Here is a 57303-nt window from a genome sequence, read left to right as displayed (position 1 = left end):
CGGCCGGTCCGGCGCCCCGGCAAGGCCGCTCCTACAGCGACCGCGCAAGACCAAGGTCAGCCCTTGGCCGGCGCCACCACCAACTCCACCTGCTCGCCCTTCTTGATCACGGCATACACCACAGCCGTCAGCAGGCTGCCGGCGAGAATCGCCAGCAGGTACAGCAGCGCATGGTTGATCGCATTGGGGATCAACAGCACGAACAGCCCGCCATGGGGCGCCATCAGCTTGCAGCCGAAGTACATCGACAACGCACCGGTCAACGCACCACCGGCAATGCTCGCCGGGATCACCCGCAACGGGTCCTTGGCAGCGAACGGAATCGCCCCTTCGGAGATGAAGCACAACCCCAGCGCCAGCGCCGCCTTGCCAGCCTCGCGCTCGCTTTGGGCGAACTTGCGCCGGGCGATGAAGGTGGCGATGCCCAGACCGATCGGCGGCACCATGCCGGCCGCCATGGTCGCGGCCATCGGCGCGTAGCTGGATGACGCCAGCAGCCCCACCGAAAACGCATAGGCGGCCTTGTTGATCGGCCCGCCGAGGTCGACGCACATCATGCCGCCGAGCAACAGCCCAAGCAGGATGGCGTTGGTGGTGCCCATGCTGTCGAGGAACTGCGTAAGCCCTGCCAGCATCGCCGCCACCGGCTGGCCGACCACGTAGATCATCACCAGCCCGGTGAACAGGCTGGCCAGCAGCGGGATGATCAGGATCGGCTTGAGCGCTTCGAGGCTGGTGGGCAAGTTCACCCAGCGGGCGATGGCCTTGGCGCTGTAACCGGCGAGAAAACCGGCGACGATGCCACCGATGAAACCTGCGCCGAGGGTGCCGGCCAGCAGGCCGCCGATCATCCCTGGGGCCAGGCCCGGGCGGTCGGCGATGGACCAGGCGATGTAGCCGGCCAGCAGCGGCACCATCAGCTTGAACGCCGCTTCGCCGCCGATCTGCATCAGCGCCGCCGGCAGCGTACCGGCCTCTTTGTAGGCCTCGATGCCGAACACGAACGACAGGGCGATCAGCAGGCCGCCGGCCACCACCATCGGCAGCATGAACGACACGCCGGTCAGCAGGTGCTTGTATACGCCGGTCTTCTCGGTTTTCGGCGCGGTGTTGGCGGTATCGGCGTCGCTCTCCAGCTTGCCTTCGGCCAACGCCTTGTCCAGGGTGGCGCGGGCCTGCTTGAGGGCGATACCGGTGCCGCAACGGTAGATGCGTTTGCCGGCAAAGCGCGCGGTGGGCACTTCGATGTCGGCGGCCAGCAACACCACGTCAGCCTCGGCGATGGCCTCGGCGGGCAGTGGGTTGCGTGCCCCCACCGAACCCTGGGTCTCGACGCTGAGGCGGTAGCCCATGGCCTGGGCCGCTTGCTGCAACGCTTCGGCGGCCATGAAGGTGTGCGCCACGCCGGTCGGGCAGGCGGTCACCGCCACGATCCTGGGCATCGAACCCACGGTTGCCGGTGCAGTCTCCAGCAGCGCAGCGCTGGCCGCCGCTTCGTCGAGAAAACCTTCGCGGTCGGCCAAGGCCTGGGCAGGGGTGCTTTGATACACGCGCTTGCCAGCGAAGCGCGCCAGGTCGACCGGGCCGGTGCTGACCACCAGCACCCAGTCGGCCTCGACGATCTGCACCGGGGTCAGGCGGCGTTCGGGGTGTTCGGCGTCCTGTACCTCGACGCTGGTGCTCCAGCCGCGGCGCTGGGCGGCAGCCGCCAACAGGCGGGCGCTGAGCACGCTGGAGACCTGGCCGTTGGGGCAGGCGGTGACAATGGCAATGTTCATCAGCAGCCCTCTTGTTCTTGTTGTTGTGCGGTCAGTTGCACGCCGGCCGCCAGCTGAGCCAGCTGATTGCGGTCGTGAATGCCGAACCCCACCTGGGTCACCGCCTGGGCGGCAATCGCGGTGGCGCGGCGCAGGGTGTCTTGCGCGGCTTCGCCTTGCAGCAGGCCGTGGACCATGCCGGCGACCAGCGAGTCGCCAGCGCCGACGGTACTGGCGATAGGCACCTGCGGTGGCCGGGCGTGCAGCGCCAGGCCGGCGGCGAACCAGGCCACGCCGTGCTCGCCCTGGGACACCACCACATGCTCGACGCCACTGGCCAGCAACTGGCCGGCGGCGGCGCGTTGTTGCGCCAGATCCTGCACCGGCAGGCCCAGCACCTCACCGAGCTCGTCGGTGTTGGGCTTGACCAGCCAGGGCGCGGCCTGCAAGCCGGCGCGCAGGGCTTCGCCACTGCTGTCCAGGGCCACTTTCAAACCTTGTGCCTTGAGCATCTGCAGCAGTTCACGCAACCACTGCGCGCTGATACCGCGCGGCAAGCTGCCGGCCACCACCACTGCGTCGTGCCCGGGGGCGATCCGCGCCAGGCGGTGCAGCAGGTCGTTCCTGGCCGCCTCGTCCACCTCTGGCCCTTGCCCATTGATATCGGTGACGCGGCCATCGGCTTCGACCAGCTTGATGTTGCTGCGGGTCTCGCCCGGCACGCGGACGAAGCAGTCGGCAAAACCGCGCTGGGCGATCAGCGCCTCGAACGGTTGCAGGTTGTCCTGGCCGAGAAAGCCACCCACGGTGACGCTGTGCCCCAGGTCGGCCAGCACCTGGGCGACGTTCAGGCCCTTGCCGGCGGCATGGCTGTGCTGGGCATGGGCGCGGTTGACCAGGCCTGGGCGCAGGCGGTCGAGGCTGACGGTGATGTCCAGCGCCGGGTTGAGGGTGAGGGTGAGGATCTTGGCCATTTCAGTAACGCTCCACCAGCGCCCGAACCGCTTCGGCGCTGTCTTGTTGCAAGGCCTCGCGCGCCAATGCGCGGGCCGTGGAAAGGTCGGCCTGGCGCACCAGGGCCTTGACTTCGGGGACGCTGCGGGCGGCCACGCTCAGTTCGTCGACGTCCAGCCCCAGCAGCACGGCGACCGCCTGCGGGTCGGCAGCCAGCTCGCCGCATACCCCCACCCACTTGCCGTGGGCATGGGCGGCGCGCACGGTCATGTCGATCAGTTGCAGCACCGCCGGGTGCAGGCCGTCGGCCTGGGCCGAAAGGCTTGGGTGGCCACGGTCGATGGCCAGGGTGTATTGCGTCAGGTCGTTGGTGCCGATGCTGAAGAAGTCCACTTCGCGGGCCAGCTGCGGCGCCAGCAACGCGGCGGACGGTACCTCGACCATGATGCCGACCTGCAAGTCGGCCACCGGAATCTCCTCACGCAGGCGCTCGACCATGGCCTTGGCGGCGCGCCATTCATGCACCTGGCCGACCATGGGGAACATGATCCGCAGGGGGCGGTTGTCCGCGGCGCGCAACAGGGCGCGCAGCTGGTCCTCCATCACCTGCGGGCGCTGCAAGGTCAGGCGCACGCCGCGCACACCCAAGAAGGGGTTCTCTTCGGCGGCGATCGGCCAGTAGGGCAAGGGTTTGTCACCGCCCACGTCGAGGGTGCGCACCACCAGCGGCCGCCCGGCCAGGCCGTCGAGCACACGGCGGTACTCGGCCTCTTGGGTGGCGATGTCCGGTGCCTGCGGGTGGGCCATGAAGATCAGTTCGGTGCGCAGCAGGCCGATGCCTTCGGCGCCCTGCTCCACCACCTTGTCGATGCCGCTGCTTTCACCGATGTTGGCGCACACTTCGACGCGCTGGCCATCGCGGGTCACGGCGGGCTCGTGGCGGTTGGCCCAGGCGATCTGCAAGCGGCGCTCGCGGGCATCGCGCTCGGCCAGGGCCCGGCGCAGTTCCTCCTCGGGCGGCGCGACCGTGACCCGGCCGCGCTGGCCGTCGAGCAGCAGGGGGGTGCCGCTTTCCAGCAGCAGCACTGCCGCGCCGGCGCCGACCACCGCCGGGATGCCCAGCGCGCGGGCGACGATGGCGCTGTGGGCAGTGGCGCCGCCCTGGGCGGTGACGATGCCAGCGACCCGCGCCGGGTCCAGCCGCGCCACGTCGGACGGGCCGACCTCGGCCATCACCAGTACGTAGGGTTGTTCGGGCTCGGCGCTGGCCTGCACGCCGCACAGTTGCGCCAGCACCCGCCGGCCGATGTCGCGCAGGTCGGCCGCACGCTCGGCCAGCAGTGCATCGTGCAAGGCCTCTTGCTGGCGGGCGGCGGCGTCGATCACCGCCATCCAGGCAGCGGCGGCGCTTTCACCCTGGGCCAGGCGCAGCTCGACTTCGTCGGTCAGCGCCGGGTCGGCGAGCATTTCCTGATGGGTGACGAAGATTTCGCCAATGGCCTTGCCGCTGCGCAGGACCAGGGTTTGCAGGTCGGCATGCACCTGCTCGATGGCCTGGCGCAGCTTCAGCCGCTCCTGGGCCGGCGACTCGCCCCGCAACGGGTAGTCGATCTCGCGCTCGACGCACACGTGGGCCGGGCCGCTGGCGATGCCGGGCGCGGCGGCCACGCCTTGCAAGGTGCTGCCAGGGGCCGGCGCCTGCAAGGGCGCGACGGCGACTTCATCCACCTGGGGGCTTGGCGCCAGTGGCTCGATGTCTTCACCCAGCCCTTGCTCGATGGCCGCCAGCAGCACGGGCAGTGCATCGGCGGCGATGGCCGGCTCGGCGATCAACTCCAGGGCCTGGCCACGGCGCGCGCCGAGGCTGAGCAGCTTGCTCAGGCTCTTCACCGACACGGCGGGCTGAGCGCTGTCGAGCAGGCGGATGCGGATCTCGCCCTCGAAGCCCTTGGCCAGCTGCGCCAGCTCTTTGGCCGGGCGGGCGTGCAAGCCATGGGGGTTGGCCAGCACCACGCGGGCGCTGGGCCAGTCAGCAGGGGCTTCACCGCCCAGCACTTCGAGCACCGCGCGGCTGCTGGTGGCCTGGTAGAGCATCTGCCCACGGCCTTCGATCAGCACTTCGCACAAGCGTTCGAGCAGGGCCTGGTGCGCAGCGCCCAGGCTGGCCAGGCAGAACAGGCCGTTGAGCGGCTGGTCGCGGTAGCGCAGCGGCTGCGCGGGGGTGATGAAGGCCAGGCCGGGCTGGCGTACCTGACGCTCGCTGTGCAGCCACCACAGGCCCTCGCCCAGCGGCAGTGGCTCGGCCTGTTGCAGCACGGCGGCGAAACCGCTGTCCACGCAACCGGCGCGTTGCAGCAGGCGCGCACCACGCCAGGCCAGTTCGTCGAAGTCTTCGGCCGCATGGTTGAGGCTGACCAGTTGCGCATCCAGCGCCAGCGCCTGCGGCGCCCCTTGCAGCAGCTTGAGCAACGCGTCGGCGCTGCTGGCACGGCGCAGGGCTTCGGCCAGGTCGGTCTCGCCCAGGGCGCGGGTGAGCAGTTGCAACAGGCGCAGGTGTTCGTCGGAGCGGGCGGCGATGCCGATGGCCAGGTAGACGATCTGCCCATCGCCCCAGTCCACCCCTTCGGGGAATTGCAGCAGGCGTACGCCGGTGGCGAATACCAGGTCGCGGGTCTGCGGGGTGCCATGGGGGATGGCGATGCCCTGGCCGAGGAAGGTCGAACCCTGTGCCTCACGGGCCAGCAGGCCTTCGAGATACCCCTCGGCCACCAGGCCGTCGGCCACCAGGCGCTGGGCCAGCAAGGCCAGGGCCTGGCCCTTGTCGGCGGCCTTCTGGCCCATGGCAATCTGCTCCACGGCAAGCTCGAGCATGACCTTCTCCTTTTGCGGTGCCCGCGTCGGGTACCGAGGTATTGTTGTGGAATTCAACGGCAAAAGCCGTTTGAACGCTCAGCACAAGCAGCAATTTCTTTTCTGTCGGCAGGAAAAATCGCCATGCTGAAACGTTTAATCTGACCAAGCGGCCACGTTACTCGATAATCTGCCGACGAAAAAGCCCCATCCTGTCGGACAATTGCGACAATGGTCGCCTGCTCGCGAGCCAGGCCTTGAGGGAAACTACCCGGCCAGGCAAGCCGTCAGCCCCGGAAATAACAAGGAAAATTCGGTGAAACTCAGCGATATCGCCCGTCTGGCCGGTGTGTCCGTGACCACCGCCAGCTACGTCATCAATGGCAAGGCCGAACAGCAGCGCATCAGCAACAGCACCGTCGAGCGCGTGCGCGCGGTGGTCGAGGCCCATGGCTTCACGCCCAACCCCCAGGCCGCCGGCCTGCGCAGCCGCCATACCCGCACACTGGGCTTCATTCTCCCGGATCTGGAGAACCCCAGCTACGCCCGCATTGCCAAGCAGCTGGAGCAAGGTGCCCGTGCCCGTGGCTACCAGTTGCTGATTGCCAGCAGCGACGACCAGCCCGGCAGCGAGCACCAGTTGCAGCAGCTGTTCCGCGCGCGCCGCTGCGACGCGCTGTTCGTCGCCAGCTGCCTGGCGCCGGAGGATGACAGCTACCGCGAACTGCAGGACAAGGGCCTGCCGGTGATCGCCATCGACCGACGCCTGGACCCTGCGCACTTCTGCTCGGTGATCAGCGATGATCGCGACGCCAGCCGCCAACTGGCCGAGAGCCTGTTGCAAACCCGCCCGCGCAGCATCGCGCTGATTGGCGCACGCCCGGAGTTGTCGGTCAGCCAAGCCCGCGCCGGTGGCTTCGAAGAAGCCCTGCAAAGCTATGGCGGTGACGTGCGCCGTTACCAGGGTGAAGCCTTCAGCCGCGAGTGCGGCCAACGCCTGATGCAGCAACTGATTGAAGAGCAAGGCGGCCTGCCGGATGCCCTGGTGACCACCTCCTATGTGCTGTTGCAGGGTGTGTTCGATACCTTGCAGGCGCGCCCGGCCGATTCGCGCCAACTGCACCTGGGCACCTTCGGCGACAACCAGTTGCTCGACTTCCTGCCACTGCCGGTCAATGCCATGGCCCAGCAGCACGGCCTGATCGCCGCCACCGCGCTGGAACTGGCGCTGGCGGCCATCGAAGAGAAGCGTTACGAGCCGGGCGTGCACGCCATCGGCCGGACCTTCAAGCAACGCATCCCGGCGGCCTGACATGCGCCTGATCGACACCCACACCCACCTCGACTTCCCCGACTTCGACGCCGACCGCCCGCAGCTGCTGGCCAATGCGGCAGCGCGCGGGGTGGAGCGGATGGTGGTGCTGGGGGTGTATCAGGCGAACTTGCAGCGCGTGTGGGACCTGGCCTGCGCCGAACCTTGCGTATTCGCGGCGTTGGGTTTGCACCCGATCTACCTCGACCAGCATCGCCCGGAGCACCTGGTCGAGCTGCGTGAGTGGCTGGAGCGCCTGCACGGTGACCCACGCCTGTGCGCGGTCGGTGAATTCGGCCTGGACTACTACCTGCCCGAGCTTGACCCGGCGCGTCAGCAGAATCTCTTCGAAGCGCAGTTGCAGATGGCCTGCGACTTCGAACTGCCGGCACTGCTGCACGTGCGCCGCAGCCATGCCCAGGTGATCGCCACCCTCAAGCGCTACAAACCGGCACGGGCGGGGATCATCCATGCCTTTGCCGGGAGCTACGAGGAGGCGCGGGAATACATCAAGCTGGGCTTCAAGCTGGGCCTGGGTGGCGCCGCGACCTGGCCCCAGGCGTTGCGCCTGCGCAAGACCCTGGCGCGCCTGCCGCTGGACAGCGTGGTGCTGGAGACCGACTCACCGGATATGGCGCCGGCGATGTATCCAGGGGTGCGCAACAGCCCCGAGCACCTGCCGGAGATTGCCGAGGCGCTGGCACACTGTATGGGCGTGACGACCGAACAGCTGACCGAAGCCACCCACCGCAATGCCTGCGATCTGTTCGATTGGTAGTCAACCGGCGGCTGTAATGCCTGGGTAGTAGCCCAATACCGCATTGCCGATGGCGCACTCCGCTTCCATGGCGGCTTTCATCCGCCATCAGGAAAGCACCATGCACCACCAGCGCCTCCCCGCCAGTCATTACACCCCAGCCCTGAACGATGCGCAAAGCTATCTCGACTTGCAGGTACTGCAACTGATCGACCGAAATCTGGACAGCTATTTTGGGGCGCTCGACAGCGCCAGGCGCCAACGCTATTTCGAGCTGGCAAACCAGGTTTCCGACCGCAACAAGCGCCTGACCGCCAGCCTTGTCGACTGCATGGAAGCTTTCGATGAAGTGGGCATGAACAAGCTTGAGCAAGCGCTGGCGAAGCTGAGCACCACAACGGTTGACCCGAGAACCTGGTATTTCCATACGCGCATCACCGTAGCCCCTACACGCCAGCCCCGAGCCCTGAGCACACGCGAACCCCAGGAGCGCATTCAATCGTTCACGCTCTGGGAAGCCGCCCGCCTGGACCTGTCCAACGTCTTTCCCCCGTCCTACCAGAATCGCTATCTGCCACACAGCTACATCAGCCGCTACGCCAATGGCACGGCTGAACGTCCCGAGGTAATCAGCGCCGAAGCCTTCGAACGGCACGCCCACGCCCTGGACCTGGGAACATTGCTGACGAAACTGGTCGAGGGCGTCATGAACGTTGCGTTCAAGCGGCAGCTCACCGACTACCATCAAGCGTTGTTCGAGCTGGCGGTATTGGATGCCGCACGCCTCGCGCCGGACGACGACAACACCTGGCAATGGCTGGCCAGCGTACCCGCCACATTCGACGCCCCCCTTCAACCCTGGACCCAGCATCAACTCAGTTTCTCGGGCAATAGCTTGCCCTTGCCGTTCTTCACCCGCGAATTCCCGGGATTGGACGGCGACCGTGTGCTCAGCTACTTCCCCAATCGTTCGAACGGCGCGCTGCAACGCCACTTCAGCCAGCAACAGGCTACCGATGCCTTGCTGGAGCAGATAAAAAGCGCGCCCAACGAAAAGTGGTTCCTCGACGGCCTCGACCAGCAAGCGCAGAAGACACTGTTCACCCACCTCGGCGCGCCGGTGGCCAAGCGCGATGGCCTGAACTGGACCCATCGCCTGCTCTACGACCTGCTTGGCCAAGGGGTGACGCCCAAGGAAAAGCTGACCATCACTGCCAGCGACCGCCCGCAGACACTCAAGCAGGCACTCACTCACCTGCATGTCGAGCGTTTCAAGACCGACCTGCTGGCCCACGCTGTCACCCTGTCGCAACGCCAATGGAAAGCGTTGAGCGACACGGCGGGCATCGTGCTCGGCGAAACGCTCGGGTTGCTTACCCTGGCGCTGCCTGGCGGTGTGCTGGGGGCGAACCGGTTGATGCTCAGCGCCACCCTGGGCAGCCTGGCCTACCAGCTGGTGACGGCCGGCGCGGCGTTGCGAGATGGCGAGCGGGCCGAGGCGATCCAGGCGCTGGCCGATACCAGCGACCTGATCATCAGTGGCAGGCTGCAAGCCACCGCAGGCAAAGTTTCGCGTCGCAGGGCCCGGGAGCTGGTCCAGGCGCTGAACGGCCCCAGCGTGGTGCGCCGCAAGGGCCAGGAGGTGTTGGACTGGCCGAACGTGCTGGGCCGCAACGAGGGGCCGAGCCCCACGCAAATGGACGTCAGCAGCGTGAGCGATGGGCAACTGCTGCAACGCCTCGCTGCTCGGCAGTTGCCCACCCTGCAAAGCGCGCGCGCCGAGCGGCTATTGGCGCTAGCCGAGACCAGCCGCAGCACACTGGAGTCGATCTGGTACGCGCATGCCACCACGCCATGGCAGTTGCTGGACGTGTTGTCCAAGGAGCAGGCCGGCTTCGACCTCGGCCTGCCTGCCGATACCGGCGCACTCGGCCAGCGCTTCCCCAGCCTGTCGGCTGCCGCGAGGGCGCATTTGTATCGCTATCACCCAGCACTTCGCACCTTGGCGGCGGACACCCTGCTGTCCCACGAGCAATTGCAGGACATCCTTCACGTACAGACCGAGCAGCGTGTGCTCAATGCGGTGCATGCCTTCAGGTCGAGCGATCAGCCGCTCGACGGTGACAGCGAGGCGTTGTTCTGTTCGATGCTGCTGGCCGATCCTGCCTGGCCCGCCGGCTTGGGTATCGATGTTCATCACGGCGGCACTGCGCCTGACGGACTGGTAATTCCAGGCGTGCAACGCCTGGCCAGCCATGGTCTGGACGACGCAAAAACCTTCATCACCCTGCACCGCACGGACACCCGCTACGCCGGCAGCCTGGACGGCGGTGAGCTGGCCCAGGTCGAACGCGGCCAGCGCGGCCTGGCTCAAGCACTGCTGCGCACCCTCAACGACGCGCAACGCACTGCGCTGGGCTTCGAAATCCACGAAGCGGCCAAGCTTATCGAGCACGTGGAGCGCATAGCCCTGGCTCAGCGCACGGTCCTCGCCGACCTGCTGCCGGAGCCGGACCACTACCCATTGAGCGAAACGCGGCTCATGCCCTTGCGCCAGGGCACCCTGCCAACCACGGCCAAACCGGGTGAAGATGGTATCTACCGACTCGAGAAAAAGCTCTACATCGTGATCGAGGGCCACCGGTATCAGGTACTCCAGGACAATGACGCATCTTCGCCACAGCGCGCCGTGTGGCGCATCGTCCGCGCCGAGGACGCAGTGGCCCAGGCGGCGGACAACGTCTACGTGGCCACTCGTCCAGGACGCAGCGAAGCGGTCTCACGCGATGCCCGAGGCAACTGGCAAGGGGTGTTGCTGCCTGGCGCAGGGGGCGGGCCGAAAAAGCCATCGCGACTGGAGGCGATGAGGGAGGCGAATCAGAAAGCCAGGGAAGCGCAACAGCACCGGGAGGATCTTGAACATCTGGACCTGGACGAACAGAACGAAGCGATCGTCAGGAGGCTGGAGACGTTTCTCAAGGAGTACCCAGTGATCGATAGACTGTCCAAGGCACCTGGTGTCGGTCGCGAGAGGGCCATTCAGAAAATCGTCGCGCACGTCGACGACATTGAGGCTCAGTTGAAATTGTTCGATGAGAACCCCAGGTTCGTCGACATGTACCTCGGCCGCGGCATCCACGACAAAATCTGCACTCAGCGGTTCGAGCAGCTCAAGCAGGTGCACAAGGTGCTGCTGCTCCATGAACTGGAATTGGGGGATGCCCTGAAAGCGGCCGGAATGAATCCCGATCGCCAGTTCCGACTCCAGGAGGTCCTGGACGCCCCACATGCCGCCGAGCAACTTCGCCTCATCAACCATGAGCGGCTGGCAAACCTAGTCAAGCGGCTTCCCCTGGCGGAGAAGTACAACCAGATCCTGCAGAAGCTGCGTGACAATCAGGCCTACAAAGAAAAGCAGCATTCACCTTCCTGGGAGATCATTCCGGATACCGAAATCAAGTCCGGGATCATTCATGTTCGCAGCCTGCTGTTAGCTTGCAGCGATCCCCTGGATGTACGGAGCCCCGCCGTGCTCCATGTCAAGGCCAACAACCTGTGCCGCGCACTCCTGGAGGAGTCCTACCTGTACAACTACGTCTGCAATACACCGGCGACCAACCGATTCGAGGTGCTCAGTTGGCTACAACAGCGGTTCGAGGTGCTTGCCGATAGTTTCGAGCAGTTGAAGCCTGACTTCCCCGAACAAGCAGCCGACCGCAACGCCGAGCACCTCAGGGAACTGCTCAAGATCACCAACGACTATCGAAAAGACTGCGACACCCGCCTGCTGGAAATGCTGGAAAAGGACAAGGACGCGGCCCTACCGTCCACGGAACTGCTGGACATCGATTTCGACTTCATCCCCGCTCAAGGTGCGTTGCCATCCGCCAGCCAGGCGCCTGATACACGCCGCGTGGTCACCCTCAAACGTCATGGTCGCTCGCGCCTGGTTCAGGCCAAACAACAAGGCAAGAACACCGATCGCCTCACCCTGATAAGCAGTGACGACCAGGCCACGCCCCTTGAAATCAGCCGAATCGGGCAAGGCCCGTGGCAGATCACCCCAGCGCCACTCAAAAGAGACCTGCCACAACTGGACACCGCAACCCGCAGTCGGCTGGAGGCATCACCGAAACTCATGCGCGATGCGACGACCCATGCCTCCCGACAGGATGCCGTGGCGGCAAACATCAGCGAACCGTTGCTCGACCATGCCGATGAGCTGGACATTCTGGTCACCCAGTACGATCAGCAGAACGCCCTCAAGCCGCTCGACAGCACCCGCTCTGGCCTGCGTCAGCGCCTGATTGACGCCAGCTCCGAATTGCACCGGTTGGCGGACGAACTGACATTGATGGTCTACAAGAACCCACACAAGCCCAACGCCAGCTACCTCACCTACCTGGTGGCCAAGCAAACAGTGACAGTACGCAAGGTGCAAGAGGCTCGACAATCTGTCGGCAAAGGCAAGGACCGGCGTTTCATGGACAACTACCTGATCATGGACAGCAGCGGCAAGCCGCTGTGGGAGGCGCATTTCCACTATCCGGCACTCGATACCCCGCGGGAGCACTACGCCTATCGTAGCGGCCACCTCAAAACGCTCGAGGATGCCCGCAAAGGCATCCGCTTCCAGCAGGAACAGGAGCGCCTGGGGCTGAGGGTGCCAAGTATCCTGCGTGTCGAAGTGCCGTTGCCCTTGGCGCGGTCGCTGTTCGAACTTGCCGACCGGCAGCAGGAGAGTGCCCACGTCGCCGACTGACCGCAAAGGGCGGCATCACCTGCGGGGGGTGCCGCCTGCGCGGACTCAGACCCTGAACGCCCCGATCAACCGCTTCAATTCCACCACCTGCGCCGACAGCACCCGACTGGCATCCTCGGTCTGGCAGGCGCCGTCGGTGGTGTCCTGCGCGGCGCGATTGATCGCCACGATGTTCTGGTCGATGTCATGGGCCACGGCGGTCTGTTGCTCCACGGCGGCGGCGATCTGCTGGTTCTGCTCGACGATCCCCCCCACCGCGCCGAGGATGTTGCCCAGCGCCTGCTGTACCTGGCGCGCCTCGTCCACGGTGCCGGCGGCCATCTGGTGGCTGCTGCCCATCACCCGCACCGCCGCGCCGACGCCATCGCGCAGGCGCTGGATCATCTGGGCGATTTCCTCGGTGGAGTCCTGGGTGCGCCGGGCCAGGGTGCGTACCTCGTCGGCGACCACGGCAAAACCCCTGCCCTGCTCGCCGGCCCGAGCCGCCTCGATGGCGGCGTTGAGCGCCAGCAGGTTGGTCTGCTCGGCAATGCTGCGGATCACCTCCAGCACCCGGCCGATGGCCTGGCTGTCGGCGGCCAGCTGGTTGACCGCCACCACGCTCTGGTCGATCTCGCCGGCCAGCCGGGCGATGCTGCCCTGCTGGCTCTCGACCAGGTCGCGGCCGGTGGCGCTTTCGTGGTTGACCCGTTGCGCGCCTTCGGCCGCCAGCGCGGCGCTGCGCGCCACTTCCAGCGCGGTGGCGCTCATCTGGTTCATGGCCGTGGCCACCTGCTCGATCTGTTCGCGCTGGCCGCCAACGGCCAGGTTGCTGCGCGCCGACACCGTCAGCACCTGGCCGGCCTGCTCCTCGACCGTGGCGACGGTGTGGCCGACCTGCTCGATCAGCCCGCGGATGCGCCGCACGGTCTCGCTGAAGCCCCGCCCCAGCTCGCCCAGTTCATCCTGGCTGCTGGCCTGGAAGCTCACGGTCATGTCGCCGCCCGCCACTTTGTCCATGGCGCTGCCGAGCTTGCTCAGGGTTTCGCGGGTGGAGACGTAGAAGCCGCTGTACAGGTAGATGATCAGCACGAACACCGAGGCCAGCGCGGCGACCAGGGCAATCATGCGCAGGCGATGCTGGCCCAGGCGATCTTCCAGTTGCCCGTGCAGATGGGCCAGCACGGCGTCGTTGAGGCGGTAGGTCTGGGCCATCAGTTCGCTGGTCTGCTGGTAGAAGCCGGCCCAGGGCGTGTCCAGGGTCTCGGCCACCACCACCTGGTCCTCGAACAGCGAGGCAGCCTGCTTGACCGTCGCCTGACTGGCCTGGGCGCTGGCGGCAAGGGTGCTTTTGGCGCGGTTGTCGGTGCCCAGGGCGTCATCGATACGCAAGGCGTAGTCGGCGGAAAGCCGCTCCAGGCGCTGCAACAGGTCCTCGAACCGGGCACTGCCTGAGGAGTCCATGAAGCCACGGCCCAGGGCTACCGAGCCCATCGCCCGCCCTTCACCGATCGCCTGGGTGACCTGCGCCGTGGCACTGCCGACCAGCTCACCGAGCTGGCGCACCGATGCCTGGCTGTCCTGGTTCAGGCCCGACTGGCTGGCGACCAGCTTGCCCAGCACCTGGGCCTGGACGAGCAGGCCGTCGAACAATGCCGTCTTGTTCTGCAACGAGGTTTCGCCACGGGCGCGGGTGAACGCCTCGGCCAGTTCGGCGCGCTTGGCTTCAAGCGCCGGGTCGCTGGCCTGGAGCGTGTCGAGCCGCGCCTGGACCTTGTCCTGTAGCGCGGTGATGCGGCTCTCCACGTCACCGGCCTGGCCCGACTGGCCCAGCACGGCGTTGATCTGCAGCAGGTTGCCGAGGGTTTCCAGGTCTCCACGCAGCGCCAGGCTCTCGCCCAGCGGAGCAAGGCCCAGCAGCTCGACCCGGGTGGCGTGGAATTGGTTATAGGCGTCGCGCACCAGGTAGAAGCTGGTGGCCAGCATGGGCAGGAAGAAGAGGACGCTGATCAGGCTGAACTTCATGCCGAAGCTCAGCCGGTTCATCAGTGCGATGGCCGGATAGAGCAGATGCTTCACGGGTCACCTCCTTGAATTCTTGTTGTTCTGCGGGGTAGCACTTGGCCATCGAGGGCCAAACGCTTTGTATAACGCAGAATGGATTCAAGGTTTGTAACTTAAGGTTAAGCGGGTGTTCACAGGCCTGTTCGCCGGCAAGCCGGCTCCTACAGAAAACGCGCAGGCCCTTGGGAACAGGACCAATGAAACGTAGGAGCCGGCTTGCCGGCTCCTACAGGAAACGCGAAGGCCCTTGGGAACAGGGCCAATGAAACGTAGGAGCCGGCTTGCCGGCGAAACAGGCGACGCCGGTTGATCAGACCAGCACCGTCCAAAGCGCGAAGCCGGCATACCACAGCACCGCGCAGCGCAGCAGCAACTCCCACAGGCTGTCCAGGCGCTCCAGGCCACGCTGGCGGTCCTCTTCTTCCGGAATGTCATCGGCCACCCGCCCGACCTTGGCCACCAGGTGGCCGGCGCTGATATGCCAGTCAAGCAGTTCATGCAGCATCACCCGGGTGACCGCGACGAAGTTGCCAACCAGGGCGAAGCTCACCGCCATGACCCGCACCGGCAGCCAGTCCAGGGCATGGCGCAGCTGCTCGGCCAGGGTCTTGAGCGCCGGCTGGCGGCTGTGGTCGACGGTAAGGGCGAGCAGGCGATAGGCCAATGCCGCGCCCGGGCCGAGCAGGAAGTACCAGAAGATCACCGCGAAGAAGTTCTGGTAGGCCTGCCACAGCAGGTGCCCCTGCACTCGCTTGATCAGCGACGGCGCATCGTCGGCGGCCAGCCCCAGGTCACGTTCGGCCACATGCAGCGCGGCCTGGTCGTCACCCCGTCGCCAGGCGTCGCGGAACGGCCCCAGCGCGGCTTTCACGTCACCCCGCCCAAGGCTGTAGACCAACACCAGCAGGTGAATCGGCAGCGCCAACAAGCCATAAGCCACCGGCTCCAGCACATGCAGCAGCAACACCAGCAGCGCCAATGGCGCCAGGATCAGGATGGCCAGGGTCCACCAGGGGTGCACTTTGCCGCTGCGCTCCAGGCGCACCAACTCGCCGAGATAGAAACCATCACGCTGCAATCGATGGCGCAGGGCCGAGAACTTCTCGACCCACAGCACCAGCAGCAACACCAGAAAACTCATGCCTTGTCCTCGTTACGCAGCAGGGCGGCGCGGTAGCGCGGCCAGTCGAATGCCGGGCCAGGGTCGGTCTTGCGCTGTGGCGCGATATCGTTGTGCCCGCAGATACGCTTGGCATCGATCACCGGCCAGGCGCCACGGATCTCCCGGGTCAGCTGCTCCAGGGTGGTGTACTGGGCATCGGTGTAGGGCAGCTCATCGGTGCCTTCAAGCTCGATGCCGATGGAAAAATCGTTGCAGCCTTCGCGCGCGTCGAAGCGCGATACCCCGGCATGCCAGGCGCGGTCGAGCAGCGAGACGAACTGGGTGACCGCGCCGTCGCGCTCGACGAACAGGTGCGCCGACACGGTCAAATGGTTGATGGTGGCGAAGTACGGATGCTCGTCTGGGTCGAGGCGGTTCTGGAAGAACTGCTGGACCTTGCCGGTACCGAAGCAGGCGGGTGGCAGGCTGATGTTGTGGATGACCAGCAGCGAGATCGCTTCGCCCTCAGGGCGGGCATTGAAGTTCGGGGAGGGGCAGTGGGCAACACCGGTGAACCAGCCGGTCGCACGGTCCAATTGCATGGGGCCAATCCTGAAATGACGCTGGGAACAGGCCCTCAGTATGCCGCGCGTCTGCGACGCTTGCATGTAAATGATTGTGCAGTGCGTTTGCGGGGCACCCTGCCCCCTGATCGCCAGCAAGCTGGCCCCCCACAAAAAGCCTGTGGGAGCAACTGTCTTGCTCACAATCTAAAAACCTGGCGCGATCCCTGTGGGAGCGGGCTTGCCCGCGAACACGGGCGCAGCCCGTGCCAGGCGCCGCCGACTTGCCAGCGATGGGCTGCACATCATGAGCCGCGCAGCTGCTCCAGTACCGCCTCCAGCGCCCGCTCGAACAGCAACCGGTCATCCAGCACGCGCACCTGCGCGCTGCGCAACGCCTCGGCCAGGCCGTCCCGGCTCCACTCACGCACCTTCAACCCGGTACGGTTGGCGAACACCAGGCGATCACTGCTGTCGATGCGGGCCACCAGCTTGCAACGCAACGGTTCGTCATCGTCCAGCACCTCGACCCAGGCGCCGATACGCAGGCGTTGCACCTGGCGCAGGGCCGGCGCCTCAGCGCCGAACCGCAGTGCCGGGCCAGCGGGCGGCTGCTCGGCAAGCTCCAGCACAATACCGTGCTCTACCAAGACCTCGCACAAGCTGTCGTCGGGGTCGGTCACCCCGGTACAGGTGCGCAGGTGCAGCTTCTCCAACTGCATGAAGAAATCACGGGTGGCCGCCGAGTCCAGTGCCACACTCGCCAACCCCTCGCGAAGGGCCTTGAGCAGGCCTGGCAATTGTTCCAGCAGTTGGCCCGGCTCAGCGTGCGGGGCGATGCTGGCCAGCAGCTCATCGACCGTCGCCAGGCCGTCGCGCCACGCCGGCGACGCTTCACCCTGCTTCAGCCAAGCCAACAACAGCACCTGGCTCCAGGACTGCTCGAGCATTCGCACCACCACCTGCGGCAATAGCCGACCTCGCAGGCGCTGGTTGAGTGCCTGCTGTACCTGCTGGCGGGCCTGCAAAGCACGCACACGTCCCTCTTCGGCATCGCGGGTGCGCTGTTCGAGCAACTCATTGCGCCGACGCTCGTCCTGGCTGAAGGCCAGGAACTCGTCGAGCAGCTCGTCGAACAGCTGGCAGTCTTCGCAAAAGTCGTTGAGCAGACGCTGGACGATGCGCTCAACCCGCAAGTGCAAGCCATCGCCTTCAGCCTCCCAGCCGATGGCGGCGCTGGCGATTTCGTTGAGCAACCGGCGCGCCGGGTGGCTGGCACGGCTGAACAGGCCCTTGTCGATCAACGCGACCTTGATCAGCGGAATGTGCAGGCGGCCGATCAACCCACGCAGGCTCACAGGCAGGTTGTCGTCGCGTTCGATGAAGGCGAACAGCAGGCCCATCAGGTTGATCATGTCTTCATCGTCACCGCCGATCCGTCGCCGGGTGCCGCTGCGCACGCTGACCCGCAGCAGCAACTGCTCGAGCTGCTGGCCAAGGTCGAAGTCGTCTTGCTCGCCCGGTGCCGGCACGTAGTGCTGCAGGTGCGTGAGCAGGCGCAGCAAGTCACCGCTGCCGATCGGCTGGGCGGCCGCGACCGTCTGCAAGCGTGGGGCGAAACGCCCGCGGGCCGGGGCCAGCAGGGCCTGTAGCGAGGCGAAGAACGCTTGCCCTGCCTGGTCTTGCGCAGTCTCACCCAGCGCCTGGCTGGCCGCCATCCGGCGAGGAATGCTGCGCCGGTCCTCTGCGCGGCGTCGCGGTGCGGGCGGCAGGTCGGGCAATACGCCGGCGCCCGCCAGCAGCTGGCTGGCCTCGCCATACAGCAGGTCGAGGTCGCGCAGCACATAGCGCTCGAACAGCTTGAGCAGCACCATTTTGACGTTGGGCCCCACCCCCAGGCTGCGCCCCGCCGCCAGGAAGTAACCGCCCAGGCTGGCCGGGGACAGCGGGTTGTGGGCCTGATCCAGGTCCTGTTCGAGCAGGGCCGCGAAGCGCAGGTTCAGTTGCCCCAGCACAAAGCCGTCGCGCGACAACACACGCTCGACCATGGCCTGCATGGCCACGGAACGTTCGAGCACGCTTCTGTCGGCTGTCGGTAGCTCGCGGCTGGGCTGCGCGATACCACCCTGGCCGATCCGCGCGAAGGTTTCGTAGAACGTATCGAGGAAGCTGCGCTCGATGCTCTTGCGCTTGAGGCGCAGGTCGCGCATGGCTTCGAAGTAGAAGTGCTGGTCAAGACGGCCGTCGGCCTTGTCGGCCATCTCGAAGAGGGTGTCGTCGGCATTGTCGAACAGCGCCTGCAAACCCTGGCGCAGCTGCAGAGCGGCTTTGTCGCGCACTTGCAGGAGCAATAGCGGAAGGCACGACGAGGGCGGCTGCGCGCCTCGGTCGATGGCCCCCACCAGGGGCACCACCTTGCCTTCTTCCTGCATCCCGGACTCCTTGCTGGGTGTTTGCGTGGTTCGATTGCGCGAAAATCGTCAAAGCTATGACGCCAAATACAAGGCGCCATTATCGATGAAAACGCCGACAGCTGCCAGCGCGCCTTTCGTACGCTTGAATGACTGCACCTGACGCAAATGACTCACGCGGCCCGACCAAAGGTCATCGCCCCGGCAGCTGTACACACCGCCCCCCTGCCCTATAATCGCCGGCACCTAGCTTGTGGAGCCGACCATGCCGAACCTACGCCTCGCCGACCTGACCGCCGAAATCGAAGCCAACGTGCGCCGCGCGCTGCTCGAAGACATCGGCAGCGGCGACATCACCGCCCAGCTGATCCCGGCCGAGCGCCTGGCCAAGGCGACCATCATCACCCGCGAGGACTGCGTGATCGCCGGCACCGCCTGGGTGGATGCGGTGTTCCGCCAGCTCGACCCGCGGGTGGCGGTGCACTGGCAGGTGGCCGACGGTGAACGGGCCACGGCCAACCAGGCGTTGTTCCACCTCGAAGGCCCGGCACGTTCGCTGCTCAGCGGCGAGCGCTCGGCGCTGAACTTTTTGCAGATGCTCTCGGGCGTGGCCACCCGCGCGCGCTTTTTGGCCGACCTGGTCGAGGGCACCCAGGTGCGCCTGCTCGACACCCGCAAGACCCTGCCGGGGCTGCGCCTGGCGCAGAAGTACGCGGTCACCTGCGGCGGCTGCCACAACCACCGCATCGGCCTGTACGACGCGTTCCTGATCAAGGAAAACCATATCGCCGCCAGCGGTGGCGTGGCCGAGGCGGTGGCAGCGGCGCACCGTATCGCCCCGGGCAAGCCGGTGGAGATCGAGGTGGAAAGCCTGGACGAGCTGCGCCAGGCGCTGGACGCCGGGGCCGACATCGTCATGCTCGATGAGCTGAGCCTGGACGAGATGCGCGAAGCAGTGCGCATCAATGCCGGCAAGGCGAAGCTTGAGGCCAGCGGCGGGGTGAACGAGACCACCTTGCGGGTGATCGCCGAGACCGGTGTGGACTACATCTCCATTGGTGCGATGACCAAGGATGTGAAGGCCGTGGACCTGTCGATGCGCCTGAGCCTGTGAGCTGAATCGCAGCCATGAAAAAACCGGCCAATTGGCCGGTTTTTTTGTCGATCCTGTTCGCCGGCAAGCCGGCTCCTATGGGGTACTGCAGGAGCCGGCTTGCTGGCGAAGCGACGCCACGCTTAGTGCGCGGCGTTGGCCAGGCCGTCCAGGTAGCGCTCGACGTCCAGGGCCGCCATGCAACCGGCGCCGGCCGAGGTGATGGCCTGGCGATAGACGTGGTCGGCCACGTCGCCAGCAGCGAACACGCCTTCGACGTTGGTGGCGGTGGCGTTGCCTTCACGGCCGCCGTGCACCACCAGGTAGCCGTCCTTCAAGGTCAGCTGGCCTTCGAACAGCGAGGTGTTCGGGGTGTGGCCAATGGCGATGAACACGCCGTCGACCTTGATCTCGTCGAAGCTGCCATCGTTGTTCTTCAGGCGCGCGCCGGTCACGCCCATGTTGTCACCCAGCACTTCGTCCAGGGTGGCGTTGAGCTTGAGCTCGATCTTGCCTTCGGCGACACGGGCGTGCAGCTTGTCGATCAGGATCTTCTCGGCGCGGAAGGTATCGCGGCGGTGCACCAGGGTGACCTTGCTGGCGATGTTGGCCAGGTACAGCGCCTCTTCCACGGCAGTGTTGCCGCCGCCGACCACGGCGACCGGCTTGTTGCGGTAGAAGAAACCGTCGCAGGTGGCGCAGGCCGATACGCCCTTGCCCATGAAGGTCTCTTCCGACGGCAGGCCCAGGTAGCGGGCGCTGGCACCGGTGGCGACGATCAGCGCGTCGCAGGTGTAGGTACCGCTGTCACCGCGCAGGGTGAAGGGCTTGTTGGCCAGGTCCACGGCATTGATGTGGTCGAAGACGATCTCGGTCTCGAAACGCTCGGCGTGTTCCTGCATGCGCTGCATCAGGGCCGGGCCGGTCAGGCCGTGGGGGTCGCCCGGCCAGTTGTCGACCTCGGTGGTGGTGGTCAGCTGGCCACCGGCCTGCATGCCGGTGATCAGCAGCGGCTTGAGGTTGGCGCGGGCGGCATAGACCGCGGCGCTGTAGCCGGCAGGGCCGGAACCGAGAATGATGACGCGCGAATGACGTACTTCAGACATGTCGAACTCCTGTCGAGCCGAATTAAAAGGGACCCACGCAGCACTTTGGGGAAGGCTACAACGCGTCGGTCCGAAAGCTAAAAAAGTTGAAGGCACTGTAGCGAGGCCGCAGAGATTAAGGAAATATCCTTCGACAATCCACCTTATAGACAAGCTCTATCTACAGAAGAAACTGATAGGCAAGGCCCACAGGCTTTGTTACAGGCCGTTTCCTAGGCTTTGTGCTAGAAGTCGCCGAGCGGCGATCAGGCATGGCGAAAACAGGCGAGGAAGCGGAGTTTACTGGCTGTAAATGAGCATTCCGAGCCTGTTTTTCAACGCAGCATGATCGTCGCGCAGGCACTTTTAGTAGAAAGCCTAAGCGCGGGGTGCCTTTCGTCGCCACGGTAAACTCGGTAAGGTCAGCCCGTTTTCCTTCTGCGGAGCATTCCGATGCAAGCCCCCGTCCTTTCCGGCCCCCAGTACCTGCGTGAAGGGCTGAAACTCATGCTCAGCCCAGGCCTGCGGATGTTCGTGCTGCTGCCCCTGGCGATCAACCTGCTGCTGTTCGGTGGGCTGATCTACTTCGCCGGCCATCAGTTCAGCCTGTGGGTCGACACCCTCATGCCCACCCTCCCCGACTGGCTGAGCTTCCTCACCTACATCCTCTGGCCGCTGTTCGTCGCCCTGATGCTGTTGATGGTGTTCTTCACCTTCACCCTGCTGGCCAACATCATCGCCGCGCCGTTCAACGGCTTCCTGGCGGAGAAGGTCGAGGTGGTGGTGCGCGGGCAGGACAACTTTCCGCCCTTCAGCTGGGGCGAACTGATCGCCATGGTGCCGCGCACCTTCAGCCGTGAGATGCGCAAGCTGGGCTACTTCCTGCCGCGCGCCATCGGCCTGTTCATCCTGTCGTTCATTCCGGTGGTCAACCTCATCGCCGCGCCGCTGTGGCTGGTGTTCGGGATCTGGATGATGGCCATCCAGTACATCGACTACCCGGCGGACAACAACAAGATGAGCTGGCAGGACATGTTGGCGTGGCTACGCAGCAAGCGCTGGCAGTCGATGGGGTTTGGCGGGATCACCTACCTGGCGCTGATGATCCCAGGGGTGAACGTGCTGATGATGCCGGCGGCGGTGGCGGGCGCTACGCTGTTCTGGGTGCGCGAGCGCAGCTGAACTCCCACAAGCCCGTAGGAGCGGCCTTGTGTCGCGAAAGGGCTGCAAAGCAGCCCCAGAAACTTAGCGCCAAAGCAGAAATTGCTGGGGCCGCTTTGCGGCCCTTTCGCGACACAAGGCCGCGCCTACACAAACAATGCCATAGCCAATCAGTGGCTCAGCTGGCTGGAAAACTGCCCCACCGCATCCACCACCTTCTTTGCCCCTTCCTGGATCTCGACGATCACCCCGCCGGTGTCGGCGGCCAACGCCAGCCCTTGCTCGGCCTGGCGCTTGCTGGTGTCGATGATGTCCACCGCCGCCTGGGCGAGCTGCTCGTTCTGCTGCACCACCTTGGCGATCTCCTCGGTGGCGCTGCTGGTGCGCGAGGCCAGCTGGCGCACTTCGTCGGCGACCACGGCGAAGCCACGGCCCTGCTCGCCGGCACGGGCGGCCTCGATGGCGGCGTTGAGGGCCAGCAGGTTGGTCTGCCCGGCGATATCGCTAATGGTCTTGATGATCGCGCCGATCACCTTGGACTGCTTGTCCAGCGCCTGGATGCCATCGGCGGCGTCCTGCATCGAGCCTTCCAGGCCACGCATCACTTCGACGGTCTGGGTCACCACGTCGGTGGCCTTGCGCGCGCTGCTGTCGGTTTCCAGCGAGGTGTTGTAGGCGATGTCGGCGGCCTGGGCCACGGCCAGTTCCTGGTTGACCTGGTCGGTGATGACGGTGGCGAACTTGACCACTTTGTACAGCACGTCGTGGGCGTCGATGATCGGGTTGTACGAGGCCTCCAGCCACACGGTGCGGCCGTAGGCATCGACGCGCTTGAAGCGGTCGGCGACGTATTCGCCACGGCGCAGTTTGTCCCAGAACGCCTTGTATTCGACCGAGTTGGCTTCTTCCGGCGCGCAGAACATACGGTGATGCTTGCCGCGCACCTGTTCGAGGCTGTAGCCCATGCCCTGCAGGAAGCGATCATTGGCGGTCAGCACCTGGCCATCGAGGTTGAACTCGATCACGGCGGTGGAGCGCATCAGCGCCTTGATCAGGCTTTCGTGCTCGCGGGAGGTCTCGATGGTGCGGGTCAGGTCGCTGGAGTGCAGGGAGAAATGCTTGATCCGGCCCTCGCTGTTCTTCACCGGTTGCAGGATCGAGCGCAGCCAGGCCTCTTCGCCATTGCCGCGCAGCAGGCGGAAGGCGCCGTTGAGGTGTTCGCCACGGGTGATGGCGGTTTTCATGCGCTGATAGAAGTCGAGCTTCTTCACATGGGCCGGGACGATCTCTTCGATGTTGCGGCCGATCAACTGCTCGGCGCGGTAGTGCATCTCGGTCTCGAAATTGCCGTTGACCGACTCGATGCGCCCCTGGGGGTCGAGCTGGAGCACCAGCATCTCGCTGTCGAGGCTGTTCTTGACCTGCTCGATGGACATCAATTCTTCGCGCAGTTGCTGGATTTCTTGCTTCAGTTTGCTGTTGAACATCACCGCTCTCCCGGAGCGCACACCCATAGTCGAATGCATCTGCATCGGCCGCGTACCGGGGGTTCTTGAGCGGCCAGGACGGAAAAATTCAGGCTGTTCAAACGCCACGAATCAGGCGTCATAAGTTCGTCACAAAGGCGTCACATGGGCGCAATCCAGGCGGCAGAAAATTTTTGTCATGAATACAGCCCCCCTGCGTATCACCCTGGTCAGCGAAACCTTCCCTCCCGAGATCAACGGCGTGGCCAATACCCTTGGCCGGCTGAGCGAAGGGCTGCGCCTGCGCGGCCACCACGTCGAGGTGATCCGACCGCGCCAGGCGAGCGACAGCGTGCCCGCCAGCGCGGACGACCTGCTGCTGTGCCGGGGCTGGCCATTGCCGGGCTACCCCGGGTTGCAGTGGGGCGAGGTGTCGATGCACAAGCTGTTGCGCCGCTGGCGCCGGCAACGGCCCGATGTGCTGTACATCGCCACCGAAGGCCCGCTGGGGCTGAGTGCACTGCGTGCCGCCCGGCGCCTGGGCATCGCCGTGGTCAGTGGTTTTCACACCAATTTCCCGCAGTACTCCGGGCAGTATGGCCTAGGCCTGCTGGCCCGGCTGCTGACCCACTACCTGCGCTGGTTCCACCGGCGCACGGCGATCACCCTGGTGCCCAGCGCCAGCCAGCGCCTGGAGCTGGAACGCCGCGGGTTCGAGCGCCTGGGCCTGATGGCCAGGGGTGTGGATGCCTGCCTGTTCAACCCGGCGCGGCGCAGCCAGGCCCTGCGCGAACAGTGGGGGCTGGCGCCGGAGGATATCGCCGTGCTGCATGTGGGGCGCCTGGCCGCGGAGAAGAACCTGGCCCTGCTGCGCCCGTGCATGGAGGCCTTGCAGAACAGTTATCCACAACAGCGCCTGCGCCTGATCGTGGTCGGTGATGGCCCGCAACGCGCCAGCCTCGCACAGCAACTGCCGGATGCGGTGTTCTGTGGCGCGCAACGCGGGGAGGTGCTGGCCGAGCACTATGCCAGCGGCGATCTGTTCCTGTTCCCAAGCCTGACCGAGACCTTCGGCAACGTGGTGCTCGAAGCGATGGCCTCGGGGCTGGCGGTGGTCGCCTACGACGAGGCCGCCGCTGCCCAGCACATCCGCCATGGCCACAGCGGCGCACTGGCCATGCCCGGCGACCAGGCGGGGTTCATCGATGCCGCTTGCTGGTTGCTGGAGGAAGGCGAAACCCTGCGCAGGGTGCGCCTGAATGCCCGCCAGCACGCCAGCCGCCAGGGATGGCCGGCCATCGTCGAACAGTTCGAGGGTTATCTGCGCGATGCCAGCCAAGGGCCTGCGCACATCGGCGAGCAGGCCCACGGCGGCGCTATCGGGATCAAGCCAGGGTCGTCAGTGCCTCGCGGCTGAACGGCAGCACATCGGCTTCGCGCCCGTCACGTACCTTCTGCGCCCACTGCGCGTCCACCAGCAAGGCGCGGCCCACGGCCACCAGGTCGAATTCCTCGGCCTGCAACCGGCGCAGCAAGCCTTCCAGGCTGGCCGGCTTGGCCACCTTGTCGGTGGCGACCATGAACTGCAGGAACTCGCCATCCAGGCCTACGCTGCCCACGGTAATGGTCGGCTTGCCGGTGAGCTGGCGGGTCCAGCCGGCCAGGTTGAGGTCGCTGCCGTCGAACTCCGGCTCCCAGAAACGCCGGGTGGAGCAGTGAAAGATATCCACACCCGCTTCGGCCAGCGGCGCGAGGAACGCCCCCAGGGCCTCGGGGGTTTGCACCAGGCGCGCGTTGTAGTCCTGCTGCTTCCATTGGGAGAAACGGAAGATGATCGGGAAATCCGGGCCGACCGCTGCGCGCACGGCCTGGATCAGTTCGATGGCAAAGCGCGAGCGGGCGGCCAGGTCGCCGCCGTATTGGTCATCGCGACGGTTGCTGGCCTCCCAGAAGAACTGATCGATCAGGTAGCCGTGGGCACCATGGATCTCCACGCCGTCCATGCCAATGGCCTGGGCATCGCGGGCGGCCTGGGCGAACGCGGCGATCACCTCGCGGATATCGTCGTGGCTCATGCCATGGACCAGCACCTGGCCATCCTTTTCCTTGCCGCTGGGGCCGTAGCCCGGGACTTCGCCATCCGGTTCGGTACCCACGCGGCGCACGCTGCCCACATGCCACAGCTGCGGCACGATGCGCCCGCCTTCGGCGTGCACCGCCTCGACCACGCGCCGCCATCCGGCCAGGGCATCTTCGCCGTGAAAGCGCGGCACGTTGGGGTAGCCGTTGGCGGCCTTGTGGCCGACCGTGGTGCCTTCGGTGATGATCAGGCCAACACCGGCGGCGGCGCGGCGGCGGTAGTAGTCGACCACGCCATCATGGGGTACGCCACCGGGGCAGAAGGTGCGGGTCATCGGTGCCATGACCACACGGGTCGGCAGGTCGAGGGTGCCAAGGGTGAAGGGCTGGAACAGAGGGTTGCTGGCCATGTGGCGCTCCCGACAGGTGAGGAAATGCGCCTGAGCTTAGGGGGAGCGTGGGGGTGGGCACAGCATTATTGATTGGAGTGATCGAGGGGTATCCCCCAGATCATTCGCCGACTACACCGGCCCCGTAGGAGCCGGCTTGCCGGCGAACCTGTCGCTACAAGCAAACTGGATATCAGGCCAGGGCCTTCTCGATCGCCTGCACTACGGTTGGGTCGTCCGGCGCGGTACGCGGCGCAAAGCGCGCCAGCACACGGCCATCCTTGCCTACCAGGAATTTCTCGAAGTTCCAGGTGATGTCCCCTGGGAACTCGGCGCCCTCGCCTGCCAGCAGACGGTACAGCGAATGGCGCTGCGGGCCGTTGACCTCGAGCTTGGCCCCCAGCGGGAAGCTCACGCCGTAGTTGAGGCGGCAGAACTCCTGGATCTCCTTTTCGCTGCCGGGCTCTTGGCCGGCAAACTGGTTGCACGGCAACCCCAGCACATTGAAGCCCTTGCCCTTGAACTGCTGGTGCAGTGCTTCCAGCGAAGCGTACTGCGGCGTCAGGCCGCATTTGGAGGCGACATTGACCACCAGCACCACCTGGCCCTTGAACGGGGCAAGGGGCAGTTCCTCGCCGTTCAGCGCCGTCAACGTCAGGTCGTGAAATGCACTCATGTTGATTCCCCTCTCAGGTTCCCGGTTGCCGCTGGGGCGAATCCCGCCCACTAAAAAGGCGCGCGGCCAAACCGTCCACTCCCGAAGGATGTCCGGCTTGCCCGAGCGCCTGGCGACTGTCTGAGCTTAGCGCAGAAAATCAGTGGTGATGGCCACCTTCACCGTGGATGTGACGGTGAGCGATTTCTTCTTCGCTGGCGTCACGTACGTCAACAACCTTGACCTTGAAGTTCAGGCGCTGGCCGGCCAGCGGGTGGTTGCCGTCAACGGTGACGTCGTCGCCGTCGATGTCGCGGATGGTGACGATCTGCATCTGGCCATCGGGTGCCGAAGCGTGGAACTGCATGCCGACTTCCAGCTGGTCGACGCCTTCGAACAGACTGCGGTTCAGGGTGCTGACCAGTTCGGCCGAGTATTCGCCGTAGGCGTCTTCAGGCTCGATGGCAACTTCCAGCTCGTCACCTGCCTGCTTGCCTTCCAGGGCTTTTTCCAGGCCCGGGATGATGTTGCCGGCACCGTGCAGGTAAACCAGCGGCGCACCGCCGGCGGAGCTGTCGATGGTCTCACCGGCATCATTGGTCAGGGTATAGTCGATGGAGACAGCCTTGTTGGCGGCGATCAGCATGGGGCAGGACCTTTTGCAAAAGAATGTAGAGCGGGGAAGTGTAACCAAGGCACCGACCGATTGCGAACCGACCTTGGACGAAGGGCTGCCCGTCAGTCTGATCACCGGTTTCCACCAGGACGAGGAAGGCCACTGGGTGGTCGAGCTGTCCTGCGGCCACACCCAGCACCTGCGCCATCAACCTCCCTGGCAGGCGCGCCCCTGGGTACTCGATGCCAGCGAGCGCCAGCGCCGGATCGGCCAGGCATTTGCCTGCGGCTGGTGCGCCCAGGGGGCGGTTAGCGATACCCTTGGCCGTTGAACTCCTTGCACCGCTTATTTCGAGAAGCACGCATGCAGACATTTTTCATTGCGCCCACCGATTTCGGTGTCGGCCTGACCTCCATCAGCCTGGGCCTGGTGCGCACCTTGGAGCGCGCCGGGCTGAAGGTCGGCTTCTTCAAGCCGATCGCCCAACCGCACCCCGGCGACACCGGCCCGGAGCGCTCCAGCGAACTGGTCGCCCGCACCCATGGCATCAAGCCGCCCACACCGCTGAGCCTTGGCCATGTCGAGCGCATGCTGGGTGACGGCCAGCTGGACGAACTGCTCGAAGAAATCATCCGCCTCTACCAGCAAGCCTGCGTCGGCAAGGATGTGGTGGTGGTCGAAGGCATGGTGCCCACCCGCCATGCCAGCTACGCAGCAAGGGTCAACCTGCACCTGGCCAAGAGCCTGGATGCCGAGGTGATCCTGGTATCGGCGCCGGAGAACGAGGTGTTGAGCGAGCTGTCCGGGCGCGTCGAACTGCAGGCCCAGCTGTATGGTGGCCCGCGCGACCCGAAGGTGCTGGGGGTGATCCTCAACAAGGTGCGCACCGACGAGAGCATGGCCGATTTCGCCACCCGCCTGCGCGAACACTCGCCGCTGCTGCGCGGCGACGACTTCCGCCTGCTCGGCTGCATCCCCTACCAACCCGACCTCAACGCACCGCGTACCCGCGACGTGGCCGAACTGCTCGGCGCCCAGGTGCTCAATGCCGGTGACTACGAGCAGCGGCGCATGAACAAGATCATCATCTGCGCCCGCACCGTGGCCAATACCGTGCCGTTGCTCACCTCGGGCACGCTGGTGGTAACCCCTGGAGATCGCGACGACATCATCCTCGCCGTGAGCCTGGCGGCGATCAACGGCGTGCCCTTGGCCGGCTTGCTGCTGACCAGCGACAGCAAGCCCGACCCGCGCATCCTGGGTTTGTGCCACGGCGCCCTGCAGGCTGGCCTGCCTATCCTGTCGGTGAGCACCGGCTCCTACGACACTGCCAACCAGCTCAACTCGCTGAACCGCGAGATCCCGGTGGACGATCGCGAGCGCGCCGAGTTCATCACCGACTTCGTCGCCAGCCACCTCGACGCCGCCTGGCTGCACCAGCGCTGTGGCACGCCACGCGAGCTGCGCCTGTCACCGGCGGTGTTCCGCTACCAACTGATCCAGCGGGCCCAGCAAGCCAACAAGCGCATCGTCCTGCCCGAAGGCGCAGAACCCCTGCTGGTGCAGGCCGCCGCCCTGTGCCAGGCGCGCGGCATCGCCCGTTGCGTACTGTTGGCCAAGCCTGAAGAGGTGCAGGCGGTGGCCCGCGCCCAGGGCATCAGCCTGCCGCCGGACCTGGAAGTGCTCGACCCCGAACTGATCCGTGGCCGCTATGTCGAGCCAATGGTCGACCTGCGCAAGAGCAAGAACCTCAACGCGCCGATGGCCGAACAACAGCTGGAAGACCCGGTGGTGATCGGCACCATGATGCTGGCCCTGGGCGAAGTCGATGGCCTGGTTTCGGGGCTGGTGCATTCGACCGCCAACACCATCCGCCCAGCCCTGCAACTGATCAAGACCGCGCCGGGCTCGAGCCTGGTGTCCTCGGTGTTCTTCATGCTGTTCCCCGACCAGGTGCTGGTCTACGGCGACTGCGTGATGAACCCGCACCCCAGCGCCGCGGAGCTGGCCGAGATTGCCCGGCAGAGCGCCGAGTCGGCCGAGTCGTTTGGCATTGCGCCGCGGGTGGCGATGCTCAGTTACTCGAGCGATTCGGCGGCCAGTGACGAGGAGGTGGAGAAGGTTCGTGAAGCCACGCGCCTGGCGCAGCAGGCCGAGCACGACCTGCTGATCGACGGCCCCTTGCAGTACGACGCCGCAGCCAACCCGGACATCGCCCGCCAGTTGGCACCGGCAAGCCCGGTGGCCGGGCGCGCCACGGTGTTCGTGTTCCCCGACCTGAACACCGGCAACACCACCCACAAGGCGGTGCAGCGCAGCGCCGACTGCGTCAGCCTCGGGCCGATGCTGCAAGGCTTGCGCAAACCGGTGAACGACCTGCCACGCGGGGCGCAGGTGGACGATATCGTGCATACCATCGCGTTGACGGCGATCCAGGCCAGCACCGTACGTTGAAATGAAAAAGGGCCGCTGCGCGGCCCCTTTTGGCTTCAAGCCTTACGGATACTGCTGAACGGTACCCTGCTGGTCATACTGCTGCCCAGGAATCGGCTTCAGGTTGACCTCCACCCGACGGTTCTGCGCACGGCCATTGGCATCGGCGTTGCTGGCGATCGGCTGGTCTGGGCCCAGGCCGCGCACACTGACCCGCGACGGGTCGACACCCTGCGAGGTCAGGTAGGTGCTGACCGCCTGGGCACGGCGCTGCGACAGGTCCATGTTGTGCTGGCGGCTGCCGGTGCTGTCGGTGAAACCAACCACCTCGATGGTGTTCTGGTTGAACTGCTTGAACGAGCCGGCGAGGTTGTTCAGCGGCGCGTAGAAACTTGGGGAGATGTTCGCCGAATCGGTGGCGAAGGTGATGTTGCCCGGCATGATCAGCTTGATCTGGTCGCCCTGGCGCTGCACTTCGACGCCGGTGTTGGCCATCTTGGCACGCAGTTCGGCTTCCTGCTTGTCGGCGTAGTAGCCGTAACCCGCGGCGGCGGCACCCACCGCGGCGGCGCCGATCAGCGCACCCTTGCCACGGTTGTTGTGGTCGATGGCGGCACCGGCGATGGCGCCGGCCAGCGCGCCCAGGCCACCGTATTTGGCGGTCTTGCTCATCCCTGTGGAGCCCTGCGCCTGGCCCTGGCCGTCATAGGGGTTGGGGCTGGCACAACCGGACATCAGGGCGGCGGCGGTAGCGACGATAATCAAACGACGCATGGTGAACATGGACAAGCTCCTACTGAAATTCAAAAGTGCACGGGATCGTATGCGGACCTGTGCCGGCCTTGGATTGCAGCGAGGCGAAAAAATTCCATGAAACCTCAGGCGCGCACGAACGGGTTCTCGCGCATCTCGTCGCCGAGGCGGGTGTCCGGGCCATGGCCGGTCACCACGATGGCCTCTTCATCCAGGCGGTACAGCCGCTCCTTGATGGAACGAACGATAGCCCGCTGGTCGCCCCCCCACAAATCGGTGCGGCCGACACCGCGGCGGAACAGGGTGTCGCCGGCGATCAGCAGCTTGTGCTCGGCGAACCAGAAACTCATCGAACCTGGGGTATGCCCCGGTGTGTGCAGCGCCACGCCGCAACCGCAGGCCAGCTCCTCGTCATCGCTCAGCCAACGGTCCGGCGACGGCACCGGCGTGTAGGGCACGCAGAACATCTGGCACTGCATTTCCAGGTTGTCCCACAACGGCTGGTCGGCCTTGTGCAGGTGCAGGGTGGCACCGGTCAGTTCCTTGAGCTTGCCCGAGGCGAGGAAATGGTCGAAATGGGCGTGGGTGTGGATGATGCTCACCAAGGTCAGGCCATGGTGTTGCAGGCGGGCGAGAATCTTCTGCTCGTCGCCGCCCGGGTCGACGACGATGGCCTTCTTGCTGACCGGGTCACCGATCAGGGTGCAGTTGCACTGCAACGGGCCGACGGGGAAGGTTTCGCGAATTAGAGTGGTGGTCAGTGAATTCATGCTGGCCTGACAGGGATTATCGAGAAAGACACAACAAAGTTACGCGAGAGAAGCACTGAAGGCTAATACATGGCTCAATTCGCCAACCGAGCATCTGGCTCAGATTAAGCGCCTTTATCCCCTGCCATGTGGGCAATACCGCAACCGCGTAAATAAAACGCCCCAGTTTCAACAGATCTCCAAGCCAACAGGGCGCATGTTGTTCCAGGCTTGGAGGTCTTTGGGATCGGGTGCCCGCAAGTCACACTGACTCAGCAGGTTTTCAAGATCATATCGAGGTCTGGTCCGATGCTTTGGCGGACGCCTCTTGCTGCGAGGGGGCAGACATTCTCTTCCAGTGTTTTTCACAGATGCGACTCCTGAGATGCATTGAAGCCGCATTAGTAGGCACTTCAGACACTGAATAAAAGACCCTGGACGCCCAGCTCTGCATCCAAGGAATGAGCCTACACGAGAAAAGGAATCACCTGCCCCTGAGACGGAATTGCTTCGCTTGAATACTGGCCATTCAAGGGAGATACAAGCGGAACAACCCACCCCCCAACGTCCCGCCATTGGCAATCTCGATCCGCCCGCGCACACCATTGCGCTCATGCAGCGCGGCGATGCGCGCGGCAAAGTACAGGCCCAGCCCGGTGCTGCCGCTTTGCGGGTCGATGCCCTGCACATAATCCAGTTGGCGCTCGAGCATGCGCTGTGGATAACCGGCGCCGTCGTCGTTGACGCTGATCACCAACTGCTCGCCCTCTTCCTCGATGCCGATCAGCAGCGCATGGCCGGCATAGCGGGTGGCGTTGGTGATGACGTTGGCAATCACCGATGCGACCAGTTCCCGGTCGAAGAAACCCAGCGGGTTCTCCGTGTCGATGCGCCAGGTGGCCAGGATGTCACGGTGCTTGAGCACCTCTTCCTGGGCCGCCAGCTGGGCTTCGATGAAATCTTCCAGCTCGTGGTAGTCGGGGCAGATGGGTAACTGGTTCACGCCCAGCTTGTACAAGCCCAGCAGCTGCACGAGCATGCCGTTGAGGTGGCGAAACTCGTGCTCCATCACGCCCTGCTCGGCGCCGCCACGCAGTTCCTCGGGCAAACGTCCCAACCATTGGTCGTGGGCCTGGATCAGCGCCGACAGCGAGTTCTTCAGGTCGTGCACGGTGGAGGCGATCACCGTCGAAAAGTCCAATCCCTGGTTGTCGTGGTTCATGCGCCGAATACCCGGATATGCAGTTTGCGGTAGCGATCGTAACGGCTGTCGCTGGCGGGGATGCCGGCCACGCTGGTCAGGCAGCTGCGGCACTCCTGCATCAAGGCCGGCGGCGGCGTTTCGCCCCCGATGCGCAGCAGCGCCTGGGCGGTGTTGAGGGCGATACTGATGTTCTTCGGCTGCAACGACAGGGCCTTGCGGAACATCCCCAGCGCTTCGCTCAGCTGGCCGGCCTGGTAGCTGCGCACGCCCTGGCGGTTGAGGTCGACCGCTTCGGTGACGGCACCGAGCACGGTGGGGTCGTCGGTGAGCTTGGCCACGCTCTGCATCACTTTCGGGTCGTCACCGTAGGTTTCCACGCAGCCCTTGAGAATCGAGGTGCCGGCGGCATCCTGGCCCAACTGCTGCAACTGCTTGGCCACGGTCAGCGCAGCCTCCACGGAGAAGAACTGCTCCATCTTCTCCAGCCGTTGCATGGCCTGCTCGGTGAGCTTGGCGGCGGTGTCCGGGTCGCCGGCCTGCTGCAGGCTGGCGGCCTTCATCAGGCGCGCCCGCACTTGCAGGCCCTGGTCCTCGACGTTCTCCTTGGCCACTTCACTGAGCACGGTGTTGATCTCGACCCGGGTACGGGCGTCGAGGCCGTTGCCGACGTTCTTGTTCATCAACGCCTGCACCAGGCCAAGGTTGCTCTCGGCATCCTTGTAGCGCGAACTCTGCCCTTGGTTGACGGCATGGCGGAAGGCCTTCGAGGCGCTGTCGAAGTCGGCGTTGTCCAGCGCCAGCTTGCCCAAAGCCGCCTGGCGGCGCACGGCAAGGGGCGACAGGCGCACCGCCTCTTCGAGCATGTGCTGGGCGCGACGGGTCTCGCCCTGGGCCACCAGCACTTCGGCCATGCCATCGTACAGGCCGGGCATGATCGGGAACGCCTTGAGCGCCTGTTCGTAAACCCCCTGGGCCTGGGCATGCTGGCCGCGCTTGTGCAGCAGGCTGCCGAGGGCCGAGTAGACCCATGGCTGAGGGCGGCTGGCGAGGATGCCCTTGAGGAATTTCTCCAGCTCCTCAAAGCGATTGAGGTCGCGCAAGGCATCGGCGCGGTAGCGCAGGCACAACGGCGCGAAACGCGGGTCCTGTTTGCACAGCTCGGCGCAAGCGGCGAGCACCTCGGCCGGGCGACCGCGATCCAGGGCCTGGAGGATCGGCTTGAGCAAGGTCTTGCGCTGGAACAGCTTTTCCAGGCGCTGGGCCAAGCCTACCCGGTTGAACGGCTTGGTGAGGTAGGCGTCGGGCTCGTGCTCGAGGGCGCTGAGGACAATGGCCTGGCTGCTTTCGGCCGTGACCATGATGAACACGCACTCATGGCTGATCAGCTTGTCGAGAATCAGGTCCTCGAGCACCTGCTGGCCGTTCTTCTTGCCATCGCCCAGGTGGAAGTCCTGGAGAATGAAGTCGTAGCGCTTCTGCGCGCACATGCGCAGCGCCTGCTCGCCACTGTCGGCGGTGTCGACGTCGCGCACACCCAGCTCGCGGAGCATCGAGCGTGTCGAGGTACGAAAGTCGGTGAAGTCGTCGACGATCAGAAAGCTTTTTTGCCCGTACTGCAGCATCAACACGACCTGTATTGGAGAAAAGTAGGGAGATGGCGCGCGGCGATGCCCACCGCCGGAATGTGTATCGGCAGTGGCACGGGAAAGATGAGCCCGGCATGAAGCGGCACTGCGGGTGGCCAGTGGCCGCATGGTAGCGGCCAGCCGGCCTTCAGGCCAGCAAACCGAGGGTCTTGGCCCGGGCAACGGCTTGTGTGCGCCGCTCCACCCCTAGCTTGCTGTTGATATGGCTGGCGTGGGTCTTGACCGTATGCAGGGAGATGAACAGGCGTTCGCTGATCTGCTGGTTCGAACAGCCCTGGGCGATGAGCTCCAGTACGGCCAGCTCACGACCGCTCAGCGCTTCAGCAGCGGCCATGGTACTTGTAAGCGCCTCGGGCAGGCGCGCCAGCAACGCTGCCTGGATCTGGCAGGTTACCCGCGCCTCGAGCTGCTCACGCAACCAGTGGGGATGCTCCTCCACCAGCCGCTGGAATGCTTGCAGCGCGCCCCCCTGTGCCGCATCGATGGCTTGCGCCAGCACTTTGCAGGCACAGGCTTCTTGGCCCTGCTCCAGCAACAACCCGACCAACTGGCATAACGCGCTCACCGCCAGTGTCATGCCGCCATTGGCCTGGCCACGCTCGGCCAGTGCCCGCAAGCGCGATTCGGCCTCGCGTGGGCGCTGCAACACGCGCTCCAGCAGGGCCTGCTGCAACTCGATATGCAGCGGCAGCAGCGGGTGGAATTCCGGTGCGGCGGCAGGCTGCTCGCCAACGTAAGTCTGGCCCAGGCGCAGCAGCCAGGACTCGGCCAGGTCGGTTCGGCCCTGGGCCAGCCACAGTTCGCATTTCACCAGGGTGATCATGGCGAGGTAGAAGATCGGCGGCACATCCCAGATGTGCATCAGGCGCTCCGCTTCGGCCAGCTCGGCGAACGCATCGGCGAACCGGCCTTCACGCCCATCGAGGGTGGCGATCACGCAATGGCCGATCAGCACACTGATATCGCGGCAGGCGCGCGCTTCGCTGAGCCCCGCGCGCAGGCGCGTGCGGGCCTGGGCCGGTTGCAGGTGCGCGGCCAGCAGGTAGCCTTCGTACAAGGTGAGCCGGGCGCGTACGGCATACAGGCGCTGCCCCGACAAGCCTTGCAGGCGCTGCAAGCCCTGGCGGACTTCATCGAGCGCCCGCCGCACCTCGCCACGGGCGTGCAGCACACGGGCCCGGTCGTAGTGGGCCAGGGCCTCGAACAACGGGTTGCCAACGCGCTGGGCCAGTTCGAGCGCCTCACGGTTCCAGCCACGTGCCCGCCAGAAATCGCCATCGGCAATGGCCAGGTTGGACAGCGTGGAAAGGCATACCAGCCGTTGCCCATAGCGCTTGTTGGGCAGGCTTTGCAGGGCTTCGCTGCAATAGCTCAGGGTTCGCTCGCGATCACCGCGCCCTCGGGCGATCACACCGCTCAAGGCCAACCACTGGGCGAGCATGGATTTTTGCGCGGTGGCCGAGGGGGCCGGCAGAAAACGGCTCAAGTAACCCGCGAGTTCCTCGGCTGCATCCAGCTGGCAGGCCAGGCCCAGGGCCCAGCTGTACAAGACGATCAGCCGCGGCGTGCTGATCAGCAAGCTGTCGGGCAGGTCCATTTTCCAACGCAGCAACATGCCGACATTCTGCTCGGCCAGCAGTTGCTCCTCCGACAGGCTCTGCACCAGGTCGGCGGCGACGTCGAGATGCCCCGCGCGCAAGGCTTGCTCCACGGCCTCGTCAAGCAACGCCTGCCCCTCGAACCAGCGGCAGGCGCGCAAGTGCCGTGTTGCCAAGGGGTCGCCGGCCTGCCGGCTGCGCAGCAGGTCGGAAAACAGGTGGTGATAACGGAACCAGCGGCCGTGCTCGTCGAGCGGCACCAGGAATACCTGGTGGGCCTGGAGGTAGTGCAACACCTCAGCGCTGTCCTGACGGTCACGCACGGCATCGCACAGTTCGGCGCAGAAGCGTTCCTGGCATGCGGTGTCGTAGAGAAACGCCTGAACCGGCGCGGGGAGGATGTCGATGACCTCTTCGAGCAAGTAGTCGCGGATCAACCCTTCGCCGCCATGCAGCGCCTGGGGCAAGGCGTTGTCATCCCCCGACTCGCTGGCCGCCAACTGCCAGAAACGAAGCCCCGCGACCCAACCATCGCTACGCTGGATGAGGTTGTCGAGCGCCTGGCCACGCAGGCCGGTGGGCTGGCGGCCGATCACGGCGAGGGATTCGTCGGGGGTCAGGCGCAGGTCCTGCTCATTGAGCTCGACCAGCTGACGTGACAGGCGCAGGCGTGCCAGGTGCCAGTCCGGCCGCTGGCGGCTGGTCACCAGCAGCACCAGCCCGGCGGGCAGGTGGTTGAGGAAAAATTGCAGGCAACGGTCGAGCACCGCGCCCTGGGCCAGATGGTAGTCATCCAGCACCAGCAGCAAGGGCGTGTCGGGTTGCAGGTAGAGTGTGAGCTCGTCGAGCAGGCCGTCGAGCCACTCTTCGAAGGCGAAGGGCTGGTGGCGCTGGCGCATCTTCAGCAACCCTAGCGCCTGCCCACCCAGCGCCGGGCAGAATTGTTGCAACCCTTCGAGCAACCGCTCGAGAAAACGCCCCGGGTCGGCGTCACGTTGGCTCAGGCCAAGCCAGAGGCTGCGCCAGTGGCTGGGCAGCGCTTGGCAGAACTCGATGGCGAGCGAGCTTTTACCGAAGCCCGCCGGTGCGTTCACCAGCAGCAGGCGCCCACCCAGCCCGGCTTGCAGGCGCTGGCACAGGCGCGCCCTGGGCACGTGCGCGGGTGGCAGGGGCGGTCTGAAGAAACGCCCGTCCAGCAGGCCCAGGGCCTGACTGGCGACTCCATGCGTACGGGACAGGTCTGTCATGGCCGGCTCGTTCTGATTGGAAGACTACGGCGGTACGAACTTTTGCGAGACTAGCGACAAATGCTACGCATTTGAAGGTGATGGCTGCGATTTGGCCAAAAAAGACTACGACAAAAAGAAACAACGGTGACACACATCAGGGAGTTCGATAACCCGTCATAACCAGGGCGTGCCCGGCCATAACAGAAACGCCCCGGCAAGCCGGGGCGTTCTGGGAGATTACACGGAGTTTGACGCGGTCAGCTTAACGAACCCCGGCCTGGCGCAAAGCGGCTGGCTGGAAGTCGGCCTTGCTGGCACTGAAGCCGAAGTTGTAGGCGCTCTTCTCTTCGTTCTTCATGCCCAGGGCCAGGTAACGGCCCGATTGCAGGTCGTAGATGGCTTCGAGGGTGTACCACGGTACCTGCACGTTGTAGTACGGCTGGGCATGGGCTTCCGACACGCGCCACAGCTGGTTGCGACCGTCGTACTGGTCGATCACGGCTGCCTGCCAGGTGTCCTCGTCGATGTAGAAGTCACGCTTGGCGTAGATGTGACGCTGGCCAGGCTTGAGCGTGGCGACCACGTGCCAGACACGACGCAGCTCGTAACGCGCAAGGTCCTGGTTGATGTGCCCGGCCTTGATGATGTCGGCGTACTTCAGCTTCGGGTCGTCGAGCTTGTAGGCGTTGGAGGCGATATACATCTCCTTCTTGCCTTCGAGCTTCCAGTCGTAGCGATCCGGGGCGCCGTTGTACATGTCCAGGTTGTCGGAAGTCCGCAGGCCGTCGGCCGCGGTACCCGGGCCGTCGTACGACACCTGCGGGGCCTGGCGCACGCGACGCTGACCGGCGTTGTAGATCCACGCCTTGCGCGGCTCCTTGACCTGGTCAAGGGTCTCGTGAACCAGCAGCACGGTACCGGCCAGGCGCGCGGGCGCGGTCACTTCCTGCTTGAAGTAGAACAGGATGTTGCCCGGGTTGGCTGGGTCGTAGTCCTTCATCTTGTCGCGGAAGACGAACTGGTCCTGGAAGTACACCAGGCTGTAGGAGCCGTTCTGCTGCGGGGTGGCCTGGGTGACCAGGCGGGTCACGCTGCCGCCACGGTAGCGGGTGATGTGGTTCCAGATCACCTCAAGACCATCCTTGGGGATCGGGAACGGCACGGCGGTGCGGAAGTTCTCCAGACCGTTGCCGCCCGCGACCAGAGTCGTCTTGGTGGCGTTTTCCTTGATCGCCGCGAAGACGTCATCCGGTACGGTGGCACCGCGGTGGGTCTTGTACACCGGGATCTTGTAGGTATCCGGATAGCGCTTGAGCATGGCCAGCTGGCCCGGCGAAAGCTTGTCCTTGTACTGGTCGGCGTTCTGCGCGGTGATGGTCAGCAGCGGTTTCTCGCTGCCGTAGGGGTCGGACAGGAAGCCCTTGGCGTCGGCGCTGCCGGCACTCTTCGAGAGCGGCTCCCACGGGCCGATCGAACCATCGGCGTTACCGGCCTTTTCGGCGCCCATCGGGGTGAGCGACGCGCCCAGCTTGGCCGCCTCATCGGCGGAAACCGCAGCCATGACGCTGGTCGCCAGCAGGGACATGCCCAGAACACCGACTTGCAGCAGACGTGTGGTCATTTTCATTCTGTTGTCGTCCTGGATCAGTGTCTTAGAAGTTCACGCCGAAGCTGAGCGCGACGAAGTCACGGTCATCCACGGTGGTGTACTTGCCGTCGAAGAAGTTGGTGTACGACAGGCTGGCCGTGTAGGTGTTCTGGTACTCGGCGTCCAGGCCCAGGCTGATCGCCTTGCGGCCTTCCTCGAAGTTGGCACCCGGGCCCGGCGAGTAGCCGGAGACATCGTGCGACCAGGCCACGTTGGGCTTGAGGTTGACCCCGGCGAACACGTCGTTGTAGTCCCAGATCACGCGGGCGCGGTAGCCCCAGGAGGTGCTGGTGGTGTAGCCGTCGTTTTCGCACTTGCGGTTCAGGTTGGCCGTGGAGGTACCTGGGCCGGCACCGGCGATGGTGCTGGCGTTGAGCGCCTGGCAGGTGTTGGCGCCACCGGTGGCCGGCAGCGGGCCAGGGCCGTAGACCGGGTCGCGGCCGTAGCGCATGTCGTGGGCGCTTTCCAGGCCGCCGACGTGGGTGATACCCACCTCACCGACCACGGTCATGCGGCTGGCGCCCATCACCTGGTCGAAGAAGTGCGTCAGGGTGGTCTGGAACTGGGTGATTTCCTTGCGGTTGTAACCGTGCAGGTCCTGGCCTGGAACGCCGTTGAGCAGCGAGGCATTGGCCAAGGCGCCGCCGATCGGGCGTACGCCAGCGAACAGGATGTCGGTGGTGTTCAGCTGCACCGGTGCGTTGGGGCGGTAGCTCAGCTCACCGCTCCAGGCCGTGCCGGTGGGCAACGTGGTGGAGAAGCTCAGGCCGTAGAGACGGATATCCTCGGGGTACTCGACGAAGTACTGCGAGTTGCCCGCGACGATCAACGGTGCCAGCGACCTCAGCTGGGCGGGCAGCGCGGCCAGGCTGCGGTATACCGATGGCGCGGCGCCGGTGGCACTGAAGATCGGTGCACGGCTGTGGTAGTTCATGAAGTAGGCACCGAACTCGGTGTCCAGCGGTTCGAACATGTAGCGCATGGCCACGCCGAACTGGCCGCTGTCGCGGGCATCGCGATCGGCACCGCGGCGCACCAGCACGCCTTCTTCGTCGATGTTCACGCCACGGGTACTGAGGAACTGGCGGGCTGCGGCCGGCACCGTGCGGCTGCTGTTGAGCACGCGCAGGTTGTCGGTGCAACCGTCGGCGATGATGTCTGGCTGCGAGAAGAACGTGCCGCAGTTGTCGACGACGGTCTGGTCCCATTCGATCTGGTAGAAGGCCTCGGCCGACAGGTTGTCGGTCAGGCTCTGCGAGATGTAGAACATGTTGACCGGGATCAGGCCTTCCTTGACCTCGGCGCCAGGGCGGCGGAACGCGGACACGTCGATCGGGTTGATCGAGTTGATGCCGCCGCCGATGAAGGTGCTCTCGCCCCAGCTGACCACCTGCTTGCCCAGGCGCACGGAGCCCGGCAGGTCAGCGATGGAGTAGTTGTGGTAGACGAAGGCGTCGAGCAGCTCCGCGCCGGAAGACTTGGCGCCTTCCTTGCGGCCCGAGTCGCTGATGTTCTTGAACTCGCGGTTTTCGTCCTTGAGCTCGAAGTCGTACCAGTACTTGCCGCGGACGAACACGCCCGTGTCGCCGTACTTGAGCTCCAGGTCGTGGATACCCTTGAAGATCTTCGAGAAGGTTTCGCCTTTCTTGAAGTTCAGGTGGCCGTCGTCGGAAGTCTGCGACAAGCCCTTGCCGCCGTTGTTGACACCGATGAGGTTCTTGTTCGGGTTGGCGGTCGACCAGCTGGCGCCGACGGAGAGCGACGAGTCGAACTGGCCTTCGATTTCCCCAATGTTGAAGCTGACAGCGAAAGCAGGACTTGCGAGCGTGGAAGCGAGGCTGACGGCCAGGGGCAGTTTCGCCCGGCGCCAGAACGGGTTTGCAGATGTCATCGACGCTACTCCATGTACTTTTTTGTTATGGCAGTGAGTCCTTTCAGGAACGGCGTGAGCGCCTGGTGATCAGTCGGCTCCTGCCTGTGGCGCCAGCGAAAATACGTGGCGCCTCCCCCATTCCTGAAAATCCCCTGACCCGACTATATCCAGCGACTACAGGTGCTTGATCCCTCTAAAGTGTGATTTGCGTTCCCTGCATGCGGCCCGCGTCGTTTGACCGGCCTGTGCGCTGGCAGAGCTCAAGCATGGCGCATATCTGTCGTTTGGCAAGGTCGAAACCGCTCTGGCATGCGGCCCTCGCCCAACAGGACGCGAGCCGTGCCTCAATCACAGCGTGGAAAGAAACGCGCTGTTACTGGCCTGCCACTGACTGATGTCGACGCGGATGCGCTTCTTGTCGAGCTTGCCGACACTGGTCTTGGGAATTTCAGTAACAATGGCGATCTGGCTGGGGATCGCCCACTTGTTGATATGGCCCTGCTCGACGAAAGGCTTGAGGTGCTCCTTCAACGCGCGCGCATCGATGCTCTGCCCTTCACGCACCACCAGCAGCGCGAACGGGCGTTCGCCCCACTGTGGGTCGGGCACGCCGACCACCGCCACTTCACGTACCGCCGGATGCCGGCTGACCAGGTCTTCGAGGTCGAGCGAGGAGATCCACTCGCCGCCGGTCTTGATCACATCCTTGATGCGATCGCGAATGTCGATGAAGCCCATGCCGTCCAGGGTTGCGACGTCGCCGGTGTGCAGCCAGCCACCCTGCCACAGTTCCTCGCCCTTCTCCGGTTCCTTGAAGTAGCCCATGGTCAGCCACGGCGCACGCAGCACCAGCTCGCCCTGGGCTTCGCCGTCGGCGGGGAGGAAATTGCCGTTGCCATCGACGATCGCCGCCTCGACCAGCGGCACCGGCACGCCGGCCTTGATGCGGTAGGTGACCCGCTCATCCTCGCTGCCGGCCTGCAGCTCGTCGTTCAGGTGCGCGGCACTGATCAGTGGGCAGGTCTCCGACATGCCATACGCCGCGGTGAGCTGGATGCCCCGGGCCAGGGCGGCTTCGTACAGGGCCCGGTTGAGGGCGCTGCCGCCGATGATGATCTTCCAGCCGCCGAAGTCTTCGCCTTGGGACGAAGGGCAGTTGAGCAGCATCTGCAGGATGGTGGGCACGCAGTGGGAGAAGGTGACCTTCTCCTCGCGCCACAGCTTGACCAGCATGTCCGGCTCGTAACGCCCGGGGTAGACCTGCTTCATGCCGAGCATGGTGGCCGCGTAGGGGATGCCCCAGGCATGCACGTGGAACATCGGCGTGATCGGCATGTACACATCGTTGCTACCTAGCAGCCGCACGCTGTCGATACTGCCGGTCACCGAGGCTTCGGCGAGGGTGTGCAGCACCAGTTGCCGGTGGGTGAAATACACCCCTTTGGGGTTGCCGGTGGTGCCGGTGGTATAGAACGTGGTGGCCACCGAGTTCTCGTCGAAGTCGGGGAAGTCGTAGTGCGGGCTGGCGGCGGCCAGCAACTGCTCGTACTCGCCCACCAGGTTCGGCAGGTCGGCGTGCTTGTCCGGCCCGTCGGTGAGCAGAAGGGTCTTGTCCACCGTGGTCAGCTGGCCGGCGATGGCTTGATAGAGGCCGACGAAATCGCTGTTGACCAGCACGAAGCGGTCCTCGGCGTGGTTCATGGTGTAGAGGATCTGCTCCGGCGACAGGCGCACGTTGATGGTGTGCACCACCGCACCGATCATCGGGATGGCGAACATGCATTCGAGGTAACGGTGGCTGTCCCAATCCATCACCGCCACGGTATCGCCGGCCTTCACCCCTGCCGCGGTCAACACGTTGGCCAGGCGCGCGATGCGTTCGCCCAGTTGCGGGTAGGTGAGGCGGATCTGATCGCGGTAGACGATTTCGCGGGTTTTCTCGTAGCGCACGCCCGACATCAGCAGGCGCTTGATCAGCAGGGGGTATTGGTAGGCGCCCTCGGCGGGCTTGATGATGCGCGTCTGCAGCATGGGTATCCCTTTTCTGGAAAGCGGGCCGGACATTTCAGGGACTTACTGTAGATCGGTGACGCACCGGTCAAATCAGCCGAAGGAATGATTTGGCACGGCGCAGGTATGAGCGGCGCTGGCGTCGTTGACGAGCGGCACCTTCGGAACCGACACTGCGCCCAGCAGTTCCAGGCCTCATCGCGGGTCAAGCCCGCCCCCACCCCCTCTGTGGGTGCGGGCTTGACCCGCGATGGGAACACCTTCGCCCAGACCGGAACCCCAAATGCCCAGCCCGCGCCGCGCCGTGTTTCTCGACCACCAGTCCCTCGACCTGGGTGACCTCGATCTTTCCCCGCTGCAAGCCCAGTTCGACGAATTTCAGCTATATGCCACGACCCGCGCGGACCAGGTCGCCGATCGCCTGCAAGGGGCCGTGGCGGCCATCAGCAACAAAGTCATGCTCGATGCCGAGGCCCTGGCCGCCAACCCACAGCTCAAGCTGATCCTGGTTGCCGCCACCGGCACCAACAATGTCGACCTGGCCGCCGCCAGCGCCCAGGGCATCACGGTGTGCAACTGCCAGGGCTACGGCACGCCGTCGGTGGCGCAGCACACCCTGGCCCTGCTGCTGGCCCTGGCCACGCGGCTGTGCGACTACAACCAGGCGGTGGCGCAGGGGCAGTGGGCCAAGGCCAGCCAGTTCTGCCTGCTGGACTTCCCCATCGTCGAACTGGAAGGCAAGACCCTCGGCCTGCTCGGCCATGGCGAGCTGGGCGGCGCGGTGGCGCGCCTGGCCGAGGCGTTCGGCATGCGCGTGCTGACCGGGCAGATCCCGGGGCGCCCGCCGCGTGCGGACCGCCTGCCACTGGAGGAACTGCTGCCACAAGTCGATGCCCTGACCCTGCACTGCCCGCTCAACGAGCAGACCCGGCACATGATCGGTGACCGCGAACTGGCCCTGCTCAAACCCGGTGCGCTGGTGGTCAACACTGCCCGTGGCGGCTTGATCGACGAACAGGCGTTGGCCGACACCCTACGCAACGGTCACCTGGGTGGCGCGGCCACCGATGTGCTGAGCGTCGAGCCGCCGGTCAATGGCAACCCACTGCTGGCCGCGGACATCCCGCGCCTGATCATCACCCCGCACAGTGCCTGGGGTGCGGTGGAATCGCGCCAGCGCATCGTCGGCCAGCTCGCCGAGAACGCCCAGGCCTACTTTGCCGGCCAGCCACGGCGAGTGGTCGGCTGAGCCCACGACGCCTCTGGTACACTGCGCCACTTTTTTCCAGGAGGCGTCGTCCATGGACCCGCGCAGTGAAGTGTTGCTCCGTCAGGCGGACCTGTTCCAGGGCCCGCTGCTGATTGCCGGCGCCCAGGCCGATGGCCTGCTTGGCCAGCTGCCTGCGGCCCACGGCTGGACCTGGCATGCGGGCGACCAGGCGCTGCTCGACAGCCGCTTCGCCGGGCGCAGCCACTATGGCGTCGAAGTGCCCGAGGTGGCCTTCGACAGCGCCGTGTTGTTCCTGCCCAAGTCCCGAGAACTGGCCGCCTACCTGCTCAACGCCCTGGCCTCGCGCCTGGCCGGCCGCACGCTCTATCTGGTGGGTGAAAAACGGGGTGGCATCGAAGGCGCGGCCAAGCAGCTGCAGGCCTTCGGCAAACCACGCAAGCTGGACAGCGCTCGGCATTGCCAGCTGTGGCAGGTGACCGTCGACAATGCCCCTGAGGCCCGGCCGCTGGAAAGCCTGGCTGAGCGTTTCGAACTGCCGCTTGCCGATGGGCCGCTACAGGTCATCAGCCTGCCCGGCGTGTTCAGCCATGGTCGCCTGGACAAGGGCACGGCCCTGTTGCTGGAGCACCTCGACGGCCTGCCGCATGGCCATGTGCTGGACTTCGGCTGTGGCGCCGGCGTGCTGGGGGCAACCATCAAACGGCGCTACCCGCAAAGCCAGGTCACCTTGCTGGACGTGGATGCCTTCGCCGTGGCCGCCAGCCGCCTGACCCTGGCCGCCAATGGCCTGGAAGGCGACGTGATCAGTGGCGATGGTATCGATGCGGCGCCAACGGGCCTGGACGTGATCCTGAGCAACCCGCCGTTCCATACCGGGGTTCACACCGACTACCAGGCCTCGGAGAATCTGCTGAAAAAATCGAGCGAACATCTGCGAAAAGGTGGCGAAATGCGGCTTGTCGCCAACAGTTTCCTGCGTTATCAACCGCTGATCGAGGCGGCCCTGGGCAACTGCGAGATCCGCGCCGAAGCACAAGGTTTTCGCATCTACCGTGCGGCGCGCGGTTAAAAACAGCGCTTGCCGAAATCGGTCGGGGTAGGCAGAATCCGCTCCGTCCTAGGGGAGTAGTCTCCCGCGAGCGCCCTGCTCGCCCGGTACGCGTCAACATACTTGGCCCACAGGCCATGGCGCGTGCGACCCATGATCCGCGCAGACGGATCCAGGGTTTGACAAGACCTATGACACGCACACCTTACCCGGGGCGGGGAGGCTGTACGTGTCATAGCCGTGTCGACCCGCCCCCGTAGGAACCCTGATGCTGGAATCCCTGCTCGTCCCCACCGCCATCGTTGCCCTCGCCGAAATCGGTGACAAGACGCAATTGCTCGCACTCATCCTCGCTGCCCGCTTCCGCAAGCCATGGCCGATCATCGCCGGCATCATCGCCGCCACCCTGGCCAACCATGCCGCCGCCGGTGCCGTGGGCGCCTGGGTCAGCGGTTTCTTCAGCGAATCGGTGCTGCACTGGATCCTCGCCGCGAGCTTCACCGCCACGGCGCTGTGGACCCTGGTACCGGACAAGATGGACGATGACGAAACCAGCAACGCGCGGCGCTTCGGGCCGTTCCTGACCACGCTGATCGCGTTCTTCCTGGCCGAGATCGGCGACAAGACCCAGGTCGCCACGGTGATGCTGGCCGCGCAATACCCACACCTGATCATGGTGATCATTGGCACCACGCTGGGCATGCTGATCGCCAACGTGCCGGTGGTGCTGGCCGGTAACTTCGCTGCGGAGAAACTGCCGCTGACGCTGATCCGTCGCCTGGCGGCGACTGCGTTCGTGGTACTGGCCATCGTCGCGGTGTATTCGGCGATGAAGAGCAGTGGCTGGATTGGTTGATGGCTCGGCCCATTCGCCGGCAAGGCCGGCTCCTACAGCGCGAACGCCATATTCCGTAGGAGCCGGCGTTGCCGGCGAATGGGCCCGCGACGGCTTACTTCCTGGCCGCCTCATACAACGGCATCACCTTCGGAATCGCCGCCTGCAACGAGGCGATTCGGCTACTGTTGGCCGGGTGAGTGCTGAGGAACTCGGGCGGCGCGCCCTCGGACGCCTTGCTCATCTTGTTCCACAAGGTAATTGCGGCGTTCGGGTCGTAGCCGGCGCGAGCAGACAGCTCCAGTCCGATCAGATCGGCTTCGTTTTCGCTGGTGCGGCTGTTAGGCCGCATCATGCCGTATTCAACCGCAGTTCCGACCATCGCCAAGCTATCCTGGCCCAACCCGAGCAGCGCACCACCGCCTTGCTTGGCAATTTCGACGCCATAGGCCTTGGACATCGCTTCCCGGCTGTGCTCACGCAGCGCGTGGGCAATCTCGTGCCCGACTACCGCGGCGATCTCGGCATCGGTGAGCTTGAGCTGATCGACCAGGCCGGAATAGACGATGATCTTGCCGCCAGGGCCGCAGGAGGCATTGAGCTCGTCGCTCTTGATGACGCTCACTTCCCAGTTCCACTGCGCGGCATCTGGCCGGAACTGTGGCGCCTGGGCGATCAGGCGGCTGGCGATGACCTGCACACGCTTGGCGTCATTGCTGGTCTTGTCCAGCACACCTTTGCTCGACGCCTCGCCGAGGGTCTGCTGGTACGACTGGGCATACGCCTGGTTGACCTCGTCGGTCGAGAGCATGCTGAACATGTATTGTTGGCGATTGACGCCCACCGCACCACCGCTGGTGGTATTGACCGCCTGGCAGCCCGCCAGCAGGACACCGGCGCTCAACAGGCCGACAACGAATGACTTACGCATGAAAACACTCCCTTTTTACGTGCCGCGTATCCTAGGCCCACTCGTCGGGCCAGGCTACAACCGCAGGTAAGATTTCTCGCTCCCCCCTCATGCTTTGGTATTAGCCCGCCGATAACCCGGGGACACGACCTCCTTGCGCGCGGAGCTTTTTCATGAAGTTCAAGTCGATCCAGTTTTCCGTGGCCGCCCTGGCCGGTGCCATTGTGCTGAGCATTGTCGCAGCCCTGGTGCTCTACGCGGTGTTCTCCGGGCAACGCACCCAGGCGCTGGTGGAACAGCGCACCCAGAAGCAGTTCGAAAGCGTGATCGAGCAACGCCTGGCGGCGCTGGCGCGCACCCAGGTCAGCGAGATCCAGCGCGGCCTGGAGGCCCCGCTGTCGATCGCCCGCAGCCTGGCCACCGGCAACGCCATGCTTGGCATGCAGGGTGCGGATGGCCGCCCGCTGATGAAGGTCGACCGCGAACACCTGATCAACCAGCTCAAGCGCACCGTGGAGGTCAACCCGACGGTTCTGGGCGCCTACCTGGGCTGGGAGCCGAACGCCCTCGACCATGACGACGCCCGCTACGTCGGCAGCAGCCTGGTCGGCATCAATGGTGCGAACGGACGCTTCCTGCCCTGGTGGTTCCGCAACGGTGACGGCAGCCTTGGCCAGGATCAGCTGGCCGATGTCGACGACCGCACGGTACTGGCCACGGGGGTACGCGCCAGCGAGTACTACCTGTGCCCGAAAGAATCGAAGAAGGCCTGCGTGATCGACCCGGCGCCCTACAAGGTCGGCGACAAGATGGTCATGCTCGCCTCGTTCGTCGAACCGATCATGGTCGATGGCCAGTTCCAGGGCATGGCCGGCGCCGACCTGTCGGTGAACTTCATCCAGGACCTGCTCAATGCCGCCGACCGTCAGCTGTACGACGGTGCTGGCGAGCTGGCGCTGGTGTCGAGCAACGGCCGCCTGGTGGCCTATACCCGCGACCCGGCCAAGTTTGGCGAAAAGGCCAGCGACGTGCTCGACGCCGATGAAGCGGCGACCCTCAAGAGCCTGGCCGGCGAACAACTGCACTACAAAGTTGACGGCACCAAGGACCGCATCGAGCTGTACCTGCCGTTCAAGGTCGCCAGCACCGATGCGCGCTGGACCCTGTTGCTGGAACTGCCGCTGAGCACGGTGATGGCCGACGTCAATCAGTTGCAGCAAGACCTGGCCGACCAGCGCCGTACCGACATCACCGGCATGACCCTGGTCGGCCTGGCCATCGCCGCGCTTGGCTTGCTGGTGATCTGGCTGCTGGCCCATGGCATTGCTCGCCCGCTCAAGCAGATGGTGGCCATGCTCGACGACATCGCCCAGGGCGAAGGCGACCTGACCCGTCGCCTGCAAAGTGATCGCGCCGACGAACTGGGCGCCATCGCCAAGGGCTTCAACACCTTCCTGGTCAAGCTGCAGGCGATGATCAGCCAGGTGGTCAGCTCGGTACAGAAGGTCAGCGACTCGTCGGAACACACCGCCGACATCGCCATCCGCACCAACCAGGGCGTGCACAAGCAGATGGCCGAGATCGACCAGGTGGCCACCGCCGTGCACGAGATGACCGCCACTGCCCAGGATGTGGCGCGCAACGCCACGCAAGCCGCCCAGGCCGCCAGTGAGGCCGACCGTGCCGCCAACCAGGGCCTGGAAATCGTGCGCGACACCTCGCACTCGATCAGTGTGCTGGCCACCGAGATCGGCCGTGCGGTCAGCGTGGTGCAGGACCTGGCCCGCGACAGCGAGAATATCAATGCGATCCTGGTGACCATCCGCGCCATCGCCGAGCAGACCAACCTGCTGGCGCTCAACGCCGCCATCGAGGCCGCACGCGCCGGCGAACAGGGCCGTGGCTTCGCGGTCGTTGCCGACGAAGTGCGCAACCTGGCGCAGAAGACCCAGCAGGCCACGCAGGAAATCCAGCAGATGATCCAGCAGTTGCAGCAGGGCACCCGCGACGTGGTCAAGGTCATGGAGGACAGCCAGGGCAAGACTGACATCAGCGTGCAGCAGGCCAGCCGTGCGGCCGAGTCGCTGGCCAGCATCACCCAGGCGGTGTCGGTGATCAACGACATGAACACCCAGATCGCCAGCGCCGCTGAAGAGCAGAGCGCGGTGGCCGAGGACATCAACCGCAACGTGATCAACATCGGCCAGGTGGCCGGTGAGGTGGCTGGCGGCGCCGATGAATCGAGCCAGGCCAGTGCCGAGCTGACCAAGCTGGCCGAGCAGCAGCGGCGCCTGATCAATCAGTTCAGGGTGTGATTACGACCGTGGGAGCGGGCTTGCCCCGCGATGGGGTCAACACAGGCAGCATGAGTGGCTGAACTGAACCCATCGCGGGGCAAGCCCGCTCCCACGGTTTGATCTTCACGCCGGGGTCAGGCACTCCGGCCCATCGAGCTTGGGATCATTGACCAACAGCGCCAGCGCCCGCTCGCGCAACGCAATGGGTGGCTTGGCCAACAGCTCGTGCAGACGCGCCAGTGGTGTGTCCGGATCAAGCCACAGGGCCTGCTCGGCCTCATCCAGGATCAGCGGCCGACGCTGGTTCATCGCCGCCTGAGTCACCACCGCGCAGCTGAGCCACACCTGCTCCTGCACCGGATACGCCTCCCACACTGCGGCGAAGAACAGCGATGCGCCCTCCCCCGGCGTGACCCAGTACGGGCGCTTGCGCGCCGTGCCACGCCATTCGTAGAAACCGTTGGCCGGCATCAGGCAGCGGCGCTGACGGAAGGCATCGCGAAACATCGGCTGCTCGGCCAGCGTCTCGGCTCGTGCCTGGGCGGGGGTGCGGGAAAGGTCGGTGAGCCAGGCGGGGGTCAACCCCCAGCGAGCGGCGTCCAACCGCAAGTGCCCGTCGAGCGGGCGCTGGATCAGCACCGAGGCACCGGGTGAGATGTTCCATTGGGGCTGCTGGCCCGGGGGGAACCCCGGCAGGCCGGCGAAGGCCTGGGACCAGCGAAACAGGGCATAGCGTCCACACATGGGCGAAATCAAAACCTAACAGATCAGGGTTCCCGGATAACTCTCCGGTTCGTCGCCGGCAAGGGGCTGGGCGGTATTGTACGCATCGATCAGCTGCCGCGCGTAATCGGCCTGTTCGTCAGCCACGGCCAGGCCAAGCAAACCCTGCATCGGCAGCTCGCCGACACCGCCCATCAGGTCGCGCCCGACCAGGTGCACGTCGATGCCCTCGCTGGCCAGCATGCCCACCAGCATCTGCGCCTCGAGCAGGCTTTCCGGTTCATAGATGCGCTGCATCAGTCATTCTCGCCATAGACATCCAGCATCCACTCCTCGCCATGCACTTGCAGCACGAAGCGGATAGGCTTGCAACAGACCTGGCAGTCCTCGATGTACTCCTGGTCACCACCAGACAGGTCCACCGTGGTTTCCACTTCTTCTCCACAATAGGGACAATCGTAGATCGCAGGCTCCAGCATCGCGGCCTCCTGAGTGACTTGTGCGTATAATTGCCGGTCTATTTACGGGACCTGTGTGTGTCCGAGCCGTTTTTCGGCCCCTGTCCCTACCCTTATTACCCTAGCCGTTTCCAACAAGAGAGCATGATGGGCGAATTCGATGCCATCCGACCGTACGACGACGCTGAAGTGCCTACCGTTCTGGCACGCCTGCTCAGCGACCCGGCATTCCTCGATATCCTCACCCACTTCCGCTTCCCGCGCGCGGCGGGCGCCTTCGGCTGGCTGCTCAAACCGCTGATCGCCCGGCGCCTGCGCCAGGAGTTCGCCGGCGTCAGCTGCGTCTCCACCTTGCAGGACAAGGTCGAGTACTACGTCGACCGTACCATCGACCGCGCCACCGACGGCGTCACCTACACCGGTGTCGAGCAGCTCAAGTCGGGTACCGCCTACCTGTTCCTGGCCAACCACCGCGACATCGTCATGGACCCGGCCTTCGTCAACTACGCGGTCTATCACGCCGGCCTGCCCACGCCGCGCATCGCCATTGGCGACAACCTGCTGCAGAAGCCGTTCGTCAGCGACATGATGCGCCTGAACAAGAGCTTCATCGTGCACCGTTCGATCAGTGGCCGCCGCGAAAAACTGGCCGCCTACCAGCTGCTGTCGGCCTACATCAACCACTCGATCCGCAACGATGGCGCATCGATCTGGATCGCCCAGGCCGAAGGCCGCGCCAAGGACGGTGACGACCGCACCGACTCGGCCATTCTCAAAATGTTCCACATGAGCCGCAAGGACGAGCCGTTCGGCGCGGTGATCCAGGGGTTGAACCTGACCCCGGTGTCGATCAGCTACGAATACGACCCCTGCGACCAGGCCAAGGCCCGCGAGCTGTACATCCGCGCCACCACCGGCAGCTACACCAAAGCGCCAGGCGAGGACGACAACAGCATTGCCCAGGGCATCACCGGCTACAAAGGCCGGGTGCACATCAACTTCGCGCCACCGGTGACCGAGTACCACGAGGACACCAAGCAGCTGGCACAGGCCATCGACCGGCAGATTCTCGGCGGCTACCGGCTGTTCCCGGTGCATTACCTGGCGTATGCGATGTGGGCGGAAAAGGATGAGGCACTCGAGGTGCCGAGCGCCGAGAAGCTGTTCCCGGCCGATGAGCTGGCCAAGGCCAAGCAAGAGTGGCAGCGACGCCTGGCGGCCTGCCCGGTAGAGCATCAGCCGTACCTGGTGCAGCAGTATGCGACGCCGGTGCGTAACCAGTATCAGGTACGTCAGCAGGCCTCCGTGGCCTGAGCCGTCTCCTTGCAGGAGCCAGCCTTGCTGGCTTCTACAGGGAGATCGCGATCAGATCCAGGTGCTGAACCAGGACAGCAGCAGTGCCATGGCCAGGCACGAGAAGCCGAGGATGTAGTAGTAGCGCGGCACACGCAGGTCGAAGGCATCCACCAACCCCTCGTCCACCGCCAGGCTTTCGCGGGCCATGCTGGCGCGACGCCGGGCGCTCTGCAGCAGCAACCCGCCTGGGCAGGTGATGAGCAGGGCCAGCAGGTTGACGAGCTTGCCCGGATGGGCGGCCAGGAAGCTCCAGAGCACTTGCAACGACATTGCGCGAACCTCGGTATCACAAACGGCAAAGCCCGGCATTCTACCCAAGCACGCCGCCTGCGCCCGGACTTTGCGACCAGCTGCCGCTAAATTTCATCTGTCATACGTTCGTCATCAGGACAGGCCACCCTGTCGGCCTTCAACCGAACCGGAGCTTGTCATGCTGCACGCCGAAAACCAGGACCGCCTCTATCTCGTGGCCGCCAGCGACGAACAGCAGGCGCTGATCGACGGTTTTGCCATCAATGTCCAGGACCGCCAGTGGCTGGTCTATTGCGCGCTGGGTGGGCACGTCCATCAAGACTTGCCAGAGGTCGATTTGCAGACCGGCATCAGCCTGCTGGACTTCCACGTCGAAGCCGCCTGAGCTGCGTCGCCTGCTTCGCGGGTAAACCCGCTAAAACAGCCACAAAAAAGCCCGCAGTCTGCGGGCTTTTTCATCACAAACGCCTTACTCGCCCAGCACCTGACCGATGGTCGGGTCCTTGAACAGGCGGGTCAGGGCGTCGCTGAGCACGTCGCTCACCAGCTTGGTGTTGGTTTCCTGGTTCGGCGCCATGCCGAAGCGCTGGTCCAGCGAGGCACCGTAACGACCGCTGTAGCGGCGGTTGGCGTTGGCCACGTCGGCGCGGAAGGTGGCGCCGATAGTGGCCTCGGTCACGTACATCTTGTCCTTGGGCGACTGGTACTTGAGTTCGGCCAGGGTCACGGTCAGCTGTGGGGCGTTGGAGGCATTCGGCGTCGGGGTGAAGCCGAGCAGGCGTACCGCGGCTTCCGCCTGGGCCTGCAGCTTGGGCACCACGTCATTGCCGCTGACGGTGATGGTGCTGGTTTCGGGGTACATGCCGCCGCGGGTACCCAGTGATTGCGAGGCACGGCCGTCGACCACCTTGACCACCACCGGCTGGCCGTGGCCGACCGGCGCGAGTTGTTGGGTGAGCTTGGGTTGGGGGCTGAGTTGCTGCGGGCTGTGGGCACAACCGGCCAGGCTCAGGCTGGCCACCACGAACACACCGACCACCAGACGTTGCAACATGCGCGTTTCTCCAGAAAATGCGGCAAAGGCGCACAGTATACCCAGCGCGCCACGGGCCAGTCATCGGCTTGCCCCGCCTGTCACAATGGTTTCATGCCCCCGCCGTTACTCTTGCGTCAGCCCGACTCGACAGGACCAACCGCCATGGCTTCGCTCTGGACCCTGCTTTTCCGACGCCCGCGCCACCTCACCTACGCACGCCTGGACCACGATGGCACCTGCCTGGGTTTCAAACAGTCCAGCCTCGCGCCAACCAGCGATGCCTGGGTACAGGTCAGCGAAGCGAACCTGGCCTGGCTGGGGCGGACGCTGCCCGCCAGCGCCCGGGTTTGCAACCGTGCAACGCGCCACTGGCAGCAACGCACCCTGCCTGCCTGACAAACGCTGCAATAAAAACCCAATTAGAACGACCTTTCTGCCCGCGACCTCGCTATAATCTGCCCCCGATTATAAGGACGTCTCCTGATCGGGCCCCGCATTCGCCGATTGACCCCGGCACCCTCGACGCTTCGCCCACAGAGAGCCTTCCACTCAGGTCTTGCATTGGCTGTCGTGCCTGCTGTTCCCGGCCTTCTGCTGCGCATGAACCTGCGGGTTGCCATCGTGCAGTCCACTTTTGAGGTTCACGTCTCCAAAAGAGCGTGAAAAAACGGTTTTTCACAACTTCACGAGAGTGTGGCGAGCAATGAACAGTCTGGCATGTGTAAAAGCGGCAGATCTTTCACAAACAGCCCTGCGCAGACGGCACAAGCGCTCATCCTGGATGGGAGCCTGAGGCCGGCCCGTAACGCATGACGGATCACTTGACCATAAGTCGCATTGCCGCACCCGTGGCAAACGGCGTTCAATACCTGAACACCCAAGACTGGTTGGCAGTGTCCGCTGAAGTTGCAAGAACTGCGAAGAGTCGGACATGGCGATCCTGGCGAACCCAGGGATCCTGTGCTGTCAATTAGGTAGCTGTAGATTGTGGAGACGCGTTAAATGGCGCAGAACGAATCGGTTGATGTGGTACTGGTAGGCGCGGGCATCATGAGTGCCACCCTGGCCGTACTGCTCAAGGAGCTTGACCCGACCCTGAAGCTTGAGGTCGTCGAGGCGATGGACTCCGGAGCCGCGGAGAGTTCCAACCCCTGGAACAACGCCGGTACCGGCCATGCCGGCCTGTGCGAGCTGAATTACACCCCGCAGGCCGCCGATGGCAGCATCGACATCAAGAAAGCCGTGCACATCAACACCCAGTTCGAGGTTTCGCGCCAGTTCTGGGCCTACCTGAGCAAGAAGGGCAACTTCGGCTCGCCGCGGGCCTTCATCAACCCGGTTCCGCACCTGAGCTACGTCGAGGGTGACAAGGGTATCGACTTCCTCAAGAAGCGCTTCGAGCTGCTCAAGCAGCACCACGCCTTCACGGAGATGGAGTACACCGAAGACAAGGCCGTGATGGAAGAATGGATGCCGCTGATGATGCCGGGCCGCCCGGCCGACCAGCGCATCGCCGCCACCCGCGTGCTCAAGGGCACCGACGTCAACTTCGGCGCCCTGACCAACAAACTGCTCAAGCTGCTGGGCAACAGCCCGGACACCCAGGTCAAGTACAGCAAGAAGGTCGTCGGCCTGCGCCGCAACGGCAGCGGCTGGACCGTGAGCATCAAGGACGTCAACAGCGGCGGCAGCCGTGAAGTCGACGCCCGCTTCGTCTTCCTCGGCGCCGGCGGTGCCGCACTGCCGCTGCTGCAGGCCTCCGGCATCCCGGAAAGCAAAGGCTTCGGTGGCTTCCCGGTCAGCGGCCAGTGGCTGCGTTGCGACAACCCGGAAATCGTCAAGCAGCACCAGGCCAAGGTCTACAGCCAGGCTGCGGTCGGCGCGCCACCGATGTCGGTGCCGCACCTGGACACCCGCGTGGTCGATGGCAACACGTCGCTACTGTTCGGCCCCTATGCCGGCTTCACCACCAAGTTCCTCAAGCACGGCTCGTTGATGGACCTGCCGCTGTCGGTGCGCATGGGCAACATCGGCCCGATGCTGGCGGTGGCGCGCGACAACATGGACCTGACCAAGTACCTGGTCAGCGAAGTGATGCAGTCGATGGAGCAGCGCCTGGAAGCCCTGCGTCGCTTCTACCCCGAGGCGAAAGCCGAGGACTGGCGCCTGGAAGTGGCCGGCCAGCGGGTGCAGATCATCAAGAAAGACCCGAAGAAAGGCGGCGTGCTGCAGTTCGGCACCGAGTTGGTTTCGGCCCAGGACGGCAGCCTGGCTGCACTGCTCGGCGCATCGCCGGGCGCTTCGGTGACCGTGTCGATCATGCTCGAGCTGATCGAGCGCTGCTTCCCCGAGCAGGCCAAGGGTGCCTGGGCTGCCAAGCTCAAGGAGATCTTCCCGGCCCGCGAGAAGGTCCTGGCGACCGATGCCGCCCTGTACCACAAGATCAGCGCCGACAACGACGTGGCGCTGGACCTGGCGCAAGACAGCCCAGCCAAGCACTACGCCTGATCCGGCCGCAACGAAAAAACGCCCCTCGGGGCGTTTTTTTGTGCCTGCAACCAGGACCGCGTCGCCTTCATCGCCGGCAAGCCGGCTCCCACACCGACCGCATCAGCCCAAGCTATGCGCTCACCCTGTGGGAGCTGCGGTTCGCCGCCATCAGCCCCGGGCGTTGTCGATGATCTCGATGTACTCCGGCGCATTGCGCTGGTCGGCGATCACTTCGACGAAGGTCTTGCCGTGCTCGTCCTTGCCATCGAGGTCGTAACCGGCCTCGACGAAGAAGCCGACATAGCGCTCGAAGTCATCGACGCGCAGGCCACGGTAGCCCTTGATCAGCTTGTGGTGCGACGGCGACGTCAGGCCATCGGCCGGCTCGAACTGCAGGAAGCTCTTGATGTAGTCGTCGCTGATCTCGTCACCAATCACCTGTTTCTTGTCTTTACGCATCGCCGGCTCCAACTGGACCATCAAGGACATTTTCGAAGGCCGGCAGTGTACCCCCCGGAACCGGCCGGCCTCAACGCGTACGTACGGTGCCGGTATGCAGGTCGGCCCAGACATGGCCGTTGGCGTAGGTGAGGAACTGCACGTACACGGTCTCGTTGCGCAGCAGGTCCATGATCACCCGGTAGTCGGCCATCGGGTAGTTGAGGGTCAGGGTGCGGGACTTTTCATCGTAGACGGGCTTCTTCAGGCTCTTGCCCCCCTCGCCATCGAAGTTGAGCAGCACCTGACCGATGCTCGCCCCCTTGCTCAACGGCTTGCCCTTCAGGCGCATCTGCAGCGACGCAGTGATCGGGATCGGTTGCTGGTCGGACTGGCGCTGGGTACCCACTACCACCGTGTAGTCGGTGACCTGCAACAGTTGCTGGGTGGTCGGCGCTTCCTGGCGCAGGGCGAGGTCGTCGGGCGGCAGGAACTGGCTGTGCAGCGGGGCGGCTGAGAGCGGCAGGCTCAGCGCCAGCAGGAAGGGGACGATCGCACGCATGTGAGGCTCCTTGGCTTGAAGCGGCACTCTAGCATGCACAACGAGGTGAGGTAGCGGGGCCGTAGCCCCGCGAGGGTTACATGCCTTTGACGGCAAAGATGCCGTTGGCGTTGCGCCAGTAGCCCTTGTAGTCCATGCCGTAGCCGAAGATGTAGCGGTCGACGCAGGGCAGGCCGAAGTAGCTGGCCTTCAGGTCCGGGCTGGCCTTGCGGTCATGGTCCTTGTCGATCAGCACGGCGGTGTGCACCGCGCGGGCGCCGGCGTGCTTGCAGAACTCGATGATGGCGCTGAGGGTGTGGCCTTCATCGAGGATGTCATCGACGATCAGCACGTCGCGGTCGATGAACGAAACTTCCGGCTTGGCCTTCCAGAACAGTTCACCACCGCTGGTCTGGTTGCGGTAGCGGGTGGCATGCAGGTACGAGACTTCCAGCGGGAACTGCAGGTGGGTGAGCAGCTTGCCGGCGAAGATCAGGCCGCCGTTCATCACGCAGAAAACCACCGGGTTCTTGTCGTGCAGGTCGGCGCAGATGCGTTTGCCGACGTCGGCAATGGCCGCCTCGACCTCGGCTTCGTTGTACAGGCAATCAGCCTCGTGCATCACTTGACGGATGTGCTCGAGATCGGCGGACATGGCGCGCTCCAGGGGGTGCATTTTGGAAAAGCGGGCAAAGGTACGCATCCGCTCGTCCCAGATCAAGCCTTTATGGACTAACGTGCACAATGACCGCACGACAGTCAGGACTGAATAGATTAATCTAGCGCGGTTTTTTTGCCCGCCTCCCGGAGCCCTCCCCCATGCCTACTCGTGAGATCCGCCATCCGCTGATCCGCCATAAGCTCGGCCTCATGCGCCGTGCCGACATCAGCACCAAGAATTTTCGCGAACTCGCCCAGGAAGTCGGTGCCCTGCTGACCTATGAAGCCACCCAGGACCTGCCGCTCGAAACCTACGAGATCGACGGCTGGTGCGGCAAGGTGCAGGTCGAGAAAATCGCCGGCAAGAAGATCACCGTCGTGCCGATCCTGCGCGCCGGCATCGGCATGCTCGACGGCGTGCTCAGCCTGATCCCGGGCGCCAAGGTCAGCGCCGTGGGTGTCGCCCGCAACGAGGAAACCCTCGAAGCGCACACCTACCTGGAAAAGCTCGCGCCGGACATCAACCAGCGCCTGGCGCTGATCATCGACCCGATGCTGGCCACCGGCGGCTCGATGGTCGCCACCATCGACCTGCTGAAGAAGGCCGGCTGCAAAGAGATCCGCGCCATGGTGCTGGTGGCTGCGCCCGAAGGCATCGAGGTGGTGGAAAAAGCCCACCCTGACGTGCAGATCTACACCGCCTCGATCGACCAGCGCCTGAACGAACACGGCTATATCGTCCCCGGCCTGGGCGACGCCGGTGACAAGATCTTCGGCACCAAGCAGAAGGACGCCTGACCATGCAGGACGGCTTCAACGACCCGCTCTGG

At 64.9% G+C, this 57303-nt stretch carries 46 protein-coding genes, 4 pseudogenes and 1 riboswitch (1 of these 51 cut by a window edge); of the genes and pseudogenes, 19 read left to right on the top strand and 31 right to left on the bottom strand.

Annotated elements, in window-relative coordinates; genetic code table 11:
* Positions 1-56: 56 nt before the first annotated feature.
* Genes IX761_RS12740 through ptsP form a run of 3 tightly spaced genes read right to left on the bottom strand, consistent with a single transcriptional unit; the run spans position 57 to position 5582 of the window.
* Positions 57-1778 (bottom strand): PTS fructose-like transporter subunit IIB, encoded by a 1722-nt coding sequence (locus IX761_RS12740; RefSeq protein WP_194789939.1) that lies wholly within the window; start codon positions 1776-1778, stop codon positions 57-59.
* A complete protein-coding gene (gene pfkB / locus IX761_RS12735; protein WP_194789938.1) occupies positions 1778-2731 on the bottom strand; it encodes a 1-phosphofructokinase in 954 nt (317 codons plus the stop codon). The genes IX761_RS12740 and pfkB overlap by 1 nt, the downstream gene beginning before the upstream one ends.
* Before the next feature lies 1 nt (position 2732).
* Complete coding sequence (gene ptsP, locus IX761_RS12730; protein WP_194789937.1) at positions 2733-5582, bottom strand: phosphoenolpyruvate--protein phosphotransferase; 2850 nt, start codon at positions 5580-5582, stop codon at positions 2733-2735.
* Positions 5583-5877: 295 nt separating this feature from the next.
* Between ptsP and cra the strand changes: the two genes are divergently transcribed.
* The 3 genes from cra to IX761_RS12715 all read left to right on the top strand — a co-directional run bounded on the left by cra (position 5878) and on the right by IX761_RS12715 (position 12392).
* The gene (gene cra / locus IX761_RS12725; protein ID WP_194789936.1) at positions 5878-6873 is read left to right on the top strand and encodes a catabolite repressor/activator; all 996 of its coding nucleotides are present in this window, start codon (positions 5878-5880) and stop codon (positions 6871-6873) included.
* Between the two features lies 1 nt (position 6874).
* Complete coding sequence (locus tag IX761_RS12720) at positions 6875-7651, top strand: TatD family hydrolase (protein ID WP_194789935.1); 777 nt, start codon at positions 6875-6877, stop codon at positions 7649-7651.
* 100 nt (positions 7652-7751) lie between these two features.
* The gene (locus tag IX761_RS12715; protein WP_194789934.1) at positions 7752-12392 is read left to right on the top strand and encodes a DUF6543 domain-containing protein; all 4641 of its coding nucleotides are present in this window, start codon (positions 7752-7754) and stop codon (positions 12390-12392) included.
* A 45-nt stretch (positions 12393-12437) separates the two neighbouring features.
* On the opposite strand, the gene IX761_RS27615 is transcribed toward IX761_RS12715, so the two are convergent.
* The 5 genes and pseudogenes from IX761_RS27615 to IX761_RS12695 form a co-directional block, all read right to left on the bottom strand.
* Positions 12438-13142 (bottom strand): methyl-accepting chemotaxis protein, encoded by a 705-nt coding sequence (locus IX761_RS27615; protein WP_416366781.1) that lies wholly within the window; start codon positions 13140-13142, stop codon positions 12438-12440.
* 153 nt (positions 13143-13295) lie between these two features.
* Positions 13296-13499, bottom strand: a pseudogene (locus IX761_RS27610) (HAMP domain-containing protein); the annotation flags it as partial.
* Between the two features lie 1246 nt (positions 13500-14745).
* Positions 14746-15576, bottom strand: coding sequence for a regulatory signaling modulator protein AmpE (gene ampE, locus IX761_RS12705; protein WP_194789932.1), 831 nt, complete (start codon positions 15574-15576; stop codon positions 14746-14748).
* On the bottom strand, positions 15573-16139 hold the full coding sequence (gene ampD, locus IX761_RS12700; RefSeq protein WP_194789931.1) for a 1,6-anhydro-N-acetylmuramyl-L-alanine amidase AmpD: 567 nt from the start codon (positions 16137-16139) through the stop codon (positions 15573-15575). The genes ampE and ampD overlap by 4 nt, the downstream gene beginning before the upstream one ends.
* Positions 16140-16405: 266 nt before the next feature.
* Positions 16406-18532, bottom strand: a complete 2127-nt coding sequence (locus tag IX761_RS12695; protein ID WP_194789930.1) for a DUF1631 domain-containing protein — start codon at positions 18530-18532, stop codon at positions 16406-16408.
* A 244-nt stretch (positions 18533-18776) separates the two neighbouring features.
* Here IX761_RS12695 and nadC point away from each other — a divergent pair, with 244 nt between their 5' ends.
* A complete protein-coding gene (gene nadC / locus IX761_RS12690; RefSeq protein ID WP_194789929.1) occupies positions 18777-19625 on the top strand; it encodes a carboxylating nicotinate-nucleotide diphosphorylase in 849 nt (282 codons plus the stop codon).
* A 122-nt stretch (positions 19626-19747) separates the two neighbouring features.
* Here the strand turns inward: nadC and trxB are convergent, their stop codons facing one another.
* On the bottom strand, positions 19748-20710 hold the full coding sequence (gene trxB, locus IX761_RS12685; RefSeq protein ID WP_028689829.1) for a thioredoxin-disulfide reductase: 963 nt from the start codon (positions 20708-20710) through the stop codon (positions 19748-19750).
* Between the two features lie 432 nt (positions 20711-21142).
* On the opposite strand from trxB, the gene cysZ reads away from it, so the two are divergent.
* Positions 21143-21871, top strand: a complete 729-nt coding sequence (gene cysZ / locus IX761_RS12680; RefSeq protein WP_194789928.1) for a sulfate transporter CysZ — start codon at positions 21143-21145, stop codon at positions 21869-21871.
* A 149-nt stretch (positions 21872-22020) separates the two neighbouring features.
* Here the strand turns inward: cysZ and IX761_RS27605 are convergent.
* Together IX761_RS27605 and IX761_RS27600 are read right to left on the bottom strand one after the other, a co-directional pair.
* Positions 22021-22446, bottom strand: a pseudogene (locus tag IX761_RS27605) (methyl-accepting chemotaxis protein); the annotation flags it as partial.
* A 168-nt stretch (positions 22447-22614) separates the two neighbouring features.
* Positions 22615-23247, bottom strand: a pseudogene (locus IX761_RS27600) (PAS domain-containing protein); the annotation flags it as partial.
* Between the two features lie 268 nt (positions 23248-23515).
* Between IX761_RS27600 and IX761_RS12670 the strand changes: the two are divergent.
* The gene (locus IX761_RS12670) at positions 23516-24733 is read left to right on the top strand and encodes a glycosyltransferase family 4 protein (RefSeq protein ID WP_194789926.1); all 1218 of its coding nucleotides are present in this window, start codon (positions 23516-23518) and stop codon (positions 24731-24733) included.
* On the opposite strand, the gene IX761_RS12665 is transcribed toward IX761_RS12670, so the two are convergent.
* The 3 genes from IX761_RS12665 to IX761_RS12655 form a co-directional block, all read right to left on the bottom strand.
* Complete coding sequence (locus tag IX761_RS12665; protein WP_194789925.1) at positions 24702-25805, bottom strand: NADH:flavin oxidoreductase; 1104 nt, start codon at positions 25803-25805, stop codon at positions 24702-24704. The genes IX761_RS12670 and IX761_RS12665 overlap by 32 nt on opposite strands.
* Before the next feature lie 172 nt (positions 25806-25977).
* A complete protein-coding gene (locus tag IX761_RS12660; protein ID WP_194789924.1) occupies positions 25978-26460 on the bottom strand; it encodes a glutathione peroxidase in 483 nt (160 codons plus the stop codon).
* 139 nt (positions 26461-26599) lie between these two features.
* Positions 26600-27085, bottom strand: coding sequence for an FKBP-type peptidyl-prolyl cis-trans isomerase (locus tag IX761_RS12655; RefSeq protein WP_194789923.1), 486 nt, complete (start codon positions 27083-27085; stop codon positions 26600-26602).
* On the opposite strand from IX761_RS12655, the gene IX761_RS12650 reads away from it, so the two are divergent.
* Positions 27084-27386, top strand: coding sequence for a DUF3565 domain-containing protein (locus tag IX761_RS12650; RefSeq protein ID WP_194789922.1), 303 nt, complete (start codon positions 27084-27086; stop codon positions 27384-27386). The genes IX761_RS12655 and IX761_RS12650 overlap by 2 nt on opposite strands.
* 32 nt (positions 27387-27418) lie before the next feature.
* Positions 27419-29509 (top strand): phosphate acetyltransferase, encoded by a 2091-nt coding sequence (pta, locus tag IX761_RS12645; protein ID WP_194789921.1) that lies wholly within the window; start codon positions 27419-27421, stop codon positions 29507-29509.
* A gap of 42 nt (positions 29510-29551) precedes the next feature.
* On the opposite strand, the gene IX761_RS12640 is transcribed toward pta, so the two are convergent.
* The 8 genes from IX761_RS12640 to IX761_RS12605 form a co-directional block, all read right to left on the bottom strand.
* A complete protein-coding gene (locus IX761_RS12640) occupies positions 29552-30271 on the bottom strand; it encodes an OmpA family protein (protein ID WP_194789920.1) in 720 nt (239 codons plus the stop codon).
* Between the two features lie 95 nt (positions 30272-30366).
* Positions 30367-31011, bottom strand: coding sequence for an MBL fold metallo-hydrolase (locus tag IX761_RS12635; protein WP_194789919.1), 645 nt, complete (start codon positions 31009-31011; stop codon positions 30367-30369).
* Positions 31012-31519: 508 nt separating this feature from the next.
* A complete protein-coding gene (locus IX761_RS12630; protein WP_194789918.1) occupies positions 31520-32212 on the bottom strand; it encodes a sensor histidine kinase in 693 nt (230 codons plus the stop codon).
* The gene (locus IX761_RS12625) at positions 32209-33816 is read right to left on the bottom strand and encodes a tetratricopeptide repeat protein (protein WP_194789917.1); all 1608 of its coding nucleotides are present in this window, start codon (positions 33814-33816) and stop codon (positions 32209-32211) included. Before IX761_RS12625 ends, IX761_RS12630 begins: the two co-directional genes overlap by 4 nt.
* A 151-nt stretch (positions 33817-33967) precedes the next feature.
* Positions 33968-36685 carry a LuxR C-terminal-related transcriptional regulator gene (locus tag IX761_RS12620; RefSeq protein WP_194789916.1) on the bottom strand — a complete coding sequence of 906 codons (2718 nt, stop codon included), beginning with the start codon at positions 36683-36685 and terminating at the stop codon, positions 33968-33970.
* Positions 36686-36929: 244 nt separating this feature from the next.
* Positions 36930-38294, bottom strand: a complete 1365-nt coding sequence (locus IX761_RS12615; protein WP_194789915.1) for a DUF1329 domain-containing protein — start codon at positions 38292-38294, stop codon at positions 36930-36932.
* Positions 38295-38319: 25 nt separating this feature from the next.
* Positions 38320-40206 carry a DUF1302 domain-containing protein gene (locus tag IX761_RS12610; RefSeq protein ID WP_194789914.1) on the bottom strand — a complete coding sequence of 629 codons (1887 nt, stop codon included), beginning with the start codon at positions 40204-40206 and terminating at the stop codon, positions 38320-38322.
* A gap of 330 nt (positions 40207-40536) precedes the next feature.
* Positions 40537-42219, bottom strand: a complete 1683-nt coding sequence (locus tag IX761_RS12605; RefSeq protein WP_194789913.1) for a fatty acid--CoA ligase — start codon at positions 42217-42219, stop codon at positions 40537-40539.
* 262 nt (positions 42220-42481) lie between these two features.
* Between IX761_RS12605 and IX761_RS12600 the strand changes: the two genes are divergently transcribed.
* From IX761_RS12600 to IX761_RS12590, 3 genes are all read left to right on the top strand, one after another.
* On the top strand, positions 42482-43447 hold the full coding sequence (locus tag IX761_RS12600) for a 2-hydroxyacid dehydrogenase (RefSeq protein ID WP_194789912.1): 966 nt from the start codon (positions 42482-42484) through the stop codon (positions 43445-43447).
* A gap of 52 nt (positions 43448-43499) precedes the next feature.
* Positions 43500-44498, top strand: a complete 999-nt coding sequence (locus IX761_RS12595; protein ID WP_194789911.1) for a class I SAM-dependent methyltransferase — start codon at positions 43500-43502, stop codon at positions 44496-44498.
* 39 nt (positions 44499-44537) lie between these two features.
* Positions 44538-44657: riboswitch (yybP-ykoY riboswitch) on the top strand.
* A 91-nt stretch (positions 44658-44748) separates the two neighbouring features.
* Complete coding sequence (locus tag IX761_RS12590; protein ID WP_194789952.1) at positions 44749-45333, top strand: TMEM165/GDT1 family protein; 585 nt, start codon at positions 44749-44751, stop codon at positions 45331-45333.
* A 94-nt stretch (positions 45334-45427) separates the two neighbouring features.
* On the opposite strand, the gene IX761_RS12585 is transcribed toward IX761_RS12590, so the two are convergent.
* Complete coding sequence (locus IX761_RS12585; protein WP_194789910.1) at positions 45428-46243, bottom strand: M48 family metallopeptidase; 816 nt, start codon at positions 46241-46243, stop codon at positions 45428-45430.
* 152 nt (positions 46244-46395) lie between these two features.
* Here IX761_RS12585 and IX761_RS27595 point away from each other — a divergent pair.
* Positions 46396-47679: pseudogene (locus IX761_RS27595) on the top strand (HAMP domain-containing protein); the annotation flags it as partial.
* A gap of 15 nt (positions 47680-47694) precedes the next feature.
* Complete coding sequence (locus tag IX761_RS27590; RefSeq protein ID WP_416366780.1) at positions 47695-48537, top strand: methyl-accepting chemotaxis protein; 843 nt, start codon at positions 47695-47697, stop codon at positions 48535-48537.
* 105 nt (positions 48538-48642) lie between these two features.
* Here the strand turns inward: IX761_RS27590 and IX761_RS12575 are convergent, their stop codons facing one another.
* The 3 genes from IX761_RS12575 to IX761_RS12565 are packed head-to-tail and all read right to left on the bottom strand — an operon-like array spanning position 48643 to position 49721.
* Positions 48643-49263 carry an SOS response-associated peptidase gene (locus IX761_RS12575; protein ID WP_194789908.1) on the bottom strand — a complete coding sequence of 207 codons (621 nt, stop codon included), beginning with the start codon at positions 49261-49263 and terminating at the stop codon, positions 48643-48645.
* 15 nt (positions 49264-49278) lie between these two features.
* Positions 49279-49539 carry a putative signal transducing protein gene (locus tag IX761_RS12570; protein ID WP_194789907.1) on the bottom strand — a complete coding sequence of 87 codons (261 nt, stop codon included), beginning with the start codon at positions 49537-49539 and terminating at the stop codon, positions 49279-49281.
* The gene (locus IX761_RS12565) at positions 49539-49721 is read right to left on the bottom strand and encodes a CPXCG motif-containing cysteine-rich protein (protein WP_038997144.1); all 183 of its coding nucleotides are present in this window, start codon (positions 49719-49721) and stop codon (positions 49539-49541) included. Before IX761_RS12565 ends, IX761_RS12570 begins: the two co-directional genes overlap by 1 nt.
* 126 nt (positions 49722-49847) lie before the next feature.
* On the opposite strand from IX761_RS12565, the gene IX761_RS12560 reads away from it, so the two are divergent.
* The gene (locus IX761_RS12560; RefSeq protein ID WP_194789906.1) at positions 49848-51014 is read left to right on the top strand and encodes a 1-acyl-sn-glycerol-3-phosphate acyltransferase; all 1167 of its coding nucleotides are present in this window, start codon (positions 49848-49850) and stop codon (positions 51012-51014) included.
* 51 nt (positions 51015-51065) lie between these two features.
* Here the strand turns inward: IX761_RS12560 and IX761_RS12555 are convergent, their stop codons facing one another.
* The gene (locus IX761_RS12555) at positions 51066-51326 is read right to left on the bottom strand and encodes a hypothetical protein (RefSeq protein ID WP_194789905.1); all 261 of its coding nucleotides are present in this window, start codon (positions 51324-51326) and stop codon (positions 51066-51068) included.
* A 160-nt stretch (positions 51327-51486) separates the two neighbouring features.
* On the opposite strand from IX761_RS12555, the gene IX761_RS12550 reads away from it, so the two are divergent.
* Complete coding sequence (locus IX761_RS12550; protein WP_194789904.1) at positions 51487-51693, top strand: hypothetical protein; 207 nt, start codon at positions 51487-51489, stop codon at positions 51691-51693.
* A gap of 84 nt (positions 51694-51777) precedes the next feature.
* On the opposite strand, the gene IX761_RS12545 is transcribed toward IX761_RS12550, so the two are convergent.
* The gene (locus IX761_RS12545) at positions 51778-52362 is read right to left on the bottom strand and encodes a YajG family lipoprotein (RefSeq protein WP_194789903.1); all 585 of its coding nucleotides are present in this window, start codon (positions 52360-52362) and stop codon (positions 51778-51780) included.
* Positions 52363-52506: 144 nt separating this feature from the next.
* On the opposite strand from IX761_RS12545, the gene IX761_RS12540 reads away from it, so the two are divergent.
* Together IX761_RS12540 and mqo are read left to right on the top strand one after the other, a co-directional pair.
* On the top strand, positions 52507-52740 hold the full coding sequence (locus IX761_RS12540) for a hypothetical protein (protein ID WP_194789902.1): 234 nt from the start codon (positions 52507-52509) through the stop codon (positions 52738-52740).
* Positions 52741-53346: 606 nt separating this feature from the next.
* On the top strand, positions 53347-54852 hold the full coding sequence (gene mqo, locus IX761_RS12535; RefSeq protein WP_194789901.1) for a malate dehydrogenase (quinone): 1506 nt from the start codon (positions 53347-53349) through the stop codon (positions 54850-54852).
* Between the two features lie 150 nt (positions 54853-55002).
* Here the strand turns inward: mqo and IX761_RS12530 are convergent, their stop codons facing one another.
* The 3 genes from IX761_RS12530 to IX761_RS12520 all read right to left on the bottom strand — a co-directional run bounded on the left by IX761_RS12530 (position 55003) and on the right by IX761_RS12520 (position 56468).
* Positions 55003-55293 (bottom strand): PA4642 family protein, encoded by a 291-nt coding sequence (locus IX761_RS12530; RefSeq protein ID WP_194789900.1) that lies wholly within the window; start codon positions 55291-55293, stop codon positions 55003-55005.
* 70 nt (positions 55294-55363) lie between these two features.
* On the bottom strand, positions 55364-55834 hold the full coding sequence (locus tag IX761_RS12525; protein ID WP_194789899.1) for a hypothetical protein: 471 nt from the start codon (positions 55832-55834) through the stop codon (positions 55364-55366).
* Positions 55835-55910: 76 nt separating this feature from the next.
* On the bottom strand, positions 55911-56468 hold the full coding sequence (locus tag IX761_RS12520; protein WP_194789898.1) for a hypoxanthine-guanine phosphoribosyltransferase: 558 nt from the start codon (positions 56466-56468) through the stop codon (positions 55911-55913).
* 164 nt (positions 56469-56632) lie between these two features.
* Between IX761_RS12520 and upp the strand changes: the two genes are divergently transcribed.
* Both upp and IX761_RS12510 read left to right on the top strand, forming a co-directional pair.
* Complete coding sequence (gene upp / locus IX761_RS12515) at positions 56633-57271, top strand: uracil phosphoribosyltransferase (protein ID WP_011532223.1); 639 nt, start codon at positions 56633-56635, stop codon at positions 57269-57271.
* A 2-nt stretch (positions 57272-57273) separates the two neighbouring features.
* Positions 57274-57303 carry the beginning of a uracil-xanthine permease family protein gene (locus tag IX761_RS12510; RefSeq protein ID WP_194789897.1) on the top strand. The gene runs 1245 nt beyond the window's last position, so 30 of the gene's 1275 nt are visible here — the first part of the coding sequence; the start codon lies at positions 57274-57276; the stop codon falls past the right edge of the window.

Origin of the sequence: Pseudomonas sp. UFMG81 (assembly GCF_015354575.1) — a bacterium.
Taxonomy (GTDB): domain Bacteria; phylum Pseudomonadota; class Gammaproteobacteria; order Pseudomonadales; family Pseudomonadaceae; genus Aquipseudomonas.
This window is presented reverse-complemented; position numbering and strand designations above follow the sequence as displayed.

Excerpts from the sequence above, each read along its gene's own strand:
- IX761_RS12635 (WP_194789919.1), bottom strand. The coding sequence starts at position 31,011 with ATGAATTCACTGACCACCACTCTAATTCGCGAAACCTTCCCCGTCGGC.
- IX761_RS27590 (WP_416366780.1), top strand. The coding sequence starts at position 47,695 with ATGATCAGCCAGGTGGTCAGCTCGGTACAGAAGGTCAGCGACTCGTCG.
- IX761_RS12660 (WP_194789924.1), bottom strand. The coding sequence starts at position 26,460 with ATGAGTGCATTTCACGACCTGACGTTGACGGCGCTGAACGGCGAGGAA.
- IX761_RS12665 (WP_194789925.1), bottom strand. The coding sequence starts at position 25,805 with ATGGCCAGCAACCCTCTGTTCCAGCCCTTCACCCTTGGCACCCTCGAC.
- ptsP (WP_194789937.1), bottom strand. The coding sequence starts at position 5,582 with ATGCTCGAGCTTGCCGTGGAGCAGATTGCCATGGGCCAGAAGGCCGCC.
- IX761_RS12545 (WP_194789903.1), bottom strand. The coding sequence starts at position 52,362 with ATGTTGCAACGTCTGGTGGTCGGTGTGTTCGTGGTGGCCAGCCTGAGC.
- IX761_RS12595 (WP_194789911.1), top strand. The coding sequence starts at position 43,500 with ATGGACCCGCGCAGTGAAGTGTTGCTCCGTCAGGCGGACCTGTTCCAG.
- IX761_RS12630 (WP_194789918.1), bottom strand. The coding sequence starts at position 32,212 with ATGAACCACGACAACCAGGGATTGGACTTTTCGACGGTGATCGCCTCC.
- IX761_RS12550 (WP_194789904.1), top strand. The coding sequence starts at position 51,487 with ATGCTGCACGCCGAAAACCAGGACCGCCTCTATCTCGTGGCCGCCAGC.
- IX761_RS12670 (WP_194789926.1), top strand. The coding sequence starts at position 23,516 with ATGAATACAGCCCCCCTGCGTATCACCCTGGTCAGCGAAACCTTCCCT.
- trxB (WP_028689829.1), bottom strand. The coding sequence starts at position 20,710 with ATGTCTGAAGTACGTCATTCGCGCGTCATCATTCTCGGTTCCGGCCCT.
- nadC (WP_194789929.1), top strand. The coding sequence starts at position 18,777 with ATGCCGAACCTACGCCTCGCCGACCTGACCGCCGAAATCGAAGCCAAC.
- IX761_RS12615 (WP_194789915.1), bottom strand. The coding sequence starts at position 38,294 with ATGAAAATGACCACACGTCTGCTGCAAGTCGGTGTTCTGGGCATGTCC.
- IX761_RS12540 (WP_194789902.1), top strand. The coding sequence starts at position 52,507 with ATGGCTTCGCTCTGGACCCTGCTTTTCCGACGCCCGCGCCACCTCACC.
- ampD (WP_194789931.1), bottom strand. The coding sequence starts at position 16,139 with ATGCAATTGGACCGTGCGACCGGCTGGTTCACCGGTGTTGCCCACTGC.
- mqo (WP_194789901.1), top strand. The coding sequence starts at position 53,347 with ATGGCGCAGAACGAATCGGTTGATGTGGTACTGGTAGGCGCGGGCATC.
- IX761_RS12640 (WP_194789920.1), bottom strand. The coding sequence starts at position 30,271 with ATGTTCACCATGCGTCGTTTGATTATCGTCGCTACCGCCGCCGCCCTG.
- IX761_RS12715 (WP_194789934.1), top strand. The coding sequence starts at position 7,752 with ATGCACCACCAGCGCCTCCCCGCCAGTCATTACACCCCAGCCCTGAAC.
- IX761_RS12600 (WP_194789912.1), top strand. The coding sequence starts at position 42,482 with ATGCCCAGCCCGCGCCGCGCCGTGTTTCTCGACCACCAGTCCCTCGAC.
- IX761_RS12530 (WP_194789900.1), bottom strand. The coding sequence starts at position 55,293 with ATGCGTAAAGACAAGAAACAGGTGATTGGTGACGAGATCAGCGACGAC.
- pfkB (WP_194789938.1), bottom strand. The coding sequence starts at position 2,731 with ATGGCCAAGATCCTCACCCTCACCCTCAACCCGGCGCTGGACATCACC.
- cysZ (WP_194789928.1), top strand. The coding sequence starts at position 21,143 with ATGCAAGCCCCCGTCCTTTCCGGCCCCCAGTACCTGCGTGAAGGGCTG.
- IX761_RS27615 (WP_416366781.1), bottom strand. The coding sequence starts at position 13,142 with ATGAGCGCCACCGCGCTGGAAGTGGCGCGCAGCGCCGCGCTGGCGGCC.
- pta (WP_194789921.1), top strand. The coding sequence starts at position 27,419 with ATGCAGACATTTTTCATTGCGCCCACCGATTTCGGTGTCGGCCTGACC.
- upp (WP_011532223.1), top strand. The coding sequence starts at position 56,633 with ATGCCTACTCGTGAGATCCGCCATCCGCTGATCCGCCATAAGCTCGGC.
- IX761_RS12570 (WP_194789907.1), bottom strand. The coding sequence starts at position 49,539 with ATGCAGCGCATCTATGAACCGGAAAGCCTGCTCGAGGCGCAGATGCTG.
- IX761_RS12740 (WP_194789939.1), bottom strand. The coding sequence starts at position 1,778 with ATGAACATTGCCATTGTCACCGCCTGCCCCAACGGCCAGGTCTCCAGC.
- IX761_RS12565 (WP_038997144.1), bottom strand. The coding sequence starts at position 49,721 with ATGCTGGAGCCTGCGATCTACGATTGTCCCTATTGTGGAGAAGAAGTG.
- IX761_RS12695 (WP_194789930.1), bottom strand. The coding sequence starts at position 18,532 with ATGCAGGAAGAAGGCAAGGTGGTGCCCCTGGTGGGGGCCATCGACCGA.
- IX761_RS12620 (WP_194789916.1), bottom strand. The coding sequence starts at position 36,685 with ATGACAGACCTGTCCCGTACGCATGGAGTCGCCAGTCAGGCCCTGGGC.
- IX761_RS12720 (WP_194789935.1), top strand. The coding sequence starts at position 6,875 with ATGCGCCTGATCGACACCCACACCCACCTCGACTTCCCCGACTTCGAC.
- IX761_RS12575 (WP_194789908.1), bottom strand. The coding sequence starts at position 49,263 with ATGTGTGGACGCTATGCCCTGTTTCGCTGGTCCCAGGCCTTCGCCGGC.
- ampE (WP_194789932.1), bottom strand. The coding sequence starts at position 15,576 with ATGAGTTTTCTGGTGTTGCTGCTGGTGCTGTGGGTCGAGAAGTTCTCG.
- IX761_RS12625 (WP_194789917.1), bottom strand. The coding sequence starts at position 33,816 with ATGCTGCAGTACGGGCAAAAAAGCTTTCTGATCGTCGACGACTTCACC.
- IX761_RS12650 (WP_194789922.1), top strand. The coding sequence starts at position 27,084 with ATGGGGCAGGACCTTTTGCAAAAGAATGTAGAGCGGGGAAGTGTAACC.
- IX761_RS12560 (WP_194789906.1), top strand. The coding sequence starts at position 49,848 with ATGGGCGAATTCGATGCCATCCGACCGTACGACGACGCTGAAGTGCCT.
- IX761_RS12520 (WP_194789898.1), bottom strand. The coding sequence starts at position 56,468 with ATGTCCGCCGATCTCGAGCACATCCGTCAAGTGATGCACGAGGCTGAT.
- IX761_RS12585 (WP_194789910.1), bottom strand. The coding sequence starts at position 46,243 with ATGCGTAAGTCATTCGTTGTCGGCCTGTTGAGCGCCGGTGTCCTGCTG.
- IX761_RS12610 (WP_194789914.1), bottom strand. The coding sequence starts at position 40,206 with ATGACATCTGCAAACCCGTTCTGGCGCCGGGCGAAACTGCCCCTGGCC.
- IX761_RS12655 (WP_194789923.1), bottom strand. The coding sequence starts at position 27,085 with ATGCTGATCGCCGCCAACAAGGCTGTCTCCATCGACTATACCCTGACC.
- IX761_RS12525 (WP_194789899.1), bottom strand. The coding sequence starts at position 55,834 with ATGCGTGCGATCGTCCCCTTCCTGCTGGCGCTGAGCCTGCCGCTCTCA.
- IX761_RS12605 (WP_194789913.1), bottom strand. The coding sequence starts at position 42,219 with ATGCTGCAGACGCGCATCATCAAGCCCGCCGAGGGCGCCTACCAATAC.
- IX761_RS12555 (WP_194789905.1), bottom strand. The coding sequence starts at position 51,326 with ATGTCGTTGCAAGTGCTCTGGAGCTTCCTGGCCGCCCATCCGGGCAAG.